This window comes from Streptomyces sp. NPDC090088, from assembly GCF_044747345.1.
Lineage (GTDB): Bacteria > Actinomycetota > Actinomycetes > Streptomycetales > Streptomycetaceae > Streptomyces.
The window spans coordinates 602,008-658,673 of sequence record NZ_JBIVDZ010000004.1 but is presented as its reverse complement, the minus strand read 5'-3'; the positions used below and the strand labels follow the sequence as shown (position 1 = coordinate 658,673).

At 72.1% G+C, this 56,666-nt stretch carries 51 protein-coding genes and 1 pseudogene (1 of these 52 running past the window's edge); 29 read left to right on the top strand and 23 right to left on the bottom strand.

Features of this window, described 5'->3' with window-relative positions; all coding sequences use genetic code 11:
- The 3 genes in view from ACIPSJ_RS22975 to ACIPSJ_RS22965 are tightly spaced (at most 38 nt apart) and all read left to right on the top strand, a layout consistent with a single transcriptional unit that may run on beyond the window.
- Window positions 1-745: the 3' portion of a PepSY-associated TM helix domain-containing protein gene (locus tag ACIPSJ_RS22975; RefSeq protein ID WP_401348267.1), read on the top strand. The gene continues 704 nt to the left of window position 1, outside the view; the window shows 745 of its 1,449 coding nt (coding positions 705-1,449); the start codon falls outside the window, past its left edge; it ends in the stop codon at window positions 743-745.
- Window positions 746-783: 38 nt separating this feature from the next.
- Window positions 784-1,200 carry a BlaI/MecI/CopY family transcriptional regulator gene (locus ACIPSJ_RS22970; protein ID WP_359212396.1) on the top strand — a complete coding sequence of 139 codons (417 nt, stop codon included), beginning with the start codon at window positions 784-786 and terminating at the stop codon, window positions 1,198-1,200.
- A gap of 6 nt (window positions 1,201-1,206) precedes the next feature.
- On the top strand, window positions 1,207-2,127 hold the full coding sequence (locus tag ACIPSJ_RS22965; RefSeq protein WP_359212399.1) for a M56 family metallopeptidase: 921 nt from the start codon (window positions 1,207-1,209) through the stop codon (window positions 2,125-2,127).
- Between the two features lie 94 nt (window positions 2,128-2,221).
- Here the strand turns inward: ACIPSJ_RS22965 and ACIPSJ_RS22960 are convergent, their stop codons facing one another.
- The 6 genes from ACIPSJ_RS22960 to ACIPSJ_RS22935 are packed head-to-tail and all read right to left on the bottom strand — an operon-like array spanning window position 2,222 to window position 7,851.
- Entirely contained in the window at window positions 2,222-2,569 is a 348-nt protein-coding gene (locus ACIPSJ_RS22960; protein WP_401348264.1) for a tetratricopeptide repeat protein, read from the bottom strand.
- A gap of 50 nt (window positions 2,570-2,619) precedes the next feature.
- Window positions 2,620-3,471, bottom strand: a complete 852-nt coding sequence (locus tag ACIPSJ_RS22955) for an STM4011 family radical SAM protein (protein ID WP_359212405.1) — start codon at window positions 3,469-3,471, stop codon at window positions 2,620-2,622.
- 10 nt (window positions 3,472-3,481) lie between these two features.
- Window positions 3,482-4,828, bottom strand: a complete 1,347-nt coding sequence (locus tag ACIPSJ_RS22950) for an STM4012 family radical SAM protein (protein WP_401348261.1) — start codon at window positions 4,826-4,828, stop codon at window positions 3,482-3,484.
- On the bottom strand, window positions 4,825-5,640 hold the full coding sequence (locus ACIPSJ_RS22945) for an STM4013/SEN3800 family hydrolase (protein WP_401348666.1): 816 nt from the start codon (window positions 5,638-5,640) through the stop codon (window positions 4,825-4,827). Before ACIPSJ_RS22945 ends, ACIPSJ_RS22950 begins: the two co-directional genes overlap by 4 nt.
- Before the next feature lie 7 nt (window positions 5,641-5,647).
- Window positions 5,648-6,880: an STM4014 family protein gene (locus ACIPSJ_RS22940; protein WP_401348260.1), complete on the bottom strand. Its 1,233-nt coding sequence runs from the start codon at window positions 6,878-6,880 to the stop codon at window positions 5,648-5,650.
- Window positions 6,881-6,891: 11 nt separating this feature from the next.
- Window positions 6,892-7,851, bottom strand: coding sequence for an STM4015 family protein (locus ACIPSJ_RS22935; protein ID WP_401348258.1), 960 nt, complete (start codon window positions 7,849-7,851; stop codon window positions 6,892-6,894).
- A gap of 220 nt (window positions 7,852-8,071) precedes the next feature.
- Between ACIPSJ_RS22935 and ACIPSJ_RS22930 the strand changes: the two genes are divergently transcribed.
- A complete protein-coding gene (locus ACIPSJ_RS22930; protein ID WP_359212417.1) occupies window positions 8,072-8,920 on the top strand; it encodes a chitosanase in 849 nt (282 codons plus the stop codon).
- A 61-nt stretch (window positions 8,921-8,981) separates the two neighbouring features.
- On the opposite strand, the gene ACIPSJ_RS22925 is transcribed toward ACIPSJ_RS22930, so the two are convergent.
- From ACIPSJ_RS22925 to ACIPSJ_RS22915, 3 genes are read right to left on the bottom strand one after another with little or no spacing between them, the layout of a single operon-like run.
- Entirely contained in the window at window positions 8,982-9,788 is an 807-nt protein-coding gene (locus ACIPSJ_RS22925) for an SAM-dependent methyltransferase (RefSeq protein ID WP_359212420.1), read from the bottom strand.
- A gap of 48 nt (window positions 9,789-9,836) precedes the next feature.
- Window positions 9,837-10,097 (bottom strand): DUF397 domain-containing protein, encoded by a 261-nt coding sequence (locus tag ACIPSJ_RS22920; protein WP_401348254.1) that lies wholly within the window; start codon window positions 10,095-10,097, stop codon window positions 9,837-9,839.
- Complete coding sequence (locus ACIPSJ_RS22915) at window positions 10,094-10,969, bottom strand: helix-turn-helix domain-containing protein (protein WP_401348252.1); 876 nt, start codon at window positions 10,967-10,969, stop codon at window positions 10,094-10,096. Before ACIPSJ_RS22915 ends, ACIPSJ_RS22920 begins: the two co-directional genes overlap by 4 nt.
- A gap of 235 nt (window positions 10,970-11,204) precedes the next feature.
- Between ACIPSJ_RS22915 and ACIPSJ_RS22910 the strand changes: the two genes are divergently transcribed.
- The 7 genes from ACIPSJ_RS22910 (at window position 11,205) to sbnA (ending at window position 21,538) form a co-directional block, all read left to right on the top strand.
- Window positions 11,205-11,645 (top strand): ATP-binding protein, encoded by a 441-nt coding sequence (locus tag ACIPSJ_RS22910; RefSeq protein ID WP_359212428.1) that lies wholly within the window; start codon window positions 11,205-11,207, stop codon window positions 11,643-11,645.
- A gap of 297 nt (window positions 11,646-11,942) precedes the next feature.
- The gene (locus ACIPSJ_RS22905; RefSeq protein WP_359212431.1) at window positions 11,943-12,158 is read left to right on the top strand and encodes a hypothetical protein; all 216 of its coding nucleotides are present in this window, start codon (window positions 11,943-11,945) and stop codon (window positions 12,156-12,158) included.
- Window positions 12,159-12,406: 248 nt separating this feature from the next.
- On the top strand, window positions 12,407-14,986 hold the full coding sequence (locus ACIPSJ_RS22900; RefSeq protein WP_401348250.1) for a Pls/PosA family non-ribosomal peptide synthetase: 2,580 nt from the start codon (window positions 12,407-12,409) through the stop codon (window positions 14,984-14,986).
- Window positions 14,987-14,999: 13 nt separating this feature from the next.
- Window positions 15,000-18,275: an amino acid adenylation domain-containing protein gene (locus tag ACIPSJ_RS22895; RefSeq protein WP_401348248.1), complete on the top strand. Its 3,276-nt coding sequence runs from the start codon at window positions 15,000-15,002 to the stop codon at window positions 18,273-18,275.
- Between the two features lie 39 nt (window positions 18,276-18,314).
- Complete coding sequence (locus tag ACIPSJ_RS22890) at window positions 18,315-19,319, top strand: TauD/TfdA family dioxygenase (protein ID WP_401348245.1); 1,005 nt, start codon at window positions 18,315-18,317, stop codon at window positions 19,317-19,319.
- Window positions 19,316-20,386 (top strand): 2,3-diaminopropionate biosynthesis protein SbnB, encoded by a 1,071-nt coding sequence (gene sbnB, locus ACIPSJ_RS22885; protein ID WP_359212443.1) that lies wholly within the window; start codon window positions 19,316-19,318, stop codon window positions 20,384-20,386. Before ACIPSJ_RS22890 ends, sbnB begins: the two co-directional genes overlap by 4 nt.
- A 36-nt stretch (window positions 20,387-20,422) precedes the next feature.
- Complete coding sequence (gene sbnA / locus ACIPSJ_RS22880; RefSeq protein WP_359212446.1) at window positions 20,423-21,538, top strand: 2,3-diaminopropionate biosynthesis protein SbnA; 1,116 nt, start codon at window positions 20,423-20,425, stop codon at window positions 21,536-21,538.
- A gap of 81 nt (window positions 21,539-21,619) precedes the next feature.
- Here sbnA and ACIPSJ_RS22875 read toward each other — a convergent pair whose 3' ends face one another.
- The 3 genes from ACIPSJ_RS22875 to ACIPSJ_RS22865 form a co-directional block, all read right to left on the bottom strand.
- Window positions 21,620-22,825, bottom strand: a complete 1,206-nt coding sequence (locus ACIPSJ_RS22875; protein ID WP_401348242.1) for a cytochrome P450 — start codon at window positions 22,823-22,825, stop codon at window positions 21,620-21,622.
- A gap of 27 nt (window positions 22,826-22,852) precedes the next feature.
- Window positions 22,853-23,524: a hypothetical protein gene (locus ACIPSJ_RS22870; protein ID WP_401348239.1), complete on the bottom strand. Its 672-nt coding sequence runs from the start codon at window positions 23,522-23,524 to the stop codon at window positions 22,853-22,855.
- A gap of 117 nt (window positions 23,525-23,641) precedes the next feature.
- Entirely contained in the window at window positions 23,642-24,406 is a 765-nt protein-coding gene (locus tag ACIPSJ_RS22865; RefSeq protein WP_401348237.1) for a hypothetical protein, read from the bottom strand.
- Window positions 24,407-24,569: 163 nt separating this feature from the next.
- Between ACIPSJ_RS22865 and ACIPSJ_RS22860 the strand changes: the two genes are divergently transcribed.
- Entirely contained in the window at window positions 24,570-25,532 is a 963-nt protein-coding gene (locus tag ACIPSJ_RS22860; protein ID WP_401348234.1) for a phosphotransferase family protein, read from the top strand.
- 108 nt (window positions 25,533-25,640) lie between these two features.
- Here ACIPSJ_RS22860 and ACIPSJ_RS22855 read toward each other — a convergent pair whose 3' ends face one another.
- Entirely contained in the window at window positions 25,641-26,846 is a 1,206-nt protein-coding gene (locus tag ACIPSJ_RS22855) for an MFS transporter (RefSeq protein ID WP_401348233.1), read from the bottom strand.
- Between the two features lie 101 nt (window positions 26,847-26,947).
- Here ACIPSJ_RS22855 and ACIPSJ_RS22850 point away from each other — a divergent pair, with 101 nt between their 5' ends.
- Complete coding sequence (locus tag ACIPSJ_RS22850; protein ID WP_401348231.1) at window positions 26,948-28,033, top strand: DUF5937 family protein; 1,086 nt, start codon at window positions 26,948-26,950, stop codon at window positions 28,031-28,033.
- A gap of 7 nt (window positions 28,034-28,040) precedes the next feature.
- Here the strand turns inward: ACIPSJ_RS22850 and nagB are convergent, their stop codons facing one another.
- Genes nagB through ACIPSJ_RS22835 form a run of 3 tightly spaced genes read right to left on the bottom strand, consistent with a single transcriptional unit; the run spans window position 28,041 to window position 30,983 of the window.
- Window positions 28,041-28,826 carry a glucosamine-6-phosphate deaminase gene (gene nagB, locus ACIPSJ_RS22845; protein ID WP_401348229.1) on the bottom strand — a complete coding sequence of 262 codons (786 nt, stop codon included), beginning with the start codon at window positions 28,824-28,826 and terminating at the stop codon, window positions 28,041-28,043.
- 1 nt (window position 28,827) lies between these two features.
- Window positions 28,828-30,198, bottom strand: coding sequence for a 6-phospho-beta-glucosidase (locus ACIPSJ_RS22840; protein ID WP_401348227.1), 1,371 nt, complete (start codon window positions 30,196-30,198; stop codon window positions 28,828-28,830).
- Window positions 30,195-30,983, bottom strand: coding sequence for a DeoR/GlpR family DNA-binding transcription regulator (locus tag ACIPSJ_RS22835; RefSeq protein ID WP_355709144.1), 789 nt, complete (start codon window positions 30,981-30,983; stop codon window positions 30,195-30,197). Before ACIPSJ_RS22835 ends, ACIPSJ_RS22840 begins: the two co-directional genes overlap by 4 nt.
- Window positions 30,984-31,126: 143 nt before the next feature.
- Here ACIPSJ_RS22835 and ACIPSJ_RS22830 point away from each other — a divergent pair, with 143 nt between their 5' ends.
- The 4 genes from ACIPSJ_RS22830 (at window position 31,127) to ACIPSJ_RS22815 (ending at window position 35,312) form a co-directional block, all read left to right on the top strand.
- Window positions 31,127-32,074, top strand: a complete 948-nt coding sequence (locus ACIPSJ_RS22830) for a carbohydrate kinase family protein (protein WP_401348225.1) — start codon at window positions 31,127-31,129, stop codon at window positions 32,072-32,074.
- A 71-nt stretch (window positions 32,075-32,145) separates the two neighbouring features.
- Window positions 32,146-33,534, top strand: coding sequence for an extracellular solute-binding protein (locus ACIPSJ_RS22825; RefSeq protein ID WP_401348222.1), 1,389 nt, complete (start codon window positions 32,146-32,148; stop codon window positions 33,532-33,534).
- Window positions 33,535-33,546: 12 nt separating this feature from the next.
- Window positions 33,547-34,494: a sugar ABC transporter permease gene (locus ACIPSJ_RS22820; protein ID WP_359212479.1), complete on the top strand. Its 948-nt coding sequence runs from the start codon at window positions 33,547-33,549 to the stop codon at window positions 34,492-34,494.
- Window positions 34,491-35,312, top strand: a complete 822-nt coding sequence (locus tag ACIPSJ_RS22815; protein WP_401348220.1) for a carbohydrate ABC transporter permease — start codon at window positions 34,491-34,493, stop codon at window positions 35,310-35,312. The genes ACIPSJ_RS22820 and ACIPSJ_RS22815 overlap by 4 nt, the downstream gene beginning before the upstream one ends.
- Window positions 35,313-35,317: 5 nt before the next feature.
- On the opposite strand, the gene ACIPSJ_RS22810 is transcribed toward ACIPSJ_RS22815, so the two are convergent.
- Together ACIPSJ_RS22810 and ACIPSJ_RS22805 are read right to left on the bottom strand one after the other, a co-directional pair.
- Window positions 35,318-37,699, bottom strand: coding sequence for an ABC transporter permease (locus tag ACIPSJ_RS22810; RefSeq protein WP_401348218.1), 2,382 nt, complete (start codon window positions 37,697-37,699; stop codon window positions 35,318-35,320).
- On the bottom strand, window positions 37,696-38,388 hold the full coding sequence (locus ACIPSJ_RS22805) for an ABC transporter ATP-binding protein (RefSeq protein WP_359212487.1): 693 nt from the start codon (window positions 38,386-38,388) through the stop codon (window positions 37,696-37,698). The genes ACIPSJ_RS22810 and ACIPSJ_RS22805 overlap by 4 nt, the downstream gene beginning before the upstream one ends.
- Window positions 38,389-38,619: 231 nt before the next feature.
- Between ACIPSJ_RS22805 and ACIPSJ_RS22800 the strand changes: the two genes are divergently transcribed.
- Window positions 38,620-39,963, top strand: a complete 1,344-nt coding sequence (locus ACIPSJ_RS22800; RefSeq protein ID WP_401348215.1) for a sensor histidine kinase — start codon at window positions 38,620-38,622, stop codon at window positions 39,961-39,963.
- Complete coding sequence (locus ACIPSJ_RS22795) at window positions 39,948-40,643, top strand: response regulator transcription factor (RefSeq protein WP_359212493.1); 696 nt, start codon at window positions 39,948-39,950, stop codon at window positions 40,641-40,643. The genes ACIPSJ_RS22800 and ACIPSJ_RS22795 overlap by 16 nt, the downstream gene beginning before the upstream one ends.
- Window positions 40,644-40,659: 16 nt before the next feature.
- Here ACIPSJ_RS22795 and ACIPSJ_RS22790 read toward each other — a convergent pair whose 3' ends face one another.
- On the bottom strand, window positions 40,660-41,877 hold the full coding sequence (locus tag ACIPSJ_RS22790) for a metallophosphoesterase (RefSeq protein ID WP_401348213.1): 1,218 nt from the start codon (window positions 41,875-41,877) through the stop codon (window positions 40,660-40,662).
- Between the two features lie 154 nt (window positions 41,878-42,031).
- Between ACIPSJ_RS22790 and ACIPSJ_RS22785 the strand changes: the two genes are divergently transcribed.
- Window positions 42,032-42,475: a hypothetical protein gene (locus ACIPSJ_RS22785; protein ID WP_359212498.1), complete on the top strand. Its 444-nt coding sequence runs from the start codon at window positions 42,032-42,034 to the stop codon at window positions 42,473-42,475.
- A 10-nt stretch (window positions 42,476-42,485) separates the two neighbouring features.
- On the opposite strand, the gene ACIPSJ_RS22780 is transcribed toward ACIPSJ_RS22785, so the two are convergent.
- The 3 genes from ACIPSJ_RS22780 to ACIPSJ_RS22770 form a co-directional block, all read right to left on the bottom strand.
- The gene (locus ACIPSJ_RS22780) at window positions 42,486-43,706 is read right to left on the bottom strand and encodes an MAB_1171c family putative transporter (RefSeq protein WP_401348210.1); all 1,221 of its coding nucleotides are present in this window, start codon (window positions 43,704-43,706) and stop codon (window positions 42,486-42,488) included.
- A complete protein-coding gene (locus ACIPSJ_RS22775) occupies window positions 43,694-44,218 on the bottom strand; it encodes a ParH-like protein (protein WP_359212504.1) in 525 nt (174 codons plus the stop codon). Before ACIPSJ_RS22775 ends, ACIPSJ_RS22780 begins: the two co-directional genes overlap by 13 nt.
- Window positions 44,219-44,321: 103 nt before the next feature.
- Window positions 44,322-44,759, bottom strand: a complete 438-nt coding sequence (locus ACIPSJ_RS22770; RefSeq protein ID WP_359212507.1) for a helix-turn-helix domain-containing protein — start codon at window positions 44,757-44,759, stop codon at window positions 44,322-44,324.
- Between the two features lie 332 nt (window positions 44,760-45,091).
- Here ACIPSJ_RS22770 and ACIPSJ_RS22765 point away from each other — a divergent pair, with 332 nt between their 5' ends.
- From ACIPSJ_RS22765 to ACIPSJ_RS22755, 3 genes are all read left to right on the top strand, one after another.
- Complete coding sequence (locus ACIPSJ_RS22765; protein WP_401348206.1) at window positions 45,092-45,322, top strand: hypothetical protein; 231 nt, start codon at window positions 45,092-45,094, stop codon at window positions 45,320-45,322.
- A gap of 53 nt (window positions 45,323-45,375) precedes the next feature.
- Window positions 45,376-46,998: an alpha/beta fold hydrolase gene (locus ACIPSJ_RS22760; RefSeq protein ID WP_401348204.1), complete on the top strand. Its 1,623-nt coding sequence runs from the start codon at window positions 45,376-45,378 to the stop codon at window positions 46,996-46,998.
- Between the two features lie 327 nt (window positions 46,999-47,325).
- Window positions 47,326-47,988: a hypothetical protein gene (locus ACIPSJ_RS22755; RefSeq protein ID WP_401348202.1), complete on the top strand. Its 663-nt coding sequence runs from the start codon at window positions 47,326-47,328 to the stop codon at window positions 47,986-47,988.
- A gap of 344 nt (window positions 47,989-48,332) precedes the next feature.
- Here ACIPSJ_RS22755 and ACIPSJ_RS22750 read toward each other — a convergent pair.
- A pseudogene (locus ACIPSJ_RS22750) lies at window positions 48,333-48,487 on the bottom strand (pirin family protein); the annotation flags it as partial.
- Between the two features lie 427 nt (window positions 48,488-48,914).
- On the opposite strand from ACIPSJ_RS22750, the gene ACIPSJ_RS22745 reads away from it, so the two are divergent.
- The 6 genes from ACIPSJ_RS22745 to ACIPSJ_RS22720 form a co-directional block, all read left to right on the top strand.
- Window positions 48,915-49,895: a carbohydrate ABC transporter permease gene (locus ACIPSJ_RS22745; protein ID WP_401348200.1), complete on the top strand. Its 981-nt coding sequence runs from the start codon at window positions 48,915-48,917 to the stop codon at window positions 49,893-49,895.
- A gap of 14 nt (window positions 49,896-49,909) precedes the next feature.
- Window positions 49,910-50,743 (top strand): carbohydrate ABC transporter permease, encoded by an 834-nt coding sequence (locus ACIPSJ_RS22740; RefSeq protein WP_401348197.1) that lies wholly within the window; start codon window positions 49,910-49,912, stop codon window positions 50,741-50,743.
- 92 nt (window positions 50,744-50,835) lie between these two features.
- Window positions 50,836-52,209: an ABC transporter substrate-binding protein gene (locus ACIPSJ_RS22735; RefSeq protein ID WP_401348195.1), complete on the top strand. Its 1,374-nt coding sequence runs from the start codon at window positions 50,836-50,838 to the stop codon at window positions 52,207-52,209.
- Window positions 52,210-52,270: 61 nt separating this feature from the next.
- Window positions 52,271-53,353, top strand: a complete 1,083-nt coding sequence (locus tag ACIPSJ_RS22730) for a LacI family DNA-binding transcriptional regulator (protein ID WP_359212527.1) — start codon at window positions 52,271-52,273, stop codon at window positions 53,351-53,353.
- Between the two features lie 172 nt (window positions 53,354-53,525).
- Window positions 53,526-56,087, top strand: a complete 2,562-nt coding sequence (locus tag ACIPSJ_RS22725; protein ID WP_401348192.1) for a carbohydrate-binding protein — start codon at window positions 53,526-53,528, stop codon at window positions 56,085-56,087.
- Between the two features lie 69 nt (window positions 56,088-56,156).
- The coding region (locus tag ACIPSJ_RS22720) for a glycoside hydrolase family 36 N-terminal domain-containing protein (protein ID WP_401348190.1) at window positions 56,157-56,666 on the top strand (510 nt) is incomplete at its 3' end.

Here is a 56,666-nt window from a genome sequence, read left to right as displayed (position 1 = left end):
CGCCGCCGGCTTCGTCTTCCTGTCGGCGACCGGCCTGACCTGGTCCACCTACGCCGGCGCCAGCATCGACGACCTGCGCACCTCCCTGGGGCAGGCGACCCCGTCCGTGTCGGCCGCCGCGAGCGGCGGCGAGCACGCCGGGCACGGTACGGCGGCCGGGACCGGCGGCGACGCCGAGCACGGCGTCGGCCTGGACAAGGTGCTGGCCGCCGCGCGCGCCGAGGGGCTGGGCGACCCCGTCGAGATCGTCCCGCCCGCCGACGCGAACAGCACGTACGTCGTCAAGCAGGTCCAGCGCAGCTGGCCCGAGAAGCAGGACGCCGTCGCCGTGGACCCGACGACGGGCGAGGTGACCGACGTGCTGCGGTTCGCCGACTACCCGGTCCTCGCCAAACTCACCCGCTGGGGCATCGACCTGCACACCGGCATCCTCTTCGGCCTCGTCAACCAGCTCGCCCTCGCCCTGCTCGCCCTCTCCCTGATCCTGCTGATCCTGTGGGGCTACCGCATGTGGTGGCAGCGCGGCCGGGGCTCCGCCTTCGGCCGGCCCATCCCGCGCGGGGCCTGGGCGGAGGTCCCGCCGTACCTGCTCGTCCCGGCCATGGCGGTGATCGCGGTGCTGGGCTGGTTCGTGCCGCTGCTCGGCATCCCGCTCGCCGCGTTCCTCGCCGTCGACATCGTGCTCGGCGAGATCGCGCACCGGCGGGGGCGGCGATCGTACGGAAGGGGCGCCGGCGTGAAGTAGCGTGGTCAGACACGCTGTCGCCGGAGGGAGACGGGATCATGGCGCGGGCCCGGCGGGGGCAGGGAGAGCTGGAGGGGCAGGTGCTCGGCGCGCTCCGCGAGGCCGAAGGGCCCGTCACCGCCGCCTGGGTGCAGGAGCGCCTCGGCGGCGACCTCGCCTACACCACCGTGGTGACGATCCTGACCAGGCTGCTCGCCAAGGACGTCGTCGCCCGCGAACGGCAGGGCCGCGCCTTCCTGTGGACGCCCACCGCCGACGTGGCCCGGCTCGCCGCCCTGCGGATGCGCCGGCTCCTCGACGGCGAACGGGACCGGGAGGCCGTCCTGGCGAGCTTCGTCACCGCGCTGCCGCCCGGTGACGAGCAGGTGCTGCGGGCGCTCCTGGAGGCGGCGGGACCGGGCCAGGTGAACACTCGGCGCACCTCGCCCACCGGCCCCGGCGGTACGGAAGACTGACCGGACATGGGGGTCTTCGTCTTCCTGCCGCTGGTCCTGCCGCTGACCGCCTGGCCCGTCGCCCGGCTCGCCGAGGGGCGGCTGCACCCGCGCACCGCCACCCGGCTGCTCACCGCGGTGGCCCTGGTCATGGCCGTGTGCAGCACACTCTGCCTGGCCCTGCTGATGGTGGTGGGCACCGCCCAGCTCCCCGGCAACCCGCTCCCGGACGGCTGGTCCGACCCGGAAGTACGGGCCGCCGTCCCGCACGACGAGATCGCGGGCCGCGCCGCCATCCCCGCCCTCGGTGTGGTGGCCGTGCTCTGCGGACGCGCCCTGCACCGGCACCGCCGGGGCGCCCGGCTGGCCCGGCGGGCGCTGACCGGACTGCCCGGCCGGGAGGTCGCCGTCCTGCCCGACGGCACCCCCTACGCCTACGCGCTCCCGGACCGGATCGTCGCCACCACCGGGCTGCTGGGCGGCCTCGCCCCCGCCGAGCGCCGGGCCCTGTTCGCCCATGAACGCGCGCATCTCGCCGCCCGGCACCACCGCTACCTGCTCGCCGTCCATCTGGCGGCCCGCGCCAACCCCTTCCTGCGGCCGTTGCGCACCGCCGTCGTCTACACGGCCGAGCGCTGGGCCGACGAGGAGGCGGCCCGCGCGGTGGGGGACCGGCGCACGGTCGCCCGGGCCATCGGCAAGGCGGCGCTGCTGTCGACGGGCAGCCCGGCGCCCACCCTGGCCGCACTGGCCGCCACCGGCCCGGTGCCGCGCCGGGTCGCCGCACTGCTCGGCCCCGCCCCGGTGGCCCGCGACTGGCCCTCGGCGTTCACCGCGGCCGGACTCGCCGTCTGGGGCGCGGCGGCCGGCGCCCTGGTGTCGGCGATGTCCTCGGCGAACTCGGCGATCACCCTGTTCCTGATCCTGCACGCGGCCACACCCCTGTGACAGCCGACCACACCCCTGTGACGGCCGACCACACCCCTGTGACGGCCGAAGGGCCCCCGGAGATCCGGGAGCCCTTCGTTTCGTCCGCCGCTGTTCAGTCCTCCGGGAAGTCCCCGGCCAGCGCCGAGGCGAGGCGCAGATGCGGCTCCGCCTCCTCGTGCCGGGCCTGGCGCTGGAGCGTGCGGCCCAGCATCAGCCGGGCGTAGTGCTCCACCGGGTCGCGTTCGACGATCGCGCGCAACTCGGCCTCGGCGCTGCGCAGTTGGGCCGAGTGGTAGTAGGCGCGTGCCAGCAGCAGCCGGGGTCCGGTCTGCTCCGGCACCTCCTCGACCAGTCCGGCGAGCACCCGCGCGGCACCCGCGTAGTCCTTGGCGTCGAAGAACAGCTGGGCGCGGTCCCAGCGTTCGGCGAGGGTTCCCTGCTCGTAGTACGTCGTGTCCACTCGTGACCTCCTTCGACGCCGTCAACGGAGCCGGGTGGTTGAATATTCCACTACTGGGGGGAGGGTGCCGGGACGCGCTCCAGGACCCCGCCCGCGAACACGTCGTACAGCGGCAGCGTCTCCAGATGGACATAGCCGATGTGACAGTCGCAGCTGGTCAGCGGGCAGGCGCGGGGGCGCAGGGCGGCGCGGTAGGAGCCGTCGTAGAGGTTGCCGAGCGGGGCCGGGACGAAGTGGCAGCGGCGGACCGTGCCCTCCCCGTCCACGGAGACGACCGACTCCCCGGTCCGGCAGGGCAGCCCCGCGCTGGCGTGCGGACGGCGGCTGTACGGGAAGAGCGGGTCGAGCGCCGTCCACCGGTCCGCCTCCGCGTCCGTGTAGGTGTGGCCCTCGGCCGCGTTGACCCAGAGGTAGACGTGCCCGGGCAGGTCCGCGCGCAGCCGCCGGGCCGCTTCGAGATGGCCGGGCAGCCCGACGATGCCCACGCTGAACCGGATGCCCCGGTCGGCGAGTTCACGGCACTTGCCGAGGAAACGGTCGTAGGGGGTCTGCCCGGGGTGGTAGGTGCACCACAGTGCGAGCGTGTCCGGGTCGGCGTCGGCGAGCCAGTCGGTGCGGCAGCTGAGATTGGTCTGGATCGCCACCCGGCGGATGTGCGGGAGACGGGACAGCTCGGTGAGGGTGCGCCGGTACCAGGACCGGACCAGGCCCTCGCCCCAGGGCGTGAACAGGATCGAGAGCCGGTCCTCGGTCCCCCGCTGAGCCCAGTCCGCGAACCGGGCCAACGCGGCACGGTCCGCGCGGAGTTGGTCCGTGCTGTCGCGCCGCTTGGCGAACGGGCAGTAGGGGCAGTCGTAGTCGCAGGAGGCGAGCGGGCCCCGGTAGAGCAGGGTCAGGTCCATGGCCGGGCCGTCACTTCCGCTCGTAGGCGGCCATCGCGGCCCGCACCGCCGGGGAGAACAGGCCGGGTCCGATCGCGTCGGAGTGCGCGAGGCCCTCGGGGGTGAGGCGCAGGACCGTGCCGTCGTCGGTCAGCCAGCCGCGGTCGGCGAAGCGCCCGAGTTCGGTACCGAAGTGGTCGCCGGGGGCCGCGCCGAAGCGGGTCCGGTAGTCGTCGTGCCGCAGCCCCTCCGCCTGGAGCAGGGACTGCAGCAGATGGCGTCGCCGGGCCTCGTCCACGCCGATCCGGCGGCCGATCTCGGCATGCGCGAAGTCCCCGGCGGGGCGGGAGACGTAGTCGTCGACGATCCCGCGTATCTCGTGCATGTCCACGGCGTAGTCGAAGGAGTAGTGCAGCCCGGAGGTGTACGAGCGGGCGCCGCAGCCCAGCCCGATCATGCCGTCGGTCTGGCAGGCGTAGTCGTCGGCACCCTGCGGCGGGGCGTCGGCGCGGCGGAACATGCGCATCGACTGCTGGGTGTAGCCGTGGGCCAGGAGGTGGTCGCGGCCGGTGCGGTAGAGGTGCAGGCGCTGGGCGTCCCAGGCCGGGTCCGGGTCGGGGGCGGTGCGGCGGCCGAGTCCGGTCAGCGGGCGGACGTAGAGCGGGTAGAGGTACAGCTCCTCCGGATGCCAGGCGAGGGCCGCGTCCAGCGAGCGCAGCCAGGTCCGCTCCGTCTGGCCGTCGATGCCGTAGATCAGGTCGATGTTGAGCACCGGGATGCCCGCCTCACGGATCCGGGCGAGGGCGGCCTCCACGTCGGCGCGGCGCTGCGGTCGTACGGCCGCCCGTGCCTCGGAGTCGACGAAGCTCTGCACGCCGAGGCTGAGCCGGGTGGTGCCGCGCTCGGCGAGGACGGCGAGCCGGTCGGCGGTCGCGGTGGCGGGCGAGGCCTCCACCGAGAGGGGGACGGCGCGCAGGTCGGCGCCCATCCGCCGCTCGGCGATGTCGCAGAGCCGGGTCAGCTCGGCGGCGGTGAGGAAGGTGGGGGTGCCGCCGCCGAAGGCCGCCGTGGCGAACCGTACGCCGTTCCGGTCGCCGAGGGCCTCGCGTACGGCGCCCGCCTGGCGCTCCAGGGCGTCCAGGTAGGCGCCGGTGAGGCCGTCGGGGGCGCCGATGCGGGTGAAGAGGTTGCAGAAGCCGCAGCGGACCTCGCAGAACGGGATGTGCAGATAGAGGGAGAGGGCGTTCTTCGGCTCGGCGGCCCACAGGTCGCGCAGCGCGGGGCGGTCGGGCAGCCGGCGGTAGGCGGTCTTGTGGGGGTAGGCGTAGACGTAGCTCTGGTAGGGGCTCGCCGCGGTCGCGGTGGTCGCTGTGGTCATCGGGCGGCCTCCGCCTGGTCCAGGAAGAAGTGGGCGTACGGCACGGTCCACACGGACTCGTGGCCCAGGCGGTGGCCGGTGTAGCCGTCGTCGCCGTAGGCGGTGCCGTGGTCGGAGCAGACGATCGCGAAGCAGCGGCGCCGGCTGCTCGCGGCGGCGAACAGGCGGCCGATGTGCCGGTCCACGTACTCCAGGGCGGCGGCATGCGTGGCCCGGCTGTCGCCCGCCTCGCGGGTGGCGCCCGGCAGATGGAACCAGTTGGGCTGGTGCAGGGCGGAGACGTTGACGAAGAGGAAGAGCCGCTGCTCGCGGGGGAGTTCGCGGACGATCCGCTCGGCGCGGGCCACCTGGTTCTCGAAGGAGTGGGGCGAGGTGACGCCGAACTCCGGTTCCCAGTGCGCCTCGTGGAAGAGGCCGGGCAGGATGGAGCCCAGCGGGCCCCGCTGGTTGAAGAAGCCGACGCCGCCGACGCAGACGGTGTGGTAACCGGCCCCGGCCAGGCCGGAGACCAGGTCCGGGGTGTCGTAGACGAAGGTGCCGGGGGCGGTGGTCTCGCTGCCCGCGAAGCTCGCCGCGAACAGGCGGGGGTGCGGGCCGGGCGCGGCCGGGGTCGGCAGGAAGCCCGCGAAGATCGCCTGGTGGGAGGCGTAGGTGAAGCTGCCCGGGGCGTGCCGTTCCTCCCAGACGCCGCCGGGGAGATGGCGGGCGAGGTGGGGCAGACGGCCCTCGGCGGCGAGTTCCACGGCGACGTCGTGGCGCAGGGTGTCGAGGGTGACGAGGAGCAGGTCGTGGCTGCCGACCACCTCGGTCATGTCCGGCTCAGCGGCCGGGGCGGGCGAGGGCATGCGGGTCGTCCTTAGGTGTACGGGTGTAGCGGTGCAGGGCGGCGGTGACCTGGGCGGCATAGGTGTCCAGGCCCTCCGCGCCGCTGCCGGGCAGGCCGGTGAGGCGGGGCAGCAGGTCGCCGAAGGCGTTCACCTCGCCGACCGCGGCCCGCCGCCAGCCGATCGCCGGCAGCAGGTCGACGCCGACGCACAGGGTGCGCGGGAAGCAGGCGGCGGCCCGCTCGCACACCCCGAGCACCTCGGACCAGCGGGCACCGGCCGCCTCGACCGCCTGCCGGGCCGCCGCCAGGTCGCCCCGGCGGCCGCCGAGATGGAGGTTGGTCAGCGGGGTGCGGCTGGTGCGGACGACCGCGTGGGTGGCCCGGCCGGCCACCACCACGACCCGCAGATCGGCGGCCCGCCCCTGCTGGGAGGCCTTCGGCAGCCACCGCTCCAGGTGCAGCCCGTCCGGCGCGAGCGCGTCCACGATCGCGGCGATGTCCGCCTCGCTCTCGTACCGGCGCACCTTGAGCGAGTTGTACAGCGCGCCGTCGGCCGTGCGCTCCACCGAGGTGGTCGCCCGGATCCGGCCGCCGCCCGCCGACTCCACCGCCAGCACACCGGACGCGGAGGAGCCGTGCGCCGGTTTGACGAAGAGCCGGGGCATCCGGTGCTCGCGCATCAGCGCCCGCACGTCGTCCCAGCCGCGCACCGGCGCCGCGTCCGGGCCCGAGGTCGGCGAGGCGGGCACCGGCACCCCGGCCGCGTCCAGCACGGCGTGGCAGCGGCGCTTGTCGAAGAGCACGGCGAGGTCGCCGGGGTGGTCGAGGCGCAGGCCGCCGCGCAGGGTGTCCAGCGCGGCGGTGAACCCGGCGTACCAGCGGGCCGAGCCCTCCACCCGGGTCGGCTCGCGGTCGCCGCGCAGCACCCGGTCGACCTCGGCGTTCTCGCCGGGGGAGTCGATCCGGACGATCTCCTCGGCGCCGAACCCGGCCCCGCCGGCCCGCAGCACGTCGAGCCACGGGACCACGCGCGGCGCGGGCAGCCCGGCCGCGCGGACCGCGTCCGCGAAGAGCGCGACCCGGCGGTTCTCGGGATTGCCGACGACCGCGAACCGGGCGCCCGCCCCCGCCGGTCCGCGCCGGCGGCCGGGCTCCGCGGGGAGACCCGGCACGCGGGGGAGACCCGGCACGCGGGGGAGGCCCGGCACGTGGGGGAGGTCCGCCATGGCGGGGCCGGTCACTCGCCCACGGCGATGTACCGCCACACCGTGCCGTCGTCGCCCTTGTACTCGTCGGCGTCGTCACGGTCCAGGTCCACCTCGACGCCGGCGGGTATCAGGGTCGCGCGGACCCGGTCCTGGAGCCGCTCGGTCAGGTAGTTGTGGTGCAGGTCGAGCTTCTTGAGATGGGTGAGCGGCCGGCCGTCCAGCAGCGCGGCGGCCCCGTCGTCGGTCAGGACGCCCATCGACAGGTCGAGCACCTCCAGCCGGTCCAGGACGGGGGAGTCGGCCACGGCGGCGGCCACGGCGTCCTGCATCTCGCTGTTGCGCAGCGCCAGATGACGCAGGGCCGGCAGCCGGGCGCCGGACAGGATCCCCTCCAGATCGGCCGCCTCGCTGTCGCCGCCGTAGTTCGGCGTGCCCAGCCACAGGTCCAGGTGCTCCAGGGCGGGCAGGTCGCTCGCACCCACCCCGCGCACCACCGCGGCGGGCAGCCCGCCGGCCTCCATCGTCAGCCGGCGCAGCCCGGTGTGCCGCAGCGCGGGGAAGCCCAGCCCGGAACCGCCGCGCACCCCGAACTCCAACAGTTCCGGGAAGGCTTCGAGCAGCGGGGCGACATCGGTCTGGTTGATCCAGGAGATCTCGCACTCCTCCATCACCATGTCCCCGAGGAACAGCGCGCGCAGCGCCGGGAGCCGGTCCCGCGCGGCCAGCAGCGCCTCGATCACCGTGGACGGATCGGTGTCGTACGCCTCCTCCCAGGCGCCGACGATCAACGCCCTTACCCGGGTGGTGTCGACGGCGGCGAGGAAGCGGGCGAACGCGTCCGCCCAGTCCTCGTCCGCGTCGTACACGTCACCGGTGATCCGCCAGGCGACCGCCTCCGCGTCGGGCAGCCCGTCCGTGGGCGCGCCCGGGCCGGGGAAGGTGTGGGCGGGCAGCCGGTACAGGGCGGAGAGATGGTGATGGATGGTCATGGGCTGCTCCTGTGACGGAAAAGGGTGCGCTCGGTGATGATCGCAGTTGTACCAAGCGGCACTGACAACGCGGTGTCCCCTCGGTGGCCTTGTTCGACCCTACGAACTTTCTGTGTGACGGGTACACAACACCGGCGATCACTGATACATCACTGATAGGAAACCTTCCTATCGGTAAGACGCGCCAACTCCCCACCCCCCACCACCTTCTGGAGCCCCCGTGAGTCATCCGAACGACGCGACCACGAACCCGGTCCTGACCTCCCGCCGCGCCCTGCTCGCCCTGCTGGGCGTATCCGTGGCCGCGGCCCCCCTGCTGCGCCCGGTGCACGCCTCGGCCGTCTCCACGGCCGCGAGCTGTGTGGGCCTCGACGACCCGGCGAAGAAGGAGATCGCCATGAAGCTGGTGTCGAGCGCGGAGAACTCCTCGCTCGACTGGAAGGCGCAGTACAAGTACATCGAGGACATCGGCGACGGCCGCGGCTACACCGCCGGGATCATCGGATTCTGCTCCGGCACCGGCGACATGCTCGACCTCGTGCAGCTCTACACCGACCGCAAACCCGGCAACGTGCTCGCCAAGTACCTGCCGGCGCTGCGCCGGGTCAACGGCACCGACTCGCACTCCGGCCTCGACCCGAACTTCCCCTCCGACTGGCGCAAGGCCGCCCAGGACAGCGCGTTCCAGCAGGCGCAGAACGACGAGCGCGACCGCGTGTACTTCAACCCGGCCGTGCAGCAGGGCAAGACGGACGGGATCGGCACGCTGGGCCAGTTCACCTACTACGACGCCATCGTCATGCACGGCGACGGCGACGACCCCACCAGCTTCCGCAACATACGCAAGCGCGCCCTCGGCCACGCCAAGCCCCCGGCGCAGGGCGGCAACGAGAAGACGTATCTCAACGCCTTCCTCGACGCCCGCGTCTGGGCCATGAAGCAGGAGGAGGCCCACAGCGACACGACCAGGGTCGACACCGAGCAGCGGGTCTTCCTGAACAAGGGCAACCTGTGCCTGAACACCCCGCTGGACTGGAAGGTCTACGGGGACAGCTACCACATCGGCTGACCACCGGCCGGCCGGGCTGTCGTACCGCCGGATCACGGTGCGGTACGACAGCCCGCACGCGCTACGGCTTGATGCCCACCCCGGTCCACAGGCTGACCTCCGCGTCGGTGGCGGTCGGCTCGCTGTCCGGGCGCCAGCGGTGGCCCACCGAGACACCGGGGTCGAGCAGGTCGAGCCCCTCGAAGAAGCGCGCCACGTCCTCCCGCGAGCGGAACTGCACCGGAGTACCGGCCCCGTTGTAGATGTCGGTGACCTTCTGCCAGGTGCCCGGGTCGAAGTCGGGCGTGCAGTGGCTCAGGGCGAGCGCGCTGCCCGAGGGGAGCACGTCCAGCAGCCGGCTCACGATGCCGTACGGGTCCTGCGCGTCCGTGACGAAGTGCATCAGGGCGTTGAGGGACAGCGCCACCGGCTGCTCCAGGTCCAGGAGCGCGGCCAGCTCCGGGGCGTCCAGCAGCGACTGCGGGTCGTTGACGTCCGCCTCTATGTAGGTGGTGCGCCCCTCCGACGTGCTGCGCATCAGACGCTCGGCGTACTTGAGGACCAGCGGGTCGTTGTCGGCGTACACCACCCGTGCCTCGGGGACCACGGACTGGGCCACCTGGTGCAGGTTCGGCTCGGTGGGGATGCCGGTGCCGATGTCGAGCCACTGCCGGATGCCGTGCTCCCGGGCGAGCACCCGGGTGGCGCGGTGCATGAAGGCACGGTTCTCGCGGGCGCAGACGAAGATGCCCGGGTAGGCCGACGCCACGGTCTCGGCCGCCTTCTTGTCGACCTCGAAGTGGTCCTTGCCGCCCAGGTAGTAGTCGTACATCCGGGCGGAGTGGGGCCTGCTGGTGTCGATGTCCCGCGCGGCGTGCGAGGTGGTCATGCTGTCCCTTTCGGTGGGTGCGTGGGGGGAGAGATCGGCCGGCGGAGGTCAGCCGGTGGTGAGATGGTCGGCGAGGCCCCGCTTGATCCCGGCGACGAACGCCGTGATCTCCTCCGGGGTGTAGATCAGTGCCGGGCCGGCCGGATCGGTCGACTGCCGCAGCGCGATCCGGCCGTCGGAGAGCTGCTTCGTCTGCACGCACTGACCCCCGTTGGGGCCGCTCCAGGGCGACTCCCAGCCCTGCTCACCGAGGTCCGAGGCGGGCATGCCGTTGTACACGTGGTGGGCACTGCCGTCGATGATGGTCATGCGTACTCCTTGCGCATGCGGTTCAGGAGCGCCCTGCTGTGCGCGTCGGAGGTCAGCAGGGACATGCGGTTGTGCGCCTCCAGATGGGCGACGACGTCGGAGCGCTGGTCCAGGTACATCGCGCCGGAGAGGATCTCGCTGTAGACGATGTCCGGGAGTTCGGGCTCCGCGAACCGGAAGTAGGTGAACGGGGCACAGGCGCCCACATGGGCGCCGGCGGTGAACGGGACGACGTCGACGCTGACGTGCTCCAGCTCCGAGAGCTCCAGGATCCGTTCGATCTGCTCGCGCATCACCTCGGGGCCGCCCACCACCCGGTGCAGGACGGCCTCCTCCATCACCACCCATAACGTGGGCGCGTCCGCCCGCTCCAGCAGGGCCTGCCGGCGCAGCCGCAGGTTCACCCGCCGCTCCAGGTCCTCGTCACGGTCGTTCGGGAAGCCGCCGCCGAGCACCGAGCGCGCGTACGCGTGGGTCTGCAGCAGCCCCGTGACGTAGTGCGGCTCGTAGGTGCGCACGGTCTGGGCCCCGGTCTCCAGGCTCACATAGGCGCTGAACCAGGTGGGCAGCACATCGCGGTAGGTGTGCCACCAGCCCGGCTCGTTGGCCCGCTCGGCGAAGGCGACGAACTCGTCCATCTCCTGCCGCTCGGCGCCGTAGGTCTCCAGGAGCTTCTCCACGTACAGGGGCTTGAGCGCCACCTCCGCCTTCTCCAGCCGGCGGATGGTCAGGGGAGTGACCCGGAGCGCCCGTGCCGCGTCCTCCAGGGAGACGCCCGCCCCCTGGCGCCGCTCCTGGAGTCTGCGGCCCAGGATCATGCGCAGAACGGTGGGCGCACTGGTGCTGCCCGCGTTCGAACGGCCTTCGCTCACGCCCTACCTCCTGAGGGACTGTCACCGGGTCGAGTGTGACAGGCACTTGATGAAGCGACCATACGGATACCCGCATCCTGAAATTATCAGGGAGTCGGTTGCAGGCTGAACTTGCGGGCGCGCATAGTTACTTGAGTAAATCGCGTGCACGATCACGGGCAACGTCCGCCTCCCGTGGAGACGTTGCCCTGCCCTGCCTGTTCCCCGCCGCGCCCGCCTTACGGAAGGCAACACCGTGTCCCCCCACACGACTTCCCCCCGCGATCTGTTAGACGTCGCGGACCCCGCCCAGGCGCACTGGATCGAGCTGCCCTCGCACCGCTCCAGTGTCAGAGTCGCCCGCCGCTCCGTGGGAGCCCGGCTGAGTGAGTGGGGGCTGCCCCGCACGCTCTGCGAGGACGCGGTCCTGCTCGTGTCCGAACTGGCCACCAACGCCGTCATCCACACCCTGAGCGTGCGCATCCTGTGCGGGATGGGCCTGGTCGCCGACGGATGCGTACGGCTTGAGGTCCACGACCACGACTACTCGGGCCGCGGCCTGCCCCGCTGCGAGCCCGGCCCCGACGACGAGGGCGGCCGCGGGCTGCTGCTCGTCGAGCAACTCGCCCACTCCTGGGGCGTCGACCGCTCCAGGCTCACCAGCGGCCACGCCGTGTGGGCGACACTGACGGCCTGAGAGCGGCGCCGGGCACCCAAGGGGGTCTTGGGGTGCCGTCCGGGCGGGCCGGGGAACCCGTCCGGACCGACTCCGCCGGGAACACGCGGAGCCGGCGCCGGTCCGGTGGGCGCGGTCGCCCCGTAGGGGGCGGGGCGACCGCGCCCACCGACGCGCAGGGCGCGCGGAGTGACGTGACGTGCGCGCCTGGTGAAGACCGCGGAGGCGGACGCGTGCCCGGCTTCCCGGCCGTCCGCCGATTTCCGGCCCGGTGGGCCCGGGCCGCTTGAGCCGCCCCGTGGGGGGCACCAAGTAACTATGGAAGGCGCGCCCGTGATCGTGCAGCCGCCGGGCTCCGACGGCGGCCGGAAGGTCACGATCCGTGGAGAGTACGTCGGCACCGCGTACCACCTGCTCGACATCGTCGAGTTCCTGCGCCGGGCGGGTCTGCCCGAGAGCAACACGACGGTCGACGACCCCGAGCTGATCGAGTGGCGCGGCATGGGCCCGAAGGCCTGGACCGCGGCCGACTGACCGGCGGCCCCGGGTGGGCCGCTTTCCGCCGATGCGCCGTCCGGTGCGGCACGCCCTCGGATGGGGGTCCGCCGTGTGGGTGACGCGCGCGATGCCCGTGCCGGAGCGGAAGCCGGGGATTACGGCCCGGTCGAACACTTCTCACGCCCAGGTAAACCCTGGATAAAAGTGGCAAAAACGACGTCTCTCTGGACAGACTGAATCCGCCGGTTCGTGATCAGGAACATCCACGTTCTTCAGGAGATCGCATGGTGGAGCAGTCCTCCGAGGTCGTGTCGGAGCCGGACGAACCTGCCGTCGCCCTGAGCGGCACTGGCCCCGGCGCGGCGGACACCGAGCGGCGGTTCGCGCAGGTCCTGGCCGACCTCCTCGGTACCGAGCGGGTTCCGGCCGACGGCCACTTCTTCACCGACCTCGGTGCGAACTCCCTGGTCATGGCCCAGTTCTGCGCGCGAATACGCAAGACCGCGGATCTGCCGTCGCCGTCCATGAAGGACATCTACCGGCACCCCACGATCCGCGCCTTGGCCACCGCCCTCGGCGAGACCGCCCCCGCCGGCCCCGCGGTCGCCCCCTCGGCACCGGCGCCCGTACCGGCTCCGGCGGCCGGGAAGCGCGGGAACCGGCCGAGCCACCTGCTCTGCGGAACCCTCCAGCTGCTGGTCTTCCTCGGCTACTCCCTCGTCTCCGGGTTCGTCACCGCCGCGGGCTACGAGTGGATCGCCACCGGCAAGGGCCTGGCCGACGTCTATCTGCGGTCCGTGCTCTTCGGAGGCACCGCCTTCGTGGCGCTGTGCGTGTTCCCGGTCGTCGCGAAGTGGGTGCTCATAGGCCGCTGGCGGCCCGCCGAGTTCCCCGTCTGGGGCCTGGCCTACCTGCGCTTCTGGCTCGTCAAGGTGCTGCTGCACGCGAACCCGATGGTCTTCCTCACCGGGACCCCGCTGTACGTGCTGTACCTGCGGGCCCTCGGCGCGCGGATCGGCAGGGGAGTGACGATCCTCTCCCACTCCGTCCCGGTCTGCACCGACCTGCTGACGATCGGCGCCGGCACCGTGATCCGCAAGGACTCCTTCCTCCTCTGCTACCGGGCCTACGCCGGACACATCCAGACCGGCCGGATCACCCTCGGCGAGAACGTCTTCGTCGGCGAGAAGACCGTGCTGGACATCGACACCTCGATGGGGCACGGCGCCCAGCTCGGCCACTCCTCCGCCCTGTACCGCGGCCAGGCGGTCCCGGACGGCGAGCACTGGCACGGATCCCCCGCGGAGCCCACCCGGGTCGACTATGTCAGGGTCGCCCCCGCCGCCTGCGGCACCCTGCGCCGCGCCTGGTTCGGCCTCGGCACCCTGCTGCAGCTGCTCCTCCTGTACGTCCCGCTGCTGGTCGGCGGAATATACATGCTGTTCACCGAGGTACCGGCGATCGGCAAGCGACTCGATCCGGAGACCGCCGCACTCGCCCCGTCGGCACTCCTCCCCGACGCCCTGGTGCTCTCCCTCGTCCTGTTCTTCGGGTTCCTCGTCCTGGGCCTGGCCGCCCTGTGCACCCTTCCGCGCCTGGTGGGCCTCGTCGTCAGACCCGACAAGGTCTATCCGCTCTACGGATTCCACTACGCGCTGCAACGGACCACGGCCCGCATGACGAACGTCAAGTTCTTCGCCTGGCTCTTCGGCGACAGCTCCTACATCGTGTACTACCTCCGCGGCCTCGGATACGACCTCTCACGGGTCGAGCAGACCGGGTCGAACTTCGGCACCGAGGTGCAGCACGAGTCACCCCTGCTGGTCTCCGTCGGCAGCGGAACGATGGTCGCCGACGGCCTCTCCGTCCTCAACGCCGACTTCTCCAGCACCTCCTTCCGGCTGTCCAGAGCCACCATCGGGCCGCACAACTTCCTCGGCAACAACATCGCCTATCCGGCGGGCGGCAGAACCGGGGACAACTGCCTGCTCGCGACGAAGGTGATGATCCCGCTCGACGGCGAGGTCCGCGAAGGCGTCGGCCTCCTCGGCTCCCCGTGCTTCGAGATCCCCCGCACCGTCGAGCGCGACACCCGCTTCGACCACCTCAGGACCGGCGACGCGCTCCGCCACCGGCTCGCCGCGAAGAACCGCTACAACCTCCGCTCGATGGCGCTCATGCTGTTCGTGCGCTGGCTGCACACCTTCGCGCTCACCCTGTTCGGACTCGCCTCCGTGGACCTGTACGGAGTGCTCGGACAGGCGGTGATCGCCGGATACCTGGCGCTCACCCTCGCCTTCTCCACCGTGTACTTCATCCTGGTGGAGCGCTGCATCGGGTCGTTCCGCGCGCTGCGCCCCCGGCTGTGCTCGATCTACGAACCGTACTTCTGGTGGCACGAGCGGCTGTGGAAGGTCCCGGACCACTTCCTCAACGTCTTCAACGGAACCCCGTTCAAGGCGCTGGTCTGGCGGCTGCTGGGGGTGCGCATCGGCCGCCGGGTGTTCGACGACGGCTGCTACCTGACCGAACGCACCCTCGCCACCATCGGCGACGACTGCACGCTCAACGCCGGCAGCAAGATCCAGTGCCACTCGCAGGAGGACGGCACCTTCAAGTCCGACGTCACGACGCTCGGCACCGGCTGCACCCTGGGCATCGCCGCCCATGTGCACTACGGCGTGACCATGGGCGACGGCGCGGTGCTCGCCCCCGACGCCTTCCTGATGAAGGGCGAGGAAGTCCCCCCGAACGCCCGCTGGGGCGGCAATCCCGCGATCGACATGCCGGAGGGCGGCAGCCCGCCCCGTGCCGTCGGCCGGGTCACGTCAGCGGTCGACGCCGCCACGGCGACCGTGAGTTGAGGAAGGCCATTCGATGGGAACGCGCGTGGAAGCGGACCGGGAGTTCTGGCGCCGGACACTGACCGCCGGCGGTGCCACCGCTGTGCCGCGGTGGGTCCGGGAACCGGCCCCCGGCACGGCCGAGCACGGGATGCCGGTGCCGGACGACCTGACCGGGGCCGTACGGGAACTGGCCCGGCGGAGTGAACTCACCGTCGACGCCCTGCTGCTGGCCGCGCACCTGAAGGTGCTGGCCGTGCTCTCCGGCGAGCCGGAGGTGGTCACCGGGTACACCCCCGGCGGGCGCGGCGCACCCCTACCGTGCCGGACGGCCGTCCCCGCCGGCTCCTGGCAGGCCCTGCTCACGGCCGCCCGGCAGGCCGAGGCCGACCTGCTGGCCCACCGGGAGTACCCGCCGGCCGGGCTGCACCGGGAACTCGGGCTGACCGAGCCGCCGTACGACGCCGTGTGCGGCCCCCTCGAAGCCGACGCGGGCCACGCCGACCACGGCGCCCTGCACGTGCGCTGGTCCGACGCGGACGGCCGGCTGACCCTGCACCTGCGCCACCGCACCGACGTCCTGGACGCCCGGGCCGCCGCCCGGATCGGCGGCTACCACCTGGCGGCGCTGCGGCTGATGACCACGGAACCGGACGCCGACCACACCCGGCGGAGCCTGCTGTCGGCCGAGGAGGAACGCGAGCAGCTGGAGGGCCTCGCCGGGCCGAGCCGGCCGCTGCCCGACGCGCGCGCCCACGAACTGTTCGAGCAGCGGGCGAGGACCCACCCGGAGGCCGTCGCGGCCGTCCACGGCGAGCGGGAGTGGACGTACGGCGAACTCGACCGTCGTGCGAACCGGCTGGCGCGCGCCCTGCTGGCGCGGGGCCTGGGCCGGGAGGACGTGGTCGCCGTCGTCACCGAACGCGACCTCGACTGGCTGGCCGCGGTCCTGGCGGTGTTCAAGGCGGGCGGCGTCTACCTGCCGATCGAGCCGCACTTCCCGGCCGGCCGCATCATGGCAACGCTGTCACGGGCGGACTGCCGGCTGGTCCTGACCGAGACCGGCAGCACCGACACCCTCGACGAGGCCTTGGCCGGCCTGCCCGGGGTCGAGAGACTCCTGGTCGAGACGGCCTACGCCGAATCGCACGCCGACCACGGCCCCGACGTCCGGGTCGACCCCGGCCAGCTCGCCTACATCTACTTCACGTCCGGCTCCACCGGCGAGCCGAAGGGCGCGATGTGCGAGCACGCGGGCCTGCTCAACCACCTCCACGCCAAGATCGACGACCTGGCGATCGGCGAGGGCAGCGTGGTGGCGCAGACCGCCCCGCAGTGCTTCGACATCTCCCTGTGGCAGCTGCTGGCCCCGCTGCTGGCCGGCGGACGGACCCTGCTGGTCGAGCAGGACGTGATCACGGACGTGCAGCGGTTCGTCGACACCCTGGAACGCGGCCGGGTGGCCGTGGCCCAGCTCGTGCCCTCCTACCTGGAGGTCGTGGTCTCGTACCTGGAGCGCCACCCCCGCACCCTGCCCGACCTGCGCCGTGTGTCGGTGACCGGCGAGGCGCTCAAACGCGAGCTGGTCCAGCGCTGGCTCGCGGTCCAGCCGGACATCGCCCTGCTCAACGCCTACGGCCTGACGGAGACCTCGGACGACACCAACCACGAGCTCCTGAGGGAGGTCCCCGACCGGGTCCTGCTCGGGCGGCCCGTCGCCAACGTGCGCGTCTACGTCGTCGACGAGCACCTGGCGCTGGTGCCGCTCGGCGCCCCGGGACTGATCGCGTTCTCCGGCGTCTGCGTCGGCCGCGGCTACGTCAACGACCCCGAACGCACCCGGGAGGCGTACCGCACGGACCCGTACCGGCCCGGCGAACGCCTCTACCTCGGCGGCGACTGGGGACGCTGGCACCCCGGAGGCAAGCTGGAGTTCCTCGGCCGCCGGGACAGCCAGGTCAAGATCCGCGGCTTCCGCATCGAGATCGGCGAGATCGAGAACACCCTGCTGCGCGCCGACGGGATACGCGACGGCGCGGTGGTCGTCGCCGAACGCGGCGGCGGGAGCCGGCACCTGATCGCCTTCTACAGTGGCGAACAGCACCCGCCGGAGCTGCTGCGCGACACCCTGGCCGCGGCACTGCCCGCCTACATGGTCCCCTCCGCCTTCCACTGGCAGGACAGCCTTCCGCTGACCGCCAACGGCAAGATCGACCGCAAGGCCCTGACCAAGCTGGCCGAGACGGCCCCCGGCACCGGGGGACCCGGCGGCACCGAGGGACCCGGGGCGGCGACCGGGGGCGAACTCAGCCCCGCCGAACGGCGGGTGGCGGCCGCCTGGGCTGAACTGCTCGGGGTGCCCGAGACCCGGATCGGCCGCGGCGACCACTTCTTCGACTCCGGCGGCACCTCCCTCACCGCCGTCAGACTCTCCCTCGCCCTCGACCGCGCGGTGTCCCTGAAGGACATCACCCGCCACCCCGTGCTCGCCGACCTCGCCGCCCTCCTCGACGGCACGGCCGCCGGACAGCGCACCGAACTGCTGCTGCCCCTGGCCGGCGGGACCGGCACACCGGAGTGCGCCCTGGTCTGCTTCCCGTACGCGGGCGGCAACGCCGTCAACTACCAGCCGATGGCGACCGCGCTCGCGGGCAGCGGCCTGGCGGTCCTCGCCGTGGACCTGCCCGGCCACAACCTGGCCGCACCCCCCGAACCGTTCGCGACGATCGAGCAGGTCGCCGAGCAGGTCGCCGCCGAGATCACGGCCCGCGGCCTGACCCGGGTCATGCTCTGGGGCCACTCCGCCGGAGCCGCCCCGGCCGTCGAGACGGCCAGGCGGCTCCAGGAGCGCGGCACGCCCGTGACCCGGGTCTTCCTCGGCGCACAGCTGCTCGGCACCGCCACCGCACGGCACACCGCCGCCACCGAACTGACCAGCCGCGGCGACACCGAACTCGCCGTCCGGCTGGCCGCGGACGGCGGCCACACCGAACTCGCCGAACTCAACGAGCGGCACGCCGCACAGATCGCCGCCGCCTACCGGCACGACTGCGTCGGCGCCCACCGCTACTTCCAGCAGGCACTGGAAGCCCCACCGCCGGTGAAGCTGGCCGCGCCGGTCTCCGTGGTGGTCGCCGCCGACGACCCGCACACCGCCGGCCACACCGGGCACCACCGGGACTGGCTGCTCCTCGCCGACCACGTCGAACTCCACGAACTCGCCGACGGCGGCCACCACTTCCTGCGCACCCGTCCGGCCGAGGCGGCCCAGGCCGTCCTGAACACCGTCCTCCCCCTCGCCTCCTCCTGACCCGTCACACCCCAGGCGGTCGACCGAAAGGAACCCGAGATGCCGTTCTCATCCCTGGCATCACCGCTCGACGTGGAGCTGCGACCGGACAAACCGGCACTGCTGCGCGTCGATCCCCCCGACGACGCCCCGAGGTGGACGGCCGAGCACCGCGAGGCGCTCCGCGCACAGGTCGCCGAACACGGCGCGCTGCTCGTCCGCGGCCTCGGGCTGCGGGACACCACTCAGATCGGTGCCGTCTTCGCCAGGCTGGCCGGCGACCTCATGACGGAACGGGAGGCCTTCGCCCCCCGCGAGGCCCACGGCCCCGGCCTCTACGCGTCCACCCCCTGGCCGGACAACCAGCCGATGTGCATGCACCACGAGCTGAGTTACGCGCTGGAGGTGCCCGGCCTGATGCTGTTCGCCTGTCCGACCGCGCCCGAGCAGGGCGGGGCGACGGCGGTGGCCGACGCCGAGGAGGTGCTGCGGGCCCTGCCCACCGGCCTCACCGAACGCTTCGAGCGGGAGGGCTGGATCCTCACCCGCACCTACAACGACGAGATCGGCGCGAGCCTCACCGAGTCCTTCGGCACCGGCGACCGTACCGAGATCGAGCGCTACTGCCGGGCCAACGCCATCGACTTCAGCTGGCAGCCCGACGGATCGCTGCGCACCGAGCAGCGCCGCAACGCCGTCGTCCGCCACCCGGTCACCGGCCGGCGCTGCTGGTTCAACCAGATCGCCTTCCTCAACGAGTGGACGCTGTCCCCCGAGGTCCGCGAGTACCTCGTGGACGTCTACGGCGCCGACGGACTCCCCTTCAACACCCGCCACGGCGACGGCACCCCGATCGGCGAGGACGTCGTCCAGCTCATCAACAGCACCTACGAGGCGCACACCCGCCGCGAACCCTGGCACTCCGGCGACCTGCTGCTCGTGGACAACATCCGCACCGCGCACAGCAGAGAGCCGTTCACCGGAGAACGGCGGGTGCTGGTCGGCATGGGCGAACCCGTCCGGCCGGCCGACGACTGCCCGGCCCTGGAGGCGAGCGAGCGATGACCGATGTCCTGTCAACCACCGCACAGCGGGCCGTGCCCGGCCGCCCGGAGGTGCCGACCTTCTCGGTGATCTCCGGCGAACAGGTCCAGCAGGCCCTGAGCGGACGTGAGAAACAGCTCGTGGAGCTGGTCGAGACCGCCTACCGGCTCCATGGCGCCGGAGACTCGGTGAACCCGCCGTCGTACTTCCTGCGTTTCACCGACCGCCCCACCGCGCGGATCATCGCCCTGCCCGCCTCCATCGGCGGACCGGTGCAGGTGGACGGCCTGAAGTGGATCTCCAGCTTCCCGGAGAACGTGGGCGCCGGGCTGCCGCGGGCGTCCGCGGTGCTCATCCTCAACGACCACGACACCGGCTACCCGTTCGCCTGCCTGGAGAGCTCGATCATCAGCGCCACCAGGACGGCGGCCTCCGCCGCGCTGGCCGCCGACTGGCTCAGCCGCCACCGCACCCGCCCCACCCGGGTCGGGTTCTTCGGCACCGGCCTGATCGCCCGCTACATCCACACCTTCCTGCACGGCACCGGCTGGGAGTTCGAGACCGTCGGCGTGCACGACCTGTCCACCGACAGCACGGCCGGCTTCTGCGGCTACCTCCGCCAGCACGGCGGCACCGGGCAGGTCACCGTCCACGACAGCGCCGAGGACCTGATCCGCTCCAGCGACCTGGTGGTCTTCGCCACCGTCGCCGGCGAACCCCATGTCAGCGACCCGGCCTGGTTCACCCACAACCCGCTGGTCCTGCATGTGTCGTTGCGCGACCTCGCCCCCGAGGTCCTGCTCGGCGCGGCCAACTTCGTCGACGACGTCGACCACTGCCTGAAGGCCGACACCTCACCCCACCTGGCCGAACAGCGCACCGGCAACCGGGACTTCCTCAACGGAACCCTCAACGACGTCATGCTCGGACGCGCCGCGCCGCCGGCCGACCGTCCGGTGATCTTCTCGCCCTTCGGTCTCGGCGTCCTCGACCTCGCCGTCGGCAAGTACGTCTACGACGAGGTCTCCCGGACGGGGAACCTCCGACTCATCGACGACTTCTTCCACGACCTGCGCCGGTACGGCTGAGCCCGTCGACGTCGGCCTGGCACCAGGAGGCCCGCCGTGCCTGTCATCTCCGCTCCCCATGCCTTCAACGAGGGCGATCTCTTCGTCGACCTGGAGTCGATCTGCGGACACCAGCTCTATCTGAAGTGCGAGGCCTTCAACTTCGCGGGATCCATCAAGCTGAAGGCCGCCAACGAGATGGTGGAGAACGCCGAGCGGGACGGAATCCTGAAAGCGGACTCCGTCCTCGTCGAGTCCTCGTCCGGGAACCTGGGCGTCGCACTCAGCATGATCGCCGCGAGCAAGGGTTACCGGTTCCTGTGTGTGACGGACTCCCGTTGCAACCTGTCGACCAGACTCCTGATGGAGGCCCTCGGCAGCGAGGTGCACATCGTGGCCGACCAGGACGCCAACGGCGGTTTCCTGGGCACGCGGATCGAGTACGTCCGGAAACTGTGCGCGTCGGACGACCGATACGTGTGGCTCAGCCAGTACACCAACGCCGGCAACTGGACCGCGCACTACCGTACGACGGCCCCGGAGATCGCCCGCCGGTTCCCGGAACTGGACGTCCTGTTCGTCGGGGCCGGCACCACCGGGACCCTGATGGGCTGCGCCCGCTACTTCCGGGAGTGGCACCGCCCGGTGCGGATCGTCGCCGTGGACGCCATGGGTTCGGTGGCCTTCGGCGGCGAGCCGGGCCGCCGGATGATCCCCGGCCTCGGCATGAGCATGCGCCCGCCGCTGCTCGACGAGTCCCTCGTGGACGAGGTGATCCGGGTCGAGGAGCCGGACACCATCCGGATGTGCCACCGCATGGCCAGACACGGGTTCCTGTTCGGCGGCTCCACCGGCACGGTGGTCAGCGGCGCGACGGACTGGCTGGCCCGCCACGACGGCCGAGACCTCACCGCGGTGGCCATCGCCCCCGACCTCGGCGAGCGCTATCTCGACACCATCTACCAGACCAACTGGCTGCAGGACCTGTACGGCGACCAGGTCCTGGACCTGGAGGCCGCCGACCGGGTCCTCGGTCTGGAGGCCGCCGACCGGGTGCCCGGCACCGTGGACGAGGACCAGGTTCTCGGCGCCGGGGACACCGCACAGCCCAAGCCGCTGCCCCGGGAGCCCAAGTCCGCCTCCCGGGCACCGGCCCGCCGCCGCAGCCCCTAGCCCACCCCGAGCCCGGCCCCTCGGGGGACTGCCCGCACGGCGGCCCCCCGAGGGGCCGCGGCGCGTCCGGTGCCGGCGCTGTCAGTAGCGCACGGGCAGCGCGAGCAGTCCGCGGGTGCGCATCGACGGACGCCAGCTCAACCGGTCCACCGGCACGTCGAGTTCGAGACCGGGGAAGCGGTCCAGGAGCGCGCCGAGGGCGATCTCGGTCTCCAGCCTGGCCAGCGGCGCGCCCAGGCAGTAGTGGATGCCGTGGCCGAGGGCGAGGTGCCCGGCGGCGTCCCGGCCGAGGTCCAGCCGGTCCGGGTCGGGGAAGCGGCGCGGGTCGCGGTGGGCCGCCGCCAGGGACAGCAGCACGGTCTCGCCCGCCGGTACGGTGACCCCGCCCAGGGTGACGTCCTCCGTCGGGAAACGGCGGATGGCGAGCGGCGCGGGCCCGTCGTAGCGCGCCAGTTCCTCGACGGCCGGACCGAGCAGGGCGGGATCGGCGCGCAGCGCGGCCAGTTGGGCAGGGTTGCGGAGCAGGGCCAGCGTGGCGTTGCCGATGAGGTGGACGATGTTCTCGTACCCGGCGAACAGGATCAGGAAGACCAGGGACATCAACTCGTCCTCGCTGAGCCGGTCCTCCTCGTCCCGTACGGCGATCATCGCGGAGACCAGGTCGTCGGCGGGCTCGGCGCGCTTGCGGGCGAGCAGCCGGGCGAAGAAGCCGAGCAGCGCCCCGACGGCTTCCTTGGTCCGCTCCGGCCGGGCGGGGTCGGGGACGACCAGGGCGTCGGTCCAGGACCGGAAGTCCGGCCGGTCCTCCTCCGCCACCCCCAGCAGCTCGCAGATCACCACGATGGGCAGCGGCCCGGCATAGGCGGCGATCAGGTCGGCGCGGCCCAGCGGGGCGATCGCGTCGAGCAGCGCGTCGGCGGTCCGCCGGACGGGTTCGCGCAGCAGGGCGACCCGGCGCGGGGTGAACGCCTGCGACACCAGGCGCCGCACCCGGGTGTGGTCCGGCGGGTCCATGTTCAGCAGGTTGGCGTCGAGCGCGGGCGGCAGCGCGAACCCGCGGTAGCCGCCGGGCTTCGCGTGCGCCTTGTCCAGCGAGAACCGCGGGTCGGCCAGGGCCTGCCGCACGTCCTCGTACCGTGTCACCAGCCAGGCCGGCAGCCCGTCGGTTCCGGCGACGCGGTGCACGGGCCCGGCCTCCCGGAGCCGGGCGTATACGGCGTACGGGTCGGCGAGCAGCTCCACGGGGTCGACATCGGTCGGGCCAGGGGGCGTTGTACGGGCGTCCATGCCCCACACCCTAGGGGCACCCGCACCCTAGGCCGCCGCCGCGCTCCCCGCCCGGGCCCGTCCGGAGAACCACGCGCACAACCCCACCGCCAAGGCCGCTCCGCAGGCCCAGACGGGCAGCCACAGGGTCGTGGTGGCGGACAGGCAGTCGGCGACGGCGGTGTGGCTCTGGACCTCCTGGGCGTGGGCCAGCGCCGTACCCGCGCGGGGGGCCAGGTCCGCCAGCGCCGCCCGCGCGTGCAGGCTCTCGTACGTGCCCAGCGCGCCGCACCGGTCCCGGGTGCCCGGCATCGGGAACAGCCACGCCCAGCGCTGCAGCATGGGGGCCAGGGTGATCGCCACGCACAGGCCGGCCACCAGGGAGAACGCCACCAGGTTCCGCCCGTACCCGGAGCGGAGGCGGGGTGTCCAGGCCGGCAGCCGGGAGAAGGCGAGCATCACCGCGAGCAGCGTCACCCCGATGTAGGTGGCGAACCACTGCCAGGAACCCTGCGCGAGCGAGGCCGCCAGCACCGCGCCCAGCGCGATCCCGATGACCCCGGGCTGACCGGCGGACTCGGCGCCGGAGCGGGCGGCGGCCGTCGGCTTCGGTGCCGTCCGGGCCGCCTGAGCCGCCTGAGCCTCCTGCGCCTCCTGCGCCTCCTGCGCCGTCCGGGCTTCCTGGGCCGCCCGGGCTTCCCGGGTGCGATGATCGTCCACGTTCACTCCCGCCTGGTCCGGCTCATCAGCATCCAGGCGCCGCACCGCGCCGTCCCGGCGCCATGCCGGTCCGCCCCCGAGCCTGGCCCGATCGGCGGCGGCCCGCGTGACGCGGGGTCAGGAGGCCGGGACGCCGCCGGCCGGGTCGCTGGCGCGCAGCAGCCGCAGGAACGCCTTCACGCCCGCGATGATCTCCTGGTTGTCGGTGAGGCGGTTCACCGTGGACTCGAACTCCCTGCCCAGCGCGGCGATCCTGCGGTCCGCGTCCTGGCTCCGCTCGTACGTGCTCATGGCCAGCGCGTCCACGGCACGGCGCAGTTCACCGAGGGCCCGGTACTGTTCCTCCGCCTTCTCCTCCAGGACCCGCGTCCCGGCCTCGGCACGGTCCAGCCGGGCCCGCACCTCGACGACGTCGTCCCGCGGATACGTGACGTCCTTCAGGAGGGTGCCCAGGCGCCGCCGGAGCTGGCCGAAGTACGCGCCGGCCGGCCGGAAGAAGGTGCTCAGCAGGAAGAACCCGGCGAACCAGTACCCCGTGAACTCGTCCGTCGCCCAGGTGACCGCGACGACGACCACCGCCGTCAGCACATGACCGGCGACCGCGGCCCGCAGCATCGTCCGGGCGATCCGCGCGGCCTCCGCGTCCCGGCTGGGGGAGACCGTCATGCCCTTCTCCCGGCTGACCGCGATCTCGGCGAGCACCGCGTGCGCACGGAAGTACAGGTTCCAGGGGACCGTGAGCAGGAGCAGCAGCCACAGCAGACTCAGCACGCCCGCCCCGACGGCGAACACCACGGCGGGCGGTGCCCCCGCCACATACGCGAGGACCAGCGCCGCGCACGCCGCCCCGACGGCCACCACCGCCGCCAGAAACCTTCCCATGCCCCCGCCTCCTGTCCACCCGCCGACACCGCCCATCGTCCTCGGCCCGGCCCGAGGCGGCATGAGTAGGCGTACTCAGTCCGCGTGGCCGGGCCGGCGCCCGCTCCCGCTCCCGCGCCAAAAGCCTTTGCGGGCGCAGCCGTCCGGGTGGTGGGATGGCACGGTGATCAGCCATGACGGGGCGGCGGTCGTCCGGCCGTCGACCCTGGCCTGGGTGGGCCGGCAGCTGCGGCCCGGCGAACGGATCGTCAGAACCGAGGCGTTGCACGGCGGCATCACCGCCGAGATGCGGAGGCTGACCGTCGGCAACCGGGACGGAGACCTCCGCGACCTGGTGCTGCGGACCTTCGTCGACCCGTACTTCGTCGAGCATGCCGAGGAGTTGCTGACCCGGGAGGCCGGGGTCCTCGCCCAGCTCACGGGGACCGGAGTGACGGCTCCCGGACCGGTCGCGGTCGATCCGACCGCCGCGCACTGCGAGTATCCGTCGCTCCTGATGACCCATCTGACGGGACGGACCGTTCTCGACGACGAGGGGCTGGAGGCACGCGTCCCGCTGCTGGCCCGTCAGCTCCTGGCGATCCACGCGCTGCGGCCCGCCCAGCGGCCCGGGGAGTACCGGGCATGGACGACCGCCGACGCCGTCGACCCGCCGGACGGCGCCGACGCGGCGGCCTGGGCCGCGGCGGCCGACGTGATCCGCCGCCCCGCGCCGCCGTACGAGGGGCGGTTCCTGCACCGGGACTTCCACCCCGGCAACGTGCTGTTCGACGTGGCGCCCGCCGACCCGGCACGCCTCCGGATCACGGGGGTCGTCGACTGGGTGCAGACCTCCTGGGGCCCGGCCGACCTCGACGTGGCGCACTGCTCCACCAACCTCGCCATGCTGCACGGCCCGGCCTGGGGGCTGCGGTTCGCCGAGGCGTACGAGCAGGCCGGCGGGGCCTTGGCCGCGACCGCGGGCGAGCGGCTGTACTGGCGGCTGCTCGACGCCCTCTCGTTCACGCCGGGCGTCGAGTGGGTGGCCCGGCCCTGGCAGGAAGCGGGGCGGACCGAGCTGACCACAGCGGCCGTGGAAGCACGACTGGACGCCTATGTCACCGCACTGCTGGACGCGTTGGGCTGAGCCGAGTCCCCTCAGCGTGCGGCGAGACCTCTGCCTCGACCTCGAAGACGCGGAAGCGTCGTCGCTCAACTCCGCCTGCCCGGCGATTCGCCGGCGGTGAACAGTGGGTCACGTGGCTGGGTTCTTTTCCTTGGCGACGGCGGCGGCGGAGGCGAGGGTCGCGCCGGTGAGGGTGCCCCAGAGGGCGGCCGGGCCGTGGGGTGCGAGGGCGGTGATGATCGCGGGGGAGACGGCGAGGCCGAAGCCCGTGGAGAGCTGGAAGCGGGCAAGGGCGCGGCCGAGGACGGGGGCGGGGGTGAGTGCGGTGACGAGCGCGGTGGCGCTGCCGGCGTAGACGATCTCGCCGATCGTGCAGACCACGGACACCGCGGCGATGGCCGGGACGGCCCAGCCGTGGCCCAGCGAGGTGGCCGCGAGGAAGCCGAGGTAGGACACGGCCAGGACCACACCGGAGAAGGCCAGCACGGTCCGCCGGGAGAAGCGGGACATGAGGACGGTGACCGGCACCTGCAGGGTGACGACCAGCACCGTGTTGGCCACGAAGACGGCAGCCGACCACATCGGGGACGCGTGCAACTGCGTCACCAGGACCAGGGGGAGCGCGACCTCGGGGACGTTGAGGCAGAAGACGTAGACCACGTTGGCGGCCAGCAGCGTGAGCATGTGGGGTGCGGGCGCGCCGGTCCGGTCCTCGGCCCGGGTGGCCTGGGCGGGATCCGCGTGCACGTGGACCGACCAGGCCAGGGCGGACGCGGCGAGGTAGGCGAGCGCGGTGACGGCCGCGAGCGCCCGCAGGCCGCCGGCGCCGCCCGCCAGGCACGCGGTGGCGAGGAGGGCTCCGACGCCCAGGGCGGCGTTGCGCAGGGCGCGGGCCGCCGCGAGGGCGGTGTCGCGTTCCCGGCCGTGGGCGACCGTGGCCACCAGCGCGGCGTGGGCGGCCGGCCAGGCCTGGTTGCCGATGCCGAGGAAGAGCGCCGCCGTCGCGAACAGCCCGACATGTCCCGGCGGGGCGGCCAGCAACAGTGCCACGCCCACCACCCGTACCAGCATCGACGCCGCCACGACCGTGCTGCGCGCACCCCGGTCCAGCCAGCGGCCCACCGCCGGCATGCACACCAGACCCGCGACGATGCCGACCGTCATGGCGGTGCCGGTGACCGGAGCGGACAGCCCGAGGACCGTCACGCCGTAGAGCAGCAGGAAGGGCCGCAGCAGGCCGGTGCCGAGCGCGTCCACGGCCAGGGCGACGGTGTAGCGGGGGCCTCCGGAGGCGCGGACGAGGGCGCGGGGCCGGACTCTCGTGATGGTTTCCATGGCGTCAGACGGTGCGTCCGCCCGCCGGGCGGGGCACGTCGGTTGACGCTCTTCGTCAATCGGCACCGTGGCCGGGGTGCCCGCGCGGTGATGATGGGGGAATGACGCTGAGGATCGACATCGGCGGTCTGCCGTCCGAGCGCGTACGGTTCGCCGCCTCCCCGCTGGCCGAGCTGACCGCGATGCTGCACGTGCTGGCCGAACCCGGTCACCATCCGCAGTTCGCCGGCTGGGCCGCGGACGTCTGGGCCGGGCTGCGGCCGGAGCTGGCAGAGCGGCTCAGGGAGGCGGAGTTCCTCTGGCGTTCCTCCCAGGCCGACTTCCTGATCCCCGCGCGGCCCCGGCAGGCCCTCGCCGAGGAGCTGGACGACGTGGACCGGATCGACGACGAGACGTATGTGACCGCCGCGCTCGTCACCACGTGCGGCAGCAACCGGGTCCATTTCCGGGGGGCCTCACCGCTCACCGACACCACCGCCCGCGAGCGTGCCCTGGACCTCGCCCAGGCCCGCGGCGCGCTGCAGGAGGCCTTCGCGGAGCGGCTGCTCGCGGACCCGGCCACGGTGCGGGCGCGGGTGCGCGACACGCTCGAAGAATGCGCCGAGGCGTTCTTCGACGGCGCCTGGGCGGGCGTCGCGGTGCAGCTCGCCACCGATCTGCGCCTGAAGAACGAACTGCTCAGACGCCAGGGCGTCGGGGCCGCACTGGCCTCGGTCTCCGGCGCGGTCACCCTGGCACCGGACGGCGACTGCATCGTCGTGGACAAGGTGCAGGACAAGGCGACCGCCGCCCGCGGCGCCGGGGTCACCTTCATCCCCAGCGTCTTCGGCCGCCCGCACCTGGTCGCGGTCCACGCGCCCGGCTGGCATCCGGTGGTGCAGTACCCCGTCGCCGAGCCGAGTCCCACGGAGCCGGTCTCCCTGGAGACGGTCACCCTCCGGCTGGAGGCGCTCGCGCATCCGGTACGGCTGCGGCTGCTGCGCACGCTGGCCCGCGGCCCGCACACCACCGGCGAACTGGCCAACTTCTGGGAGCTCTCGCCCCCGGAGGTCTCCCGCCACCTCGCCGTCCTGCGCCGCGCGGGCCTGCTCACCTCCCGGCGGGACGGCCGTTACGTCCGCTACTCCCTCAACCTGCCCGACCTGACGGCGCTGGGCACCGACCTGCTGGCGGCCGTACTACGATGACCATCTGTCAGATGGCCTGCCATTGGGGCTTGTTGGCGACGGTGTACCGGAAGTAGTCCGCGTGCTTCAGCAGGGCGGCCGCCCCCTCGTCCACCACCACCGTGGCATGCGGGTGGAGTTGCAGCGCCGACGCGGGACACACCGCGGCGAGCGGCCCCTCCACGGTCGCCGCGACCGCCTCGGCCTTGCCCTCGCCCGTCGCGAGCAGGACGAGATGCCGGGCCTCCAGGATCGTCCCGATCCCCTGGGTGATCACGTGGTACGGGACCTGGTCGACGTCCCCGTCGAAGAACCGGGCGTTGTCGGCGCGGGTCTGTTCGGTCAGTGTCTTGATCCGGGTCCGTGAACGGAGCGACGAGCAGGGCTCGTTGAACCCGATGTGCCCGTCGGTCCCGATCCCGAGCAGCTGGAGGTCGACACCTCCGGCCGCCGCCAGCGCGCCGTCGTACGCCTCGCACGCGGCCCGGACGTCCGCCGCCGTGCCGTCCGGGCCGAGGAACGCGTCCGCGCCGATGCCGAGCGGTTCCAGTACTTCGCGGCGCAGCACGGAGCGGTACGACTCCGGGTGCTCGGCCGGCAGCCCCACGTACTCGTCGAGTTGGGCTACGCGGGCCCGGGAGGTGTCGACGGCGCCGGCGCGGACCTTGGCGGTGAGCGCCTGGTAGACGGGCAGCGGGGTCGAGCCGGTGGCCACCCCGAGCAGCGCGTCCGGCTTGCGCCGGAGCAGCCGGGCCATGGCCTCGGCGATCAGCTCGCCGCCTGCCGCGGCGTCCGGAACGATGACGACCTCCATGTCAGCCCCGCCCGCCCGTGAAGACGGCCGCCACCTCGGGGATGCGGTCGATGTAGCCGTCGAGGAGCTTGCGGCCGACGTCGACCGAGTCGACGAGGGGGTGGAGCGAGAACGCCTTGACGGCATCCGCGCGGGAGCCGGTCACAGCGGCGCTGATGGTGAGCCGTTCGACCGCCTTGACCTGCTGCATCAGTCCGGCCTGGTGCAGATCGGGCTGGGTGACGGTGAGCGGGTGGACCCCGTTGGCGTCGACGGTCACCGGGACCTCGACGACGGCGTCCTCGGGGAGCGCGGACACGGTCGTGCCGTTGCGCACGTTGAGGATCATCGTCGCGCGTTCGTTGCGGCTGACCGCCGCCATGACGGCGAGGGCGACCCCGGCGTAGCCCTGGTGCGCGGGGTCCGGCCGGAAGTCCGCGTCGGCCTCGGCCTCGCCCTGCACCGCTCCCTTGGCCTCGGCCATGTAGTTGGCGCTGCGGTTGGCCACGGCCTCCCGCCACAGCTGCACGGCGCCGCCACCGGCGGCCTCGGTCACCCGCCGGTAGAACTCCGCCTGCTGCCGGGCGAGGAACTCGCCGCGGGTCTGCGGGGCGTCGAGGATGGAGCGTACGGCGTCCCGGTTGAAGTAGTAGTAGTACAGGTACTCGTTGGGGATCAGGCCGAGGTCGCGCAGCCACTCCCGGCCGAAGACGACGCCCTCCTCCAGGCCGCCGAGGCGCTCGTCGTCGGCGAGCAGCCGGGGCAGTACGTCCTCGCCGTCGTGCAGCACCCGGCGCATCCAGCCGAGGTGGTTGAGGCCGACGTAGTCGAACTGGGCCCGGGACGGGTCGAGTCCGAGCGTCGTGGCGATACGGCGGCCGAGACCGGAGGGGGTGTCGCAGATGCCGAGGACGCGGTCGCCGAGGACGCTCTGCATCGCCTCGGTGATCATTCCGGCGGGGTTGGTGAAGTTGATGAGGTACGCGTTCGGGGCGAGCCTGCGCACCCGGTGCGCGATGTCGAGCATCACGGGGATGGTGCGCAGGCCGTAGGCGAGCCCGCCCGGGCCGGTGGTCTCCTGGCCGAGGACGTTCAGGTCCAGGGCGACCCGTTCGTCGCACATCCGGCCCGCGAGCCCGCCCACCCGGATCGCCGCGAACACGAAGTCGCTGCCTTCCAGGGCGTCGTCGAGCGAGGTACTGACCGTCACCCTGGGCGCGTCGGGCCGGCCGTCGGCGAACCGGGCGAGGACCTCGGCCATGGACTTCAGGCGCGCGGGATCGGTGTCGTAGAGCCAGACGTCGTCGATGCGGGGGGAGCCCTGGTCGTGCAGCAGGGCCTGGTAGACGTACGGCACGCGGAATCCGCCGCCGCCGAGGACCGTCAACTTCATGCGAGTATCACCTTTCCACCCGCCTCGCGGCAGAGCTGGAGAGTGTCGGGATCGGCACCGCCGGTGGTGATCAGGACGTCGATGTCCGACAGCGGGCAGACGCGCAGCGAGCCGGAGCCCGGGAACTTGGTCTCGGCGGCGACCAGGACGACCTTCCCGGCCGTCTCGATCATGGCCTGCTTCAGCGGTGCCTCGACCGCCATGTTGTCCACCACGTGGCCGCTCGGGCGGACCCCGGTGCAGCTGAGGAAGAGCACGTCGGCACTGACCTGGCGCAGCGCCTGCTCGGTCAGGGAGCCGACCAGGGACTGGTAGTTGCGGCGCAGCACACCGCCCAGCATCACCAGGCGTACGGCCTCGTCGTGACGGAGTTCGTCGAGCACGGCGAGGCTGGTGGTGATGACCGTGACCGGGCGTCCGCGCAGCTTGCGGGCGATGGCCTGGGGGGTGGTGCCGATGTCGAGGACGACCACGCTGTCGTCCTCGACCAGCTTCACGGCCTCTTCCGCGATGGCCTCCTTCATCGCCTGGTCGCGGGTGGCGACCACGTCGAAGGGGACCTCGGCCTCCTCCGGCTCCTGGGCGGTGCCGTCCGGGACGGCGCGCGGGGACATGGCGGCGCCCCCGTAGGTGCGCAGCAGCTCGCCGTTGCGGTCGAGCTCGATCAGGTCCCGGCGGATCGTGGACTCGCTGACCTGGAGCCGCTCGGCCAGCTCGCGCACCGAGGCCACCCCGGTGGTGCGCAGGGATTCCACGATCTTCGCGTGTCGATTGCGTGAAGTCACGCAAGGACGCTATCACCGAATGACCGACTTCGGTCATAACGCGCACGGAAACTTCCTCGTAACTGACTGACTCTTGTCATTGCGTGGCAGCGGTGCTCATAGTTGAGCACTTCATGAGGCGGCACCCGACGGAGGCGGTATCCGTGCTCGATGTGCTCTTCGCCGGCGAAGTCTTCTGCGACCTCGTATTCGCCGGTATCCCACACCTGCCCGCCCCGGGCGGCGAGGTGTACGCGGACCGGTTCGCCGTCGTGCCCGGCGGCACCGCCACCCGGAGCGTGGCCGCCGCCCGGCTGGGCCTGTCGACCGGCCTGTGCGCCGTGATCGGCACCGACGTCCTCGGCGCCCACCTCGTGACCGAACTCGCCCGCGAGCCGAACCTGGACCTCGCCTGGCTGCGCCGCGACCCGGCCGTGCAGACCCCCGTCACCGTGGCCGCGACCAACGAACACGAACGCACCTTCATCACCTACGAGGAAGACGGCGCCCGGCGCCCGGAGACCTGGGACGGCGAGCTGCCCGACACCCGCTTCGTCCAGCTCACCATCGGCAGACCGCTGCCCGGCTGGGTCGCCCGGCTGCGCGCCCGGGGCACCCGGGTGGTGGGCGGCGTCGGCTGGGACCCCACCGGCCGCTGGTCGCCCGAGGTGCTCACCCGCCTCGCCGAGGTCGACGTCTTCGTCTGCAACGCCGTCGAGGCCACCAGCTACACCCGGACCGGCACGGTCGAGGAGGCCGTGAAGGTCCTGGACGACCTGGTGGCGGACGTCGTCGTGACCGACGGCCCGCGGGGCGCGGTCGCCGTGGACGGCGCCACCGGCGAACTCATCCGGATCCCCGCCCCCCGGGTGTCCGCCGTCGACCCCACCGGCGCCGGCGACGTGTTCACCGCCGCCCTCATCACCGGCCTGAGGCACGGCTGGCCGATCGACACCTGCCTCCGCTTCGCCGGGCTGTGCGCCGCCCTGTCCGTGCGCAGCCTGGGCGGCGCGGGCAGCGCCCCCGGCCGGGAGGCCGTGGACGCCTTCCTCACGGAGACCGCCGGAATCCCCGGCGACGACGTCGACCGGTTCCGCGCGGCCCTGCGCTGACACTCCGTCGGCCCCCACTCCCAGCACCGCACCCTCAGCTCCACCGGCACCAGCACCAGGAGGACCACTCCATGACCGAGAGAACCCGAGGCAGCCGCGCCCGGCGCGCCGTCGCCGCGACCGCCCTCGCCACCGGCCTGCTGACGGCCGTCACGGCCTGCTCACCCGGCCCCAGCGGCAACTCGTCGGCCGGCGACGCGAACAAGACCGCGGGCCCCGTCTCCACCGACGTCGCCAAGGCGGGCAAGGTCACTCTCACCGAGTGGGACCAGAACACCGACCCGGGCACCGAGGCCTCCACCGAGGCGCTCAACAAGGCGTTCATGGCGAAGTACCCGAACGTCACGATCAAGCGTGTCTCCCGGTCCTTCTCCGACCTCAAGACCACCCTCAAGCTCGCCCTGTCCTCCGCCAACCCGCCCGACGTCGTCCAGGCCAACCAGGGCTACCCCGACATGGGCGCCTTCGTGAAGGCCGGTCTCCTCCAGCCCGTGGACAGCTACGCCAAGGTCTACGGCTGGGACACCTCCTTCCCGTCCCAGCTGCTCGACCTCAACCGCTTCTCCACCGACGGCAGGACCTGGAAGACCGGCAGCCTCTACGGCGTCTCCCAGACCGGCGAGATCGTCGGCATCTACTACAACAAGGCCAAGCTCAAGTCCCTCGGCCTGACCGTCCCCACCACCCTCGCCGGTTTCGAGACCGCCCTCGCCAAGGCCAAGTCGTCCGGCCTGCAGCCCCTTTCCTACGGTGACGCGGACAAGAGCCCCGGCATCCACATCTTCGGCGTCGTCCAGGCGGCCACCGCCGGCAAGGCGGAGGTCCGCAAGCTCGTCTTCGACGAGGGCGGCGCCAAGTGGACCGACGCCGGCAGCCTGAAGGCGGCCACCACGCTGCGCGGCTGGGCCGACAAGGGCTACCTCGGCTCCGGCTTCAACGGCGAGAGCAAGGACCAGGCGGTCGCGAACTTCGCCGCCGGCAAGTCGCTCTTCCTCGTCGACGGCACCTGGCAGGCCGCCGTCCTCGCACCCAAGATGAAGACGAACGTCGGCTTCACCGCGCTCAGCCCCGCCGCCGGACAGCCCCCGCTCACCCAGGGCGGCGAGGGCCTCGCCTGGGCCATGACCTCCAAGTCCAAGCACCCGGACGTGGCCGCCGCGTACATCGACTTCCTCGTGAACGCCAACGGCATGAAGGTCCTCGCCGACAACGGCAACCTGCCCGCCCTCCCGCAGGCCGACTACCAGCCCGCCGCGGGCACCGTCGACGCCGACATCCTCGACGAGTGGAAGGCGGTCAGCGAGAAGGACGGCCTGCTGCCCTACCTCGACTACACCACCCCGACCTTCTACGACACCCTCACCGCCGCCGTCCAGGAACTGACCGCCGGACAGCTCTCGCCCAAGGCCTTCGGGGCGCAACTCCAGTCCGACTACGCCTCGTTCCAGCAGAGCCAGTAAGGCCGCACCCCCATGGCTGTCACCGCACCCCGCCCCACGGCACGCAAGCGCCGGGCCGACGCCCCCACCGGGCGCCCGGCCCGGCGCCGCGGCCGCGTCCAGTGGAAGGGCTACCTCTACGCCCTCCCCGCCCTGACCGTCCTCACGGTCTTCCTCCTCGTCCCGCTCGGCCAGCTGGTCCAGATCTCCCTCTTCCACTGGGACGGCCTCTCCGCCTCCACCTGGGCCGGACTCGACAACTACACCGAGATCGCCCGCGACCCGCAGCTGCGCGCCGGATTCGGGCACTCCCTGGTCCTGATCCTGTTCTTCTCGGTCCTCCCGATCACGCTCGCCCTGATGCTGGCCGCCATCACCACCCGCGCCTCACGGCTGCGCGGGGTCTCCGTCTTCCGCGCGCTGATCTTCCTGCCGCAGGTCGTCGCCATGGTCGTCACCGCGACCGCCTGGACCGCGATCTACGCCCCCGACGGCGTCCTCAACACCGCCCTGCGCGCGATCGGCCTCGACGCGGTCGCCCGCCCCTGGCTCGGCGACTTCTCCACCGCCCTGCCGTCCGTCGGTCTCATCGGCACCTGGCTGGAGATCGGCCTGTGCCTGGTGCTGTTCATCGCCGGCATCGGCCAGATCCCGGGCGAGCTGTACGAGGCGGCCAAGCTCGACGGGGCGGGCCTGGTACGGGAGTTCTTCGCCGTGACCCTGCCCGGCCTGCGCGGACAGATCACCGTGGCGCTCACCCTCACCGTGATCGCCGCCCTGAAGACGTTCGACCTGGTGTACGTCGCCACCCACGGCGGCCCCGGCAACGCGACCAGCCTGCCCGCCTTCGAGGTCTACAACCGGGCCTTCGGCACCGGCCAGGTCGGCTCGGCCTGCGCCATCGCCGTCGTCCTGACCGCGGTGATCCTGCTCATCACCTTCCTGATCACCAAGCTCCAGCCCGAGGAGGACGGCGCATGATCTCCACCCGTGAACGGGCGCTCAACTACGTCGTCCTGACCCTCTTCGCCGCGCTCGCCCTGGTCCCGCTGATCGGCGTGGCGGCCTCCGCCCTGACCCCCGCCGCCCAGGCGTCCCCGTCCTTCACCTGGCCGCACCACCTGGACCTCGGCAACTTCAGCACCGCCTGGCACCAGGGCCACTTCGCCACCTACCTGGGCTCCAGCGTGCTGGTGGCGGTCTCGGTCGTCGCCCTCACGGCCGTCCTGGCCATCCTCGCGGGCTTCTCCTTCGCCCTCTTCGACTACCCCGGCCGCTCCCTCCTCTTCTACGTCACCCTGATCGGCCTGATGGTGCCTCCCGAGGCGTTCGTCATCCCGCTCTACTTCAACCTGCGCGACGCCGGGTTCACCGACTCCTACTGGGCGCTGATCCTGCCGCAGACCGCCCAGTCCCTCGCCTTCGGCGTCTTCTGGATGCGCAACTTCTTCCGCTCGGTACCGGTCAGCATCATCGAGGCGGCCCGGCTGGACGGTGCCTCGGACTGGCGGCTCCTGTGGCGGATCCTCGTCCCCACCAGCCGCCCCGCCCTGCTGACGATGGCGATGCTGGTGTTCATGTGGACCTGGAACGAGTTCCTGCTTCCCCTGGTCATGATCACCGACGAGAACAAGCGCACCGCCCCGCTGGGCCTGGCCTTCTTCCAGAGCGAGCACACCACCCAGTACTCCCTGCTGGCCGCCGCCTCGATCATCGTCGCCCTGCCGGTCGTCGCCCTCTACCTCTTCCTCCAGCGCCACTTCATCTCCGGCATGCTCTCGGGCGCCGTCAAGGCATGAGCGGCCTACTCCGTGCGCAACGCCGTCGCCGTACGGGCCCTGGCCGCCCAGCCGGCCGGGAGCAGGGCGCCCAGCACGGCGATCGCGACGCCGGCCAGCCCGAGCAGCACCAGCCGGGGAGCGTCGTACACATCGAGGACCGACGGCGGCAGGTTCGTGCCCGCCGCGTGCCCCATCACCGGCAGCACGAAGCCGTGCAGCGCGAACCCGAGCGGCACCCCGACCAGTCCGCCGAGCACGCCGATCCCGGCGACGGAGGCGAGCACCAGGCTCACGGTCTGCCGCGGCGACATGCCGAGCGCCTTGCAGACGCCCAGGTCGTGGACGCGTTCGCGGGTGTCGAGGACGACGGAGTTGAGCACGCCGAGGCCGGCCACGGAAACCAGCATGAGGGTGAGCAGCGCCGCGATCGCGTCCAGGAGCAGGATCATGTTCTCCTGCCGCGAGGAGGAGTTGGCCATGACAGCGCCGCCCAGCGGCTCGACGACCGCCTGGAGCTTCTCGGCGTAGGCGGCGGGGGAGACACCCGGCTTCACCTCGATCTGGAAGACCTGGGGCTCGGCCCCCGGGAAGCTGGCGAGGTCCGCGTGGACCGACAGGCCGTCGTCGGAGGTGTCGAAGGCCTCGCCGACGATCTTCAGGGTCTCCGTGTCCTTGCCGAGGGTCACCCGGACCGGGTCGCCGACCCTGGTGCCGGTCCGTTCCAGGAAACCCGTGGGTACGACGGCCTGCCCCGCGCCGGTGAGCCAGTGCCCGGAGATCATCTCGTAGCTGCCGGGGCGTGAGTCGCCCTGGTAGAGGGTGGCCCGGACCGAGCCGGAGATCCCCGCCACGGTGACGTAGTTCTTGGACATGCCGTAGTACGAAGCGGTGCCGGCCTGCGCCGCGACGGCGGCGCGGATCTTCGCCGGGTCGGCGGACGGAGGAGTGTCGCTCCCGCCCTCGGTGCGCACCGCGCCCGGGGCGCCGCCCGCGACGGTCGGTCCGCCGGCGACGGCGGTGACCTCGGCGCGGTCCTCGGGATCCGACGCGCTGCCGACCGCGTTCAGGGACGAGGTCAGTCCCACCGCGAAGGTCGCCGCGACCGTCCCGAAGGCCACCGCGAGCAGCATCGCGGCCGCACGGACCGGATGTGTGAAGGGGCCGGCCAGGCCGTAGGTCACCGCCCGCGGCAACGGCAGCCGCCCGGCCGTCCGGTGCGCCCACTGACCCCGCCCGGTGCGCGGTGCCCGGCCGACCGCGATGGCCTCGGCCGTGCGCAGCCGTCCGGCCCGCAGCGCGGGCACCAGCGCCGCGACCCCGACGACCAGCAGCGCGCCGGCCGGCACCACGACGTCCACCCACCAGGCCACCGTCAGCGAGGCGGTGCCGTAGGCCCGCCCGGTGTCCGCCAACAGGGGCGCGGCCAGCACGTTGCCGAGCACGACCCCGAGCGCGATACCGGTGCCGGCCGGGATCAACGCCTGGGCCACATAGGCCCGTACGACCTCTCGCGGGGTGAAGCCGACGGCCTTGAGGATGCCGATCCTGCGCAGGCCGGTGCCGACCGCGCCGCTGACCACACTGCTGATGATGATCACGGACATCACGATGCCCAGCACGCCGAAGGCCACCATGAACGGGATGGTCGCCGCCGCGCCCGCGTCGGCGGCACGCTTGGTGTCCAGGTAGGACCGGGTGCCCGACAGGGCCCCGGACGGAACGGCGGCGGTGAGCTTCGCACGGTCGGCGGCGATCTGCGCCCTGGTCCCCGCGGAGTCGAAGCGGTAGAGCATCTGGCTCGTGACCGGAGTCTCCTCCGAGGCCAGCGCCTCGACCTGCCCCGGGGTGGCCCAGGCGTCGGCGGTCTCGCTGACCGACACCGCGAAGCCGACGACCTTCAGCGTCGGGCTGCCGGCGGCATCCGAAACCCTCAGCGTGTCACCGATCTTGAGCGAGGGGCCTTCGAGCGGCCCGGAGAGCACGACCTCGCCCTCCTTCGCGGCCCACCGGCCGGACCGCAGGTCCAGGTCGTCGACGTCGCCGTGCGGATCGGACCGTCCGACCAGACCGAGATTCGGCAGATGCCCGCCGCCCGGATCCACCGGGCTGAGGGTCGTCGACGGAAACGGCCCCGCGCTCGCGGTGACGCCGTCCAGCCGCCGTGTCGCCCTCAATCGCGCCGCACTCACCTTGCCCGGATCGAACTGCGCGGTGACATGCGCGCCGTGCTGCTTGGCGAAGGCGTGGTCGAAGGGGGCGTTGGAGGCGACGACGAGCGATCCGGCGATCACGGCCGCGGCGACGGCCATCATGGTGGCCACGGCGATCACCACCGTCTGCACCCGGCGCCGGCCCACCCCGGAGCGTACGACCCGGCCGAGCGCGCCGGTGCCGAGGAGTCTCATCGGACCGCCTCCGCGCGGGAGTCGAGGGAAAGACGGCCGTCGACCAGCCGGATGGTACGGCTCGCGCACGCCGCCGCCAGCGCCATGTCGTGCGTGACCAGCACGACGGTCTGCCCGCCGCGGTGCAGCTCCACCAGCAGCTCCCGTACGTCGTGGCCCGAGGCGGTGTCGAGCGCGCCGGTCGGTTCGTCGGCGAGCAGCAGCGCCGGCCGGTTGACCAACGCCCGTGCGACCGCGACCCGTTGGCGCTCGCCGCCGGACAGCCGGCCCGGGTAGGCGCGGGCGTGCCTGGCGATGCCCAGCAGTTCCATGAGCTCGCCGGCGCGGGCCGCCGCCTGGCGCCGCGCGGTCCCGGTCAGCTGGGCGGGCAGCTGGATGTTGTCGGCGACGGTGAGGTCGTCGAGCAGGTTGAAGAACTGGAAGACCATGCCGATGTGTTCGCGGCGGAACCGGGCCAGCGCGTGCTCGCTCAGCCCGTCGATCCGCTGCCCGGCCACGGTGACGGCGCCTTCGGTCGGCTTGTCGAGTCCGGCCACCAGGTTCAGCAGTGTGGACTTGCCGCTGCCGGAGGGGCCGGTCACGGCCAGCGCCTCGCCCTGGGCGACGACGAGGTCCAGCGGTCCGAGCGCGGGCGCGCCGGCGCTGTCGTAGCGCTTCGCCACGCCCGCCAGTTCGATCACGTGAGTCATGGGTGTGGTCCGTCCCTTGCGGTCGAGAGAGATGGTCGGTACGAGCTGGTTGCGCCGGCCCAGCGACGGTAGGGCCGTGGTCCGGTGGGGCGCGTCCGCCGCGGCACCGACATCCGGGCCTCCCCGCGAAGGAGCGGCCCGCGGCCTCCTCCCTGCGAAGTACTCCTGAGAGACGGTGCGTTGACCGCTCAGGGGGACGCGAAGACGGTTCGGGCACCGCACAATGAGCCGGTGGAGACGGAGGACCGGCACGGCTGGCATCGGCGACTGCGCGACGCGCTGCGGTCGGAGGTGCGGGACGCCCCGCGGTCGCGGCGGGCGGTTCGCGCCGACGTGGTGCTGGCGGTCCTGCTGACCGCCGTCGCGCTGGTGGTGGCGTTCCGCTATCCCGGCGACGGGCCGGTCCGGTTCAGTTCGAAGGTCGTGTCCCGGAACGTCGAGCGGACGGTGCCGGTCCCGCGTCCGACAACGCCCCAGGTCCCGGTACCGGATCCGCGGGCCACGGAGGACAGGCCCGCCGCCCCGCCCGCGCCGCTCGTCGTGCTGTCCGCGCTGCCGCTGGCGATCCGGCGCCGGTATCCCCTGACCACCTTCGCGGTGGTGATGGGCGCGACGCTGGCCATGGTCGACGGCGCCTCCTGGATCAACGTGCTGACCTGTGTCATCGGTGCCTACAGCGCCGTCATGTACAGCCGTCACCGAGCACAGGCGACGGCCGGGCTGGTCGTCGCCGCCGTGCTGGCCGGCCTCGCGTTCCGGGACACGGATCCGGTGCTGCCCGGCTGGTCGAGCCCGGCGGTCGTACTGCTGGTCGCCGGCGTGCTGGCCAGCACCGTCCGTTTCTGGCAGCGGCGGCTGGCGGCCAGCCGGGACCGGTACACGCGCCTGCAGCAGGCCCAGGAGGAGAGCATGCGCCGGGCCGTCGAGGAGGAACGGGCCCGGATCGCCGCCGAACTGCACGACGTCGTGACCCACAATGTGAGCGTGATGGTCATCCAGGCGGGCGCGGCACGCAAGGTGATGGACGCGGCACCGGAGCGGTCGAAGACGGCCCTGCTCGCGGTCGAGGCAGGCGGGCGGGCCGCGATGGCCGAACTACGCCATGTGATGGGCCTGTTGGCGGCACCGGACACCGGCCGTCACCCCGGCCGCCCCGTCGACGGCCCGGCCGACGGCCTCGAACCGCAGCCCGGCCTCGGCCAACTCGACGACCTCATCGAGCGGGTACGGGCCGCCGGGACACCGGTCGACGTCACGACGTCACTGCCGCCCGACCCCCTGCCGCCCGGAGTGGACCTCGCGGCCTACCGCGTCGTACAGGAGGCACTCACCAACACCATCAAACACGCGCCCGGCGCCGAGGCCTCCGTCACCGTCGGACACACCGGAGACCTGCTGGAGATCGAGGTCACCGACACCGGAGCCGTCCGGGGCGCCCCCCGGGCGGACGGCAACGGGCGCGGGCTGATCGGGCTGCGCGAACGGCTCGCGGTCTATGGCGGTGACCTCACGGCCGGTCCGACCCTCGCCGGCGGCTACCGGATCACGGCCCGAGTCCCGTGGCGGACGGCGTGAACCGGCCGGCGCTGCGCGCCGTCATCGCCGACGACCAGGCCCTCGTCCGCACCGGCTTCGGAATGATCCTGGCCGCGGACGGCATCGAGGTGACGGCCGAGGCGGCCGACGGGGCCGAGGCGCTCGCCGCGGTCCGGCGCACCCGGCCCGACGTCGTGCTCATGGACATCCGGATGCCACGGATGGACGGCATCGAGGCGACCAGGCGGATCCTCGCCGACGACGGGCCGGACGGCATCCGGGTCATCATCCTGACCACCTACGACCTCGACCACTACGTCTACGCCGCGCTCACCGCCGGGGCCAGCGGCTTCCTGCTCAAGGACGTCAGCCCCGAGCATCTCGTCGCCGCCGTACGCCTGGTGCAGTCCGGCGACGCCCTGCTCGCGCCCGTGATCACCCGCCGGCTGATCGAACGCTTCGCCCAGCGCGAGGCGGACCGGCCGGCCGGCCTCCACCGCGACCTGTCCAGCCTCACCCCGCGCGAACTGGAGGTGCTCCGCCTGCTCGCGACGGGACTGAGCAACGCCGAACTCGCGGACCGCCTGCTCCTCAGCCAGACCACGGTCAAGACCCACATCGGCCGCATCCTGTCCAAGCTGAACCTGCGCGACCGCGTCCAGGCCGTCGTCCTCGCGTACGAGACGGGCCTCGTCTCCCCGGCGGGCGGGGGCTCCTAGCCCTGCTCCAGCCCGTTCACGCTCCCCGCGCGTGCGGGGAGCGGAGTACGAGCAGGGTGATCTCGCTGGGGGCGAAGACGCGGAACGGCGGGCCCCAGAAGCCGGTGCCGCGGCTGGTGTAGAGGAGGGTGCGGGTGCCGTGCCGGCTGAGGCCGGCCACGACGGGCTGGTCGATGCGGACCAGGTGGTGGAAGGGCCAGATCTGGCCGCCGTGGGTGTGGCCGGAGAGCTGGAGGTCGATGCCGGCGGCTGCCGCCCGGTCGACGAACTTGGGCTGGTGGGCCAGGAGCAGGACGGGCAGGTCGGGGTCGGTGCCGTCCAGGGCTCCGGTGAGGTGGGCGCGGTGCCCGGCCAGGCCGGAGGATTCGGCGGTGACGTCGTCCACGCCGGCGACCACGAGGGTGTCGCCGCCGCGTTCCAGCAGCAGATGGCGGTTGCGCAGCGGCTCCCAGCCCAGTTCGTCCATCAGGTCGACCCAGCCCTGGGCCTCGCTGTAGTACTCGTGGTTGCCGGTGACGTAGACCCGGGCCCGGGTGGCCCGCACGGTACCGAGCGGGGCGGCCTGGGCGCGGCGGCGTTCGGCCGTGCCGTCCGCGATGTCGCCGGTGTGGCAGACCAGGTCCGCTTCCAGGGTGTTCACCGTCTCGCACACCCGTGCCGACCAGCGGGCGCGATCGAGCGGGCCGTAGTGGGTGTCGGTGATCAGGGCGACCCGAAGGCCGTCCAACCCGGCACCCAGACGCGGGAGTTCCACGTCGAGCCGGCGCACGCGCGGCACCCGGCGGGCCTCGGCGTATCCCCAGGCGAGCAGGAGGGCGGCGGTGCCGAGGACGGCCCAGGTGACGATGCGGGCGCGGTCCTGGCTCCCGCCGACGCCGGCCACGGTCAGGGCGAGCCGCAGGAGGACGCCGAGCAGTACGGACCAGGTGAACAGCACCCAGCTCGCGCCCAGCAGGGTGTCACCGACGATCGCCGCCCGGTCCTGCTGACGCCGGCCGTGACCGCGCACCATCGCGAGCGGCATACCGACGAGACCGATAACGAACAGGGCGGTGCCGGCCGCCGTGACGGGCAGCGGCCAGTGCTGGCCGGTGTACAGGAGCACCCCGCAGGGCACGGCCCACAGCAGGACGGGGGCGATCAAGGGGATGTAGCGCATCAGGCGGGCCAGTCGGCTCCGCCGCGGCGCCTGCGCCTCGCCCTCGGCGGGCCGGGTGCTGCTGGTGTCCGTCACGCTGTCCCTCCCTGACCGGGCTGCCGTCTCGCGCACTGTATCCGGTCGCGAGTGCCGGACTTGAGGACATCAGCTCATATGAATGATGCTCTACTATCATTCATATGAGCTGATGTTCCGTGCTCGTCGCCCCTTCAGAGGAAGAGAAGCTCCGTTGCACATCCGAACGAGGACCCTGTCCACGGCGGCGCTGCTGGCCGTGGCCGCCCTGGCCGCTGTCACCGCGTGTTCGTCCGGCGACGGTCCCGCTGTCACCGGCGGCGACAAGAGCACCCCGACCGCCGTCTCTCCGTCGGCCGCAGTTGGCAAGGGCGCGGCCACCTCGGCCGACGTCACGATCGACTCCTGTGCGGTCGACGCCGTCACGAAGATCCCCAAGGCCGAACTCACGGTGACCAACCATGGCGGTGACACCGCGACCTACACCGTCCAGATCGAGTTCGTCGACGGCGGCGGGACGAGGGTGGCGGAGGGCGCCGCGATCGCGAACAGTCTTGCCGCGAACGAGCAGGCGAAGGAGACGGCCGACGGGACGGCCCAGGTCACCTCGGACATCACCTGCAAGCTCGGCAAGGTCCAGCGTCTCGCCGGCATGTGACCTCCATGCCTCACTCCGCCGTGACCTGGGCGTGCGCCCGGTCGCGGATGTCGCGCACCACGGGGGAGCGGGTGAACGCCCGGGCGACACGCACCAGCCAGGCCGCCTCGTCCTCGACGGTCTCCAGTCGTGCCGAAGGCGTCGGTCCCGCCCGGCCGGGGGCGCCGTCGTACAGCCGTCCGGCCCGTCTGTCCGCCAGCGCCGCGGCGATGACGGCGGCTTCGAGGACCGCCTCGCGGTCGACGGCCGCGAGGCCGGTGCCGTCCAGTGCCCGCACCGTCCGGTCGAGGGCTTCCGCCCGCTGGTAGGGCCGTAGCGCCAGGATGCCGTCCCGGATCTCGATGACCCGGCGGTACCGGGCGAACTCCGCCTGACGCAGGGCCGGGCGGCGGGCGGCATCCGGATCCAGCGCGATCTCGGGCAGCTCGGCATGGAGCGCCGCCCACAGGGGTTCGAGGGCCCGGTGGGTACGGCGGGCGCGCAGCCGGCGCAGCGGGGCGGTGATCCGCTCGCCCCAGAGGGTGGCGGTGGCGCCGGCGGTGACCAGGACGGCGGTGAGCATCCCGAGGGTCGTGGAGAGGAGGTCCTCACTCAGCCCCTGACGTCCCGTGGTGATGTTGGCCGCGGCATCGTCGAGAGTCCACAGGGTCCACACCACCGCGGTGGCCGTGGCCAGCGCGGCCAGCCGCAGCCCCGTGCGCAGCGGGCCCGGGAGGGTCTCACGCGCATGCCGGACCAGGGCACGGGCGAGCACGCACAGACTCCAGCAGAGATAGGCGACGAAGAGCACGTTGTAGGTGGCGAGAACCCGGCCCCGGCCGGGCGCGGCCACGAAATACGCGCCGTCGCCGGTGACGCCGGAGCCGAGGAACAGCCCCAGCGCGGCCACTTGGACGACGACGGCCGTGCCGCCGATCCGGCGACGGCGCCTCGTCGGTACCGGCTCGCCCACGCGCGGATCGAGGGCCAGCGCGACCAGGGCGAGGAAGGTACCCGCGGCCGCCTTCAGCTCCCAGGGGAGCAGCAGTTCGGCACAGGGCGCGGAGACGGACCGTTCCAGCACGCCCAGCACCGCGGGGGCGTTGAGCAGCATCGCCATTCCGGCGCACAGCGCGAACCCGGCCACGTCCCGGTGCGCCGGATCCGCTCCGCCGCCCCGGGCGAGCGTCAGCCGGTGCCCGGCGAACGCCAGGAAGACCAGCGCGGCGAGACACGCGGTCAGGTTCTCCACGAGCCCCGCCGAGCGACCGGCCGGTCGGCGGTCCGCCGCTCGGGCGGGGCGAACAGGGAACGCATCCGGGCCTGCGCCGATCCGGCCGGCGTGGTCACGGCGGCCGCCGCACGGTCCTGCTCCGCGGCACGGTTCAGGATGAGTGAGGCCACGAGCTCCGCCTCCTCCTCCTGCGGCTCGGTGTAGACGGTACGGCCCAGGACCCGCTGGACCAGCGACGCCGGGAGATGCGGCAGCAGGACCCGCGCGGCCGAGGACGCGGCGGGCGAGGTCTCGTGGTGACCGCACAACAGGTGCGCGACCTCGTGCAGCTGGATGTGCCGCTGGTGCAGGGGCGTGGTGTCCGCGGGGTAGAGGATGCGGTCCGCGTGGTCCGTGGTGACGAGCAGTCCGCACGGGAGGTGCGGCCGGGCGGCGACCGGCACCAGCTCGATCGGCCGGCCCCGGGTCCGCGCCACCATGTCGATGAACCGGGCCATGTCGAAGGGGGCCGGCAGATCGAGGCCGTCCACCAGGACCCGGCACCGTTGCCACAAGCGCTTGTCGCCCCGACCGCCCCGCACGCCCAGCCCCTCTTCCCCGTGACCGCCGCGCCGCCACCGTCTCACCGGGCGGTCAGCCGTCGCTGCGGGCGCCGCCCGCGCCCTCCCGCCGGGCCAGGACGTCGATCATGTCGCTGATCGTGTTCACGCCCTCGGGCGAGAGGTTCACCGCCCGCAGCGCCACACTCCGCACTCCGGCGTCCCGCAGGGCCCCCAGCAGCTCCAGCTCCCTGGCGATGGCGGCACCCTGGTCGTCGTCGAAGAAGTAGGCGACGGGGACGTCGAAGAACTGGGCGAGCGCTTCGAGGTGCCGCTTCGTCGGGTTGTCCCGCCTACCGGTTCGCAACTGCCACAGGTAGGTGGCGGAGAAGCTCTCCCCCGTGGCCTCCCGGCACGCCCGCGCCACCTCCTCGTGGCTGAACTGCTCACGGTTGGGCCGCCGTACGATGCGGAACAGCGCGTCGATCTTGTCCGCGAGGCTGCCCGGCGAAGCCGCGTCGGCGGTACTCACGTGCGGCCTCCCTCTGCTCCTGCGTCAGCCTCGGTGGAACGATCCACGATCCCCGTTCACCGTAGCTTACGCCCGGGTCGGCGGGACGCCTCGGGCAAGCCTTTCGACCGCGCCGACCGCGGGGACCGGTGCGGACGTCCGATGCCCCGCCCCCCACGGAGCGGCGGGGCACCGGTGTGCCTGCGGTCAGCCCTGCCGGCGGCGCCTTCACCGGCGCGGTGGCACCGAACTGCTCGAAGTCCATGGTCACGGTCGCCTTGCCGAAGTCGTCCTTCAGGACATCCATCGCCGGGCCGTCTCCCCAGGAGTAGGTGCCGTCCAGGGTGACCGGGGTGCCCGTGCCCACGTCGGTGCTCATCCTGACCTCGGCCGAGCCGAGTTCATCGGTCCGGTCGGTCGCGTGCGAGAGCACCGCCATGATCTTGTCCGCGTTGTCCACGGCCGAGGTGGCCGTCTTCACCCCACCGGAGCCGCACGCGGACACCACGACCATCGCCGCCGCCGTGAACCCCACCCACGCAGCGGTGTACTTCAGCTTCATGAGTCCCCACCCATCGCTGTGATTCCGCGATGCGCGTGGGCCGGCCGGCCGCCACGGCGTGAGTGAATGGGGCGCATGCTCCTCGACTTAGCGCACGACCACGACGGCGAACGGCTCAGCGGTGTGTACGGCGGTGATCCCGGCGGGATCACCGCCGTAGTGCTGCATGGCGCAGGCACCAGCAGCACGGAGCGACTGCTGCCGCTGGTGCGGGAGTTCGTGGCCCACGGCTGTCGAGGGATCGCCTTCGACTTCTCCGGGCACGGCGAAAGCACCGGCAAACTGGGCGAGTCGAGCCTGCGGCGACGGTTCGAGCAGGCCGTGGCGGTGATCGATGCGTACGCGGGCGCGGACGGTCCGCTGGTCCTGGTGGGATTCAGCATGAGCGGGCAGACGGTGGCCGATCTCGCCCGGCACTACGGGGACCGGGTGGCTGCCCTGGGGCTGTGCGCACCCGCCGTGTACACCGCCGAAGCGTGGGACGTGCCCTTCGAGGACGGGAACGGCCGGTTCAGCGGGATCATCCGGCAGCCGGACAGTTGGCGTGAGGCACCCGCGCTAGACGTGCTGCGGGCGTACGAGAGCCGCGCGGTGCTCGCCGTGCCGGGCACGGACACGGTGATCCCGCCCGCCGTGACCGAGGCCGTACAGGACGCGCTGGCCACGCGCGCCCAGTACACGCGGTTCGACCTGCCGGACGCGCGGCACCGGCTGGGAATGTGGTTCCGCGATCACGGCGAGGACCGGCGGAGCTTCGTGGCGGCGGTGCTCACCGGCCTGGACGCGCACGGCTGGACGGCGACGCGTGCGTGGGCGGCCGAACAGCTCGGCCACGGCCGCTCGGTCACCGACTCCCGCCTCCTGTCCGGCGGCTGGAGCTCCCAGATGCGCCGACTCACGCTCGACGACGGCACGGATCTGGTGCAACGCACCTTCGTGAAGCCGTTCTTCCGCCACCACGGACCCGGGCTGCTGACCCGCGAGGCATCCGTCCTGACCCTGCTCGCAGGCCAGGAAGGCATCCCCGCGCCGGGTCTCGTCGCCGTGGACGCCGACGCCGAACACTGCGACCACCCCACCCTGTTGATGTCCGCGCTGCCGGGCCGCGTCCGGTTGGACGAGGACGACCTCGACCGGCGCCTTGACCTGCTCGCTTCCCAACTCGTCCGCATCCACGGCGTCGTACCGGCCGGAAGACCGCGCACCTACCAGGCGTGGACGTCCCCGGAGCGCGTCCGTACCCCCGACGGCCCCCTGTGGGAGCGGGCCGTGGACGTGATCCGTCGCGACCCGCCGCCGTACGACGGCTGCTTTCTGCACCGCGACTTCCACCCCGGGAACGTGCTCTTCACGGGAACCGGGTCGGAGCTGCGGATCACCGGTGTCGTGGACTGGGTCGAGACCTCGTGGGGACCTGCCGACCTGGACGTCGCGCACTGCTCGACCGCGCTCGCGCTGCTGCACGGGCCGGCGTACGGGCTGGACTTCCGCGAGCGGTACGAGGCACACGGCGGCCGGGACCTCGCCGACGATCCCGACCACCTGTACTGGCGGCTGCTCGACGCCCTGCACTACTGCCCCGACGCGGCGAAGCTGGCCGGACCGTGGCGTGATCTGGGACGGGACGATCTGACGTCCGAGGTACTGGGAGAACGGCTGGAGGCGTACGTGGACGGACTGCTGCGACGATACGGCTGACCGGCCCTGTATCACCGTCCCGAACCGTCGCCCTGGTGGCCCGGCACCTACGGACCGCAGGAACCGAGGCCGTCGTCCCCCGGCTCCACCGGGGCTCGTTGCCCGCCGCCGCAGCAGCGGTCCAGGCTGCCATCGCGCGCGGGCCGGGACACCTGGCCCACCTGCCCGGGTGCAACGGTCCATTACGCGGGACACAACGCTGGTGTCCGTACCCGCGACCTGGCCGTCGAGGAGGGCCCCGTCGCCCGTTCCGGGACCTCTCGTGAGGGCCGATGGGGGCCCGACAAACCAGTCGAGAAAGCCTTTTCGGGCTGTCACCCTGGCCAGATGTTGCTCAAGCTGACCGGTTCCAGCGGCGCGGGCAAGACCACGCTCGCCTTCACCGTCATCGACCGACTGGACGGGGTCGTGGTGCACGACTTCGACGAAGTCGGTGTCCCGGACCCGCCGATCCCTCCCCACTGGCGCAACCGCATGACCGAGGTGTGGGTGCGCCGCGCGCTGGAGTACGAGGACCGTGGAATGGACCTGCTGCTGTCCGGGAACTCACCGCTGGGTGAGGTCCTGGCCGCCCCCTCGGCCCCGTCGCTGAACGGGATCGCCGTCTGCCTGATCGACGTCGCCGACCAGGACCGGCGCGAGCGACTCGCCGCACGCGACGGCGGCCGATGGGACCAGGCCGCCACCGACGCCTTCTGCGGCTGGGCCGCCTGGCACCGCGGGCACGCCCGCGACCCGCGATTCCGGCCCGACATCATCACCGACGGGAGCTGGCCGGAGATGGCCTGGCACCGGTGGACCACCTGGACCGCCGAAGACCCGCGATGGCGCACCCACCTGATCGACACCACCGGCCAGTCGCTCGCGACATCCGTGGACCAGGTCGAGCGATGGGTCACCGAACAGCGCAACGCACACCGGTCGGGCCGGCTGGCTCTGCCCCGAGGCTGGACGGACGAGACACCCGGCCCAGCCCACCACGACGCTTGATCCACTTCTGAAACACGCCCACATACGGGTGCCGCCACCCAGCCATCCCCACCGTATGGCGGACGCGGCCGCGCAGTCCTCGGTGACCGCTCCGCGCGTGGTTCCCGCGGCTCAGCACCCGGTGGTCGTTCCAGCAAGCGCAGACCTCATGCGATTACCTGACCGCGCAGGGATGGACTGTTCGAGACGGTCCCACACGGACAGAGTCGACCGCTGCGGGCGGCCCGGATCGGTGGCGCGAACAGTGGCGATCGGCGCCGAGCCTCCGCAGACGATCGGCCGAGGGGCAGGACCGGTTGGCCGACCTGGGCAGCCCCCTTCGCGTCAGTGGACGTCATGGCTGGTCAGCGGGTTCGGCCTCGTGGTTTGAGGGGGGGGCTTGGGCAGTGCCGGTGCGCGGAGCGCCGTCGTAGCCCCTTGCTTCGCCGAAGCGGGTGCCCTTGGCCCAGTCTTCGCGGGCCTGGACGATCTCGTCCTGGGTGCGGGCGACGAAGTTCCACCCCGCATCGAGCCCCAGGCGGCTCTTCGTCAGAAGTTCTGAGTCCGGTGAACGGGCCTGCCCAGGACGGCTGCGACGCACTCGTCACACCAGGCGCGAGCAGTGCACCGGGGTGCGAACTACCCGAGACGGAGGCACACATGGGCACAGGCTTGGTCAGTCCCGTGGGTTGGACGCTCCACGGCTCGCCCGGTCAGGGCCTGCCGCCGCGCAGGTCCTGTGCGACACAGCCGGCACCGGCCGGATCTCGTCGATCGATATAGGCCCGATCTCTTGACCCCGCAGAATGTTAGCGCTCACACTCACTGCACGTGCTGATGCACCACACCGTGCGGATGCACACGAGTCCCCTATCGGGCGTCGGCTCGCAGCGTCCCTTTTCCCTCGCTCTAGCGCATGTGATCGAGCCGCCCTTCGGAGCGTAAACGTGATCGATAACAGCCCAGTTGCCACACCGAGACCGGCGGCCGACCGCCGTTCCTCCGGGGGCGCGCCCTTCTCGGCCGCCGACGGCACGCGGTACCGCAGACGGAGCCGGCTGCGTACCACCGCCGAGGCGTACGTCCTGCTCGCGCCGAGCCTCGCCGGGTTCCTGCTCTTCCTGCTCGCCCCGATCGTCGGCGTCGTCGTGATCAGCTTCTTCGACTGGAACCTGATGGGGTCACCGCACTTCGTGGGGCTGGCCAACTACCGCGAGATGATGGGCGACAGCGAGGTCTGGCGGGCGGTGCGCAACACCGTCTACTACGTCGTCCTGAACATCCCGGCCCAGACCGTGCTGGCCCTGCTGCTCGCCCTCGCGATGAACCGCCGGCTCAAGGGCGGCAAGGTCTTCCGGGTGCTGTTCGTGCTGCCGTGGATGGCCATGCCGGTGGCCTTGGGCATCGTGTGGAGCTGGGCCTTCGACCCGCAGCACGGTGTGATCAACCAGTTCCTGTCGCTGTTCGGCGTCGACGGCCCGGCCTGGCTGTCGTCCACGACCTGGGCGATGCCGGTGATGGCATCGGTCAACATCTGGCAGTACACCGGCTACACCATGCTGTTCCTGCTGGCCGGGCTGCAGGCGATCCCCGAGTCGCTCTACGAGGCCGCCGACCTGGACGGCGCGGGCCCGGTCCAGCGGTTCTTCCGGATCACCCTTCCGCTGCTGCGGCCGTCGATGTTCTTCGTGCTGGTCACCAACACCATCGGGTCGTTCCAGATGTTCGACACCGTGTACGTGATGACCCAGGGCGGGCCCGGCGGTTCGACGGACACGATGAACTACCACATCTACCAACAGGCGTTCCAGCTCTTCCGCAGCGGCTACGCCTCCGCGCTGGCGATGCTCCTGTTCGCCATGATCCTGCTGGTGACGGCGGTTCAGTTCCTGTACTTCCGCAAGCGCACCGTCTACGACTTCAGCTGAGGGCGGCCATCTCCATGTCTGCGATTTCGAACGCCGTTCGCCGTACCGGTCTGTACGGCATCCTCGCCGCGGGAGCGCTGCTGTCGGTCGGGCCCTACCTGCTCACGCTGAACGCCGCCTTCAAGCGCTCCTCCGACCTGCTGTCCACCGACGCCTGGGCGCCCGCCCACCCCGCGACCTTCGCCAACTTCGCCGCCGTGTGGAACGACTACGGGATGTCCTCGTTCCTCCTGCACACCCTGTTCGTGGCGGTGGTCGTCACCGCCGGGCAGGTCGTGTTCAGCGCGACGGCCGCGTACGCGCTGGCCCGGCTGGAGTTCCCGGGACGGGACTGGCTGTTCTGGGGCTACATCGCCACGATGATGGTGCCTCAGATGATCACCCTGGTGCCGCTGTTCCTGATGATGCGCGACCTGGGGATGGTCGACACGTTCGCCGGGCTGATCCTGCCGACGGTCTTCGGCACCCCGTACGGTGTGTTCCTGGTGCGCCAGCACTTCCGCACCATCCCCAAGGACCTGGAGTCCGCCGCCCGCATCGACGGCGCGGGCACCTTCGGCATCCTCGTGCGGATCATGCTCCCGCTGAGCCGCCCGATCCTGGCCACGCTCGCCACCATCACCTTCATCAACACCTGGAACAACCTGATCTGGCCGCTGATCATCACCAACAGCGACCGGACCAGGGTGGTCACCGTCGGCATCGCCGCCCTCCAGGGCGAACACGTCTCCGACCTGCCGCACATCGTGCTGGCCGGCGCCGCGCTCGCGCTGCTGCCGCTGATCGCCGTCTTCCTGCTGTTCCAGCGGCACATCGTGCGGTCCATCGCCCTCACGGGCCTCAAGTGACCTCCCTGCGTGATGCGTGAATTGTTAGCGCTAACACTTCACCTTGCGAGCCGCCCCTCTTTTCCCACCCGCACCGAAAGGAAGTCCCACCCATGTCCAGCGCCACCAGAAGAGCCGTGACCACGTCCGCCGCCACGAGAGCCCTGGGCGCGGCCGCCGCCACCGCCCTCCTCCTCGGTCTCACCACCGCGTGCGGCTCCTCCGGCTCCGGCGCCTCCTCCGACGGCACCGTCACCCTGCGGTACGCCATCTGGGACGCCGTGCAGAAGCCCGCGCTGCAGAAGTCGATCGACGCCTTCGAGAAGCAGCACCCGAAGATCAAGGTCAAGATCGAGCTCAACGCCTGGGCCCAGTACTGGAGCAAGTTGCAGACCCAGCTGGCGGGCCGTACCGCGCCGGACGTCTTCTGGGACCACGTGGCCTACTTCCCGCAGTTCGCCCAGCAGGGTGTGCTCACCGACCTCACCCCGTACATCAAGGCCGACAAGCTGGACACCTCCGTCTACGACTCCAAGCTCCTCGCGGGCTGGGAACAGAACGGCAAGCAGTACGGCCTGCCCAAGGACTGGGACACCATCGCGCAGGTCTACGACAAGACGATGCTGAAGGCGGCCGGCCTCACCCAGGACCAGCTCGGCTCGCTGTCCTGGAACACCACCGACGGCGGCACCTTCGTCAAGGCGCTCCAGAAGCTGACGATCGACGAGAACGGCAAGCACCCGAACGAGACCGGCTTCGACGCCAAGCACGTCAAGCAGTACGGACTGGCGCTGTCCTCGCCCAACGGCCAGACCGACTGGTGGGACGCGGCGACCCAGAACGGCTGCAAGCTCCAGGACAAGGCCTGGGGCAAGTGGACGATCAACCAGGCGTCCTGCGTCCAGGCGATCCAGTTCGTCCAGGACCTGCGGCTGAAGTACCACGTGGCGGTGCCCGCCTCCGTCACCAACACCCCCAACGGCGCCTCGCTGCCGCAGGTCATGGCCCGTAAGCAGGCCGCCGTCGTCTGGGACGGCAGCTGGGACCTCAACGCCTACCAGAGCTCCCTGAAGGGCAACTTCGGGGTCGCCGAGCTGCCCGGTGGCCCGGTGGGCAAGGGGACGGTGTACAACGGGCTCAGCAACGCCCTGTACGCCGGCAGCGCGCACCCCAAGGAGGCATGGGAACTGGTGAAGTGGCTGGGATCCGAGGAGTCGCAGAAGATCATTGTGGCCACGGGCTCGGTGTGGCCCGGCATCCCCACGCTCAACCAGGACTTCGTCGCCGCGTGGCAGAAGCAGGGCGTGGACGTCAGCGCGTTCGCGAAGGAGGCCGCGGGCACGACCATCGGTTACCCGCTGACCACGTCCTCGGCGACGTACAACGTGAAGGTGCTGGACGCCTTCAACCAGGTCTGGCTCGGCCAGCAGACGCCGCAGAAGGCGGCCGACTCCGTCAACGAGGAGTCCAACGCGGCGGTCAAGTAAGACGGCCCCAGCCCCCGACCGCCGCCCGCCCCGCCCCCACCGCCGCCAGGAGTCCACGACCATGCAGCAGCCCGCCCCGGTCCCTCACGACGAGGAACCCTCCGCCCAGGGCGCCGACCGGACGCGCTCGGTCAGCATCTTCGACGTCGCCAAGGCGGCGGGGGTCTCCCACCAGACGGTCTCCCGCGTGGTCAACGGGAGCCCGAAGGTGCGCAAGGCCACCCGGGACCGGGTGTTGGAGGTCATCGACGAGCTGGGCTACAAGCCCAACCGGCTCGCCCGGGCCCTGGCCGGGGGAGTCGTGCGCTCGGTGACCGTGCTCACCTCGGACACCACCCTCTACGGGGCGTCCCTGGCGCTGCGCGGTATCGAGGAGGCGGCGCGGGCGGCGGAGTTCTCGGTGGCGATCAGCGTCCTGGACGAGCAGGCGCCGATGACGGCGGACGACGTGGCGAGCCGGCTCGCCCGGCCGGGTGAGCCGGTGCTGGTCATCGCCTTCAACGCGCCCGGCGAACGCGCCTGGCACGCCCTGCCCGCGGAGTTCCCGGCGGTCGCGGTGGTGGAGCGGCCGCGGGACGTCGGGGGAGCCGGGGACAGGCCCGAGGCATGGCTGGACGACCGTGCGGCGGCGGCGCAGGCCACGCGCTACCTGCTGAGCCTCGGCCATCACACCGTGCACTACATGGCGATCCCGTCGTCCACCACCCGGGTCGGCCAGCGTGCCGAGGGCTGGCGGGACGCCCTCTCCGACGCCGGGCGGCCGGTCCCCGAACCGCTCGAAGGCGGCTGGAGCCCGCGATCCGGGTATCTGACCGCCCGTGGCGTGGTCGCCGACCCGGAGGTCACCGCGGTGCTGTGCGGCAACGACGAACTGGCCCTCGGCGTGCTGCGCGCGGCGCGCGAGGCGGGCCGGGACGTGCCGGGCGACCTGAGTGTCGTGGGCTTCGACGACGCTCCGTACGCGGGATACACCCACCCCGCGCTGACCACCGTACGACTGGACTTCGAAGGCCTCGGGCGGGGCGCGTTCGGCATGCTGCACCGGCTGCTCGACCCCGGGAACGCACCGCTGCCGCCGTTGTGGGCAGAGCCCGAGCTGATCGTCCGTGAGAGCACCGGACCGGCCCCCGGCCGTTCCCGCTGACCGTTTCCCCGCTCGGCAAGCCGAGTACCTCCGCGCTCGAAAAAGTGCGCCGTATCGCTCCCTCGCGGGGGATGTGAGCGATAACAATGCGCTGAGCGTCCCGGAACCAACCCCTCCGTCCTCCCGCAGCGTCGCGGGAGGGGAAAGCCAGGTCTCCATGAGAAGAAGACCGTTGACCGGAGCAATGGTGGCCGTCGCGGCCATCGGCGCGCTGCTCGCCGTACCGGGGACCGCCGCCGCGGCCTCCCAGACCTACACCGTCGATCTCGGCACGACCACCGGAGCCGTCCTGCACGGCTCGAACGGCGCGCTCTACGGGCAGAGCGACGACGGTGTCCCCGGTGACAACCTCCTCGCCCCGCTGAAGCTGACCACCGGCTCCCAGAAGCCGCCGGGCGGCGCCCAGCACCCGGGCGCCGACATCCTCGACGTCGCCCCGTCGTTCTTCCGCAACGGCGGCGGCACGATGTACACCAACATCCAGGACGAGTATTCGGACTGGCCCTACCAGAACAACGGCATCAGCGACTACCTCACCAAGGTCGACACCGCCGTCAACGCGGTCAAGGCGACCTCGTACGCGAGCAAGGTGGTGTTCGTCCCGTTCAACGAGCCGGACGGCAACTGGTACACCGGCCTCGGCAGTTCGAACTCCACCACCTACGCCGCGGCGCTCAGCTCCTTCGAGTCCGACTGGAGCACCGTCTACGCCCGGATCAGGAGCGACTACCCGGGCGCCAAGATCGCCGGGCCCAACACCGCCAACTACCTCAGCAAGTTCTTCGGCGACTTCCTCACCTACGCCAAGGCGAACAACCAGCTCCCGGACGTCTTCACCTGGCACGAGCTGGGCCCGTCCTCGCTCTCCGGCTACCGCGGCCGCTACACCGCCTACCGAGCCCTGGAGACCGCCCGGTCCATCAGCCCGATCACCGTCAACATCGACGAGTACGCCAACCGGCGCGACCTGTCGGTGCCCGGCCAGATGATCCAGTGGGCCGCGATGTTCGAGGACACCAAGGTCTACGCCCAGCAGCCGTACTGGGACATCGCCGGCAACATGTCCGGCAACACCGTGCACACCGACGTCCCCAACGGGTCGTGGTGGTTCTGGCACTGGTACGCCGGGATGACCGGGCAGACCGTCAGGACGACCCCGCCACAGGCCGACGTCCAGGACACGCTCCAGGGCATCGGCTCCCTCGACACCGGCCGCAAGCAGGCCCAGGTGATCGTCGGCGGCTCCTCGACCGACACCAACGTGGTCATCAACAACATTCCGAGCGCCACGTTCGGCAGCAAGGTCGAGGTCACGGTCCAGTCCCTGGACTGGAGCGGCTACGAGGGCGCCTCCGCCCCGCCGAAGACCATCTCCAGGACCGCCTACACCCCGTCGGGCGGATCCATCACCGTGCCGCTGACCGGCCTCAACTCCATGTCGGCGTACCGCATCACGGTCACCCCGAACGGCGGCGGCACGGCCACCACGCCCAGCGTCCCGTCGTACTCCTCCTACGAGGCGGAGAACGCGGCCATCACCGACGGCACCGTCGTCCAGCAGGCCACCGGCGCCAGCTACTCCACCGCCCAGCTGTACGCCACCTCCGGCACGAAGGACGTCGGCTACCTCACCGCGAGCGACAGCAAGGTCGTCTTCACCACCAGCGTCCCGTCCGCCGGCACCTACAACCTGCGCATCTTCTACGGCAACCAGAACGGCTCGCCCTCCCAGCAGGTGCTGCGCATCGACGGCGCCAATCCTCAGTTCGTGACCTACCCGTCGACGCTCAACTGGCAGTACCGCTCCAACGTCACCGTCCCGGTCACCCTCAGCGCCGGCAGCCACACCGTCTCGCTCGCCGTCGCCGACTCCGACCTGGGCACCTCCGCCGGGCAGGTCACCCTCGACAAAATCGACCTGACCTCCGTGGCGAGCACCCCCGAGACGGTGTACGAGGCGACCCTCGCGGACACCAGCGGCAGCCCGTCCTACTCGTACGGCGACGTCGGCGAGACCGGCACCGGCGCCCTGGTCATGACCAGTGGTGACAAGGCGACCTTCGACGCCTACGCCCCGACCGACGGCTACTACACCGTCAAGACCGACTACACCTCCTCGGGCGGCAGCACCGCGCTCGCCCTGAACGGCACCACGGTCGCCACCTACGCCTCCTCAGGCGGCTCGGCCACCACCTCCAGTACCAAGCTGTACCTCACCGCCGGCATCAACCGGATCGCGGTCAGCCCCAACAGCGGGACCACCCTCACCCTGCGGAACCTGAAGGCCGACGGCTCCGGTGACACCACCGGCGTCACCAAGTACGAGGCCGAGAGCGCGACCCTGGCCGGCGCGGCCAAGGCCCAGTCCGACACCTGGGCCTCCGGCGGCAAGAACGTCGGCTACGTCGGCAACAGCAGCAGCAACACGCTCACCTTCGCCAACGTGAGCGCGTCCGCGGCCGGCCGCTACACCGTCGTCATCCACTACGCGCAGAACGACCGGGCGGGCTCCAGCAGTTACAACACCAACGTCGAGTCCCGCACCGCCCAGCTGTCGGTCAACGGAGGTACGGCCACCACGCTGACCTTCCGCAACACCTACAGCTGGAACGACTACTGGACCCTGCCGACGACCGTCACCCTCGCCGCCGGCACCAACTCCCTGAAGTTCTCCAACTCCTCCTCCTGGGCGCCCGACATCGACTACGTCGAAGTGGCCCCGGTCAACGGCTGACACAGCCGCCGCGGCGGGGACAGCTCCCCCTGTCCCCGCCGCCTCACCCCATCAGCCCGAAAGGCCGCCATGCCGAGCATCGCCCACGACCCGGAGCACCGCCTCTGGGTCCTGTCCGGACCCGGCTCCAGCTACGTCCTCCACCTCGACGACGCCCACCGACTGCGCGGCCTGCACTGGGGCCCCCGCCTCACCCTCGACCAAGCCCTCTCGCTCCTGAACTACCCGGCCCCCGGCCGCCGTTCCTTCGAGGACCCCGCGGACGGCACCCTCGACCTCGACACCGCCGGCGCCATGCGCTACGCCCACGCCGGCGTCCAGGTCCGCTTCCCGGACGGCGTACGCGACCTCGAACCCCGGCTCATCGACCACGCGCGTGGAGACGGCGAACTGGTCCTGCGGTTCGCCGACCGGCACTACCCGCTCGCCGTCGAGACGCACTACCGGCTGCGCGCCGGTACGGACGTGCTCGAACGCCACCTCGTCCTGCGCCACACCGGCGGGGGGGGGGGGGGGGGGGGGGGGGGGGGGGGGGGGGCGGCGGGGGGGGGGGGGCGGGGGGGGGGCGAGGCGGGGGCC

What these genes read in the sequence shown, in the direction of transcription:
- ACIPSJ_RS22950 (WP_401348261.1), bottom strand. Translation starts at nt 4,828, where the DNA reads ATGACCACAGCGACCACCGCGACCGCGGCGAGCCCCTACCAGAGCTAC.
- ACIPSJ_RS22945 (WP_401348666.1), bottom strand. Translation starts at nt 5,640, where the DNA reads ATGACCGAGGTGGTCGGCAGCCACGACCTGCTCCTCGTCACCCTCGAC.
- ACIPSJ_RS22850 (WP_401348231.1), top strand. Translation starts at nt 26,948, where the DNA reads ATGACGCTGAGGATCGACATCGGCGGTCTGCCGTCCGAGCGCGTACGG.
- ACIPSJ_RS22825 (WP_401348222.1), top strand. Translation starts at nt 32,146, where the DNA reads ATGACCGAGAGAACCCGAGGCAGCCGCGCCCGGCGCGCCGTCGCCGCG.
- ACIPSJ_RS22900 (WP_401348250.1), top strand. Translation starts at nt 12,407, where the DNA reads ATGGTGGAGCAGTCCTCCGAGGTCGTGTCGGAGCCGGACGAACCTGCC.
- ACIPSJ_RS22865 (WP_401348237.1), bottom strand. Translation starts at nt 24,406, where the DNA reads ATGGGAAGGTTTCTGGCGGCGGTGGTGGCCGTCGGGGCGGCGTGCGCG.
- ACIPSJ_RS22755 (WP_401348202.1), top strand. Translation starts at nt 47,326, where the DNA reads ATGTTGCTCAAGCTGACCGGTTCCAGCGGCGCGGGCAAGACCACGCTC.
- ACIPSJ_RS22895 (WP_401348248.1), top strand. Translation starts at nt 15,000, where the DNA reads ATGGGAACGCGCGTGGAAGCGGACCGGGAGTTCTGGCGCCGGACACTG.
- ACIPSJ_RS22810 (WP_401348218.1), bottom strand. Translation starts at nt 37,699, where the DNA reads ATGAGACTCCTCGGCACCGGCGCGCTCGGCCGGGTCGTACGCTCCGGG.
- ACIPSJ_RS22855 (WP_401348233.1), bottom strand. Translation starts at nt 26,846, where the DNA reads ATGGAAACCATCACGAGAGTCCGGCCCCGCGCCCTCGTCCGCGCCTCC.
- ACIPSJ_RS22970 (WP_359212396.1), top strand. Translation starts at nt 784, where the DNA reads ATGGCGCGGGCCCGGCGGGGGCAGGGAGAGCTGGAGGGGCAGGTGCTC.
- ACIPSJ_RS22935 (WP_401348258.1), bottom strand. Translation starts at nt 7,851, where the DNA reads ATGACCATCCATCACCATCTCTCCGCCCTGTACCGGCTGCCCGCCCAC.
- ACIPSJ_RS22760 (WP_401348204.1), top strand. Translation starts at nt 45,376, where the DNA reads ATGCTCCTCGACTTAGCGCACGACCACGACGGCGAACGGCTCAGCGGT.
- ACIPSJ_RS22730 (WP_359212527.1), top strand. Translation starts at nt 52,271, where the DNA reads ATGCAGCAGCCCGCCCCGGTCCCTCACGACGAGGAACCCTCCGCCCAG.
- ACIPSJ_RS22740 (WP_401348197.1), top strand. Translation starts at nt 49,910, where the DNA reads ATGTCTGCGATTTCGAACGCCGTTCGCCGTACCGGTCTGTACGGCATC.
- nagB (WP_401348229.1), bottom strand. Translation starts at nt 28,826, where the DNA reads ATGGAGGTCGTCATCGTTCCGGACGCCGCGGCAGGCGGCGAGCTGATC.
- ACIPSJ_RS22965 (WP_359212399.1), top strand. Translation starts at nt 1,207, where the DNA reads ATGGGGGTCTTCGTCTTCCTGCCGCTGGTCCTGCCGCTGACCGCCTGG.
- ACIPSJ_RS22735 (WP_401348195.1), top strand. Translation starts at nt 50,836, where the DNA reads ATGTCCAGCGCCACCAGAAGAGCCGTGACCACGTCCGCCGCCACGAGA.
- ACIPSJ_RS22820 (WP_359212479.1), top strand. Translation starts at nt 33,547, where the DNA reads ATGGCTGTCACCGCACCCCGCCCCACGGCACGCAAGCGCCGGGCCGAC.
- ACIPSJ_RS22840 (WP_401348227.1), bottom strand. Translation starts at nt 30,198, where the DNA reads ATGAAGTTGACGGTCCTCGGCGGCGGCGGATTCCGCGTGCCGTACGTC.
- ACIPSJ_RS22955 (WP_359212405.1), bottom strand. Translation starts at nt 3,471, where the DNA reads ATGGACCTGACCCTGCTCTACCGGGGCCCGCTCGCCTCCTGCGACTAC.
- ACIPSJ_RS22890 (WP_401348245.1), top strand. Translation starts at nt 18,315, where the DNA reads ATGCCGTTCTCATCCCTGGCATCACCGCTCGACGTGGAGCTGCGACCG.
- ACIPSJ_RS22925 (WP_359212420.1), bottom strand. Translation starts at nt 9,788, where the DNA reads ATGACCACCTCGCACGCCGCGCGGGACATCGACACCAGCAGGCCCCAC.
- ACIPSJ_RS22905 (WP_359212431.1), top strand. Translation starts at nt 11,943, where the DNA reads ATGGAAGGCGCGCCCGTGATCGTGCAGCCGCCGGGCTCCGACGGCGGC.
- ACIPSJ_RS22920 (WP_401348254.1), bottom strand. Translation starts at nt 10,097, where the DNA reads ATGACCATCATCGACGGCAGTGCCCACCACGTGTACAACGGCATGCCC.
- ACIPSJ_RS22875 (WP_401348242.1), bottom strand. Translation starts at nt 22,825, where the DNA reads ATGGACGCCCGTACAACGCCCCCTGGCCCGACCGATGTCGACCCCGTG.
- ACIPSJ_RS22815 (WP_401348220.1), top strand. Translation starts at nt 34,491, where the DNA reads ATGATCTCCACCCGTGAACGGGCGCTCAACTACGTCGTCCTGACCCTC.
- sbnB (WP_359212443.1), top strand. Translation starts at nt 19,316, where the DNA reads ATGACCGATGTCCTGTCAACCACCGCACAGCGGGCCGTGCCCGGCCGC.
- ACIPSJ_RS22940 (WP_401348260.1), bottom strand. Translation starts at nt 6,880, where the DNA reads ATGGCGGACCTCCCCCACGTGCCGGGCCTCCCCCGCGTGCCGGGTCTC.
- ACIPSJ_RS22805 (WP_359212487.1), bottom strand. Translation starts at nt 38,388, where the DNA reads ATGACTCACGTGATCGAACTGGCGGGCGTGGCGAAGCGCTACGACAGC.